This window comes from Mesorhizobium sp. M0437, from assembly GCF_040321335.1.
Taxonomy (GTDB): Bacteria; Pseudomonadota; Alphaproteobacteria; order Rhizobiales; family Rhizobiaceae; genus Mesorhizobium.
The window spans coordinates 1-56,289 of the sequence record NZ_JAMYRK010000035.1 but is presented as its reverse complement, the minus strand read 5'-3'; the positions used below and the strand labels follow the sequence as shown (position 1 = coordinate 56,289).

Annotated in this window: 55 protein-coding genes (1 of these 55 only partly in view); 35 read left to right on the top strand and 20 right to left on the bottom strand. The window is 63.2% G+C overall.

Going from position 1 to position 56,289, the window contains the following annotated elements:
- From NKI72_RS21305 to NKI72_RS21280, 6 genes are all read left to right on the top strand, one after another.
- Positions 1–835: the 3' portion of a carbohydrate ABC transporter permease gene (locus tag NKI72_RS21305; protein WP_023677182.1), read on the top strand. It extends 50 nt beyond the left edge of the window; only the last 835 of its 885 coding nucleotides appear in the window; its start codon lies off the left edge, out of view; the stop codon is at positions 833–835.
- On the top strand, positions 835–1,686 hold the full coding sequence (locus tag NKI72_RS21300) for a carbohydrate ABC transporter permease (protein WP_352452362.1): 852 nt from the start codon (positions 835–837) through the stop codon (positions 1,684–1,686). Before NKI72_RS21305 ends, NKI72_RS21300 begins: the two co-directional genes overlap by 1 nt.
- Positions 1,687–1,747: 61 nt before the next feature.
- Positions 1,748–2,887, top strand: a complete 1,140-nt coding sequence (locus NKI72_RS21295; protein WP_352743577.1) for an ABC transporter ATP-binding protein — start codon at positions 1,748–1,750, stop codon at positions 2,885–2,887.
- 18 nt (positions 2,888–2,905) lie between these two features.
- Complete coding sequence (locus NKI72_RS21290; protein WP_352850803.1) at positions 2,906–5,047, top strand: beta-galactosidase; 2,142 nt, start codon at positions 2,906–2,908, stop codon at positions 5,045–5,047.
- A gap of 224 nt (positions 5,048–5,271) precedes the next feature.
- The gene (locus NKI72_RS21285) at positions 5,272–6,513 is read left to right on the top strand and encodes an acyl-CoA dehydrogenase family protein (RefSeq protein ID WP_352850809.1); all 1,242 of its coding nucleotides are present in this window, start codon (positions 5,272–5,274) and stop codon (positions 6,511–6,513) included.
- Positions 6,514–6,520: 7 nt separating this feature from the next.
- Complete coding sequence (locus NKI72_RS21280) at positions 6,521–7,537, top strand: phosphotransferase family protein (protein ID WP_352473280.1); 1,017 nt, start codon at positions 6,521–6,523, stop codon at positions 7,535–7,537.
- 46 nt (positions 7,538–7,583) lie between these two features.
- Here NKI72_RS21280 and ftsZ read toward each other — a convergent pair whose 3' ends face one another.
- Positions 7,584–8,591: a cell division protein FtsZ gene (gene ftsZ, locus NKI72_RS21275; protein WP_023677189.1), complete on the bottom strand. Its 1,008-nt coding sequence runs from the start codon at positions 8,589–8,591 to the stop codon at positions 7,584–7,586.
- A gap of 222 nt (positions 8,592–8,813) precedes the next feature.
- On the bottom strand, positions 8,814–9,932 hold the full coding sequence (locus tag NKI72_RS21270) for an NAD(P)/FAD-dependent oxidoreductase (protein WP_352683215.1): 1,119 nt from the start codon (positions 9,930–9,932) through the stop codon (positions 8,814–8,816).
- Positions 9,933–10,098: 166 nt separating this feature from the next.
- Here NKI72_RS21270 and NKI72_RS21265 point away from each other — a divergent pair, with 166 nt between their 5' ends.
- Positions 10,099–11,475, top strand: coding sequence for an aspartate aminotransferase family protein (locus NKI72_RS21265; RefSeq protein ID WP_352850801.1), 1,377 nt, complete (start codon positions 10,099–10,101; stop codon positions 11,473–11,475).
- Positions 11,476–11,563: 88 nt separating this feature from the next.
- On the opposite strand, the gene NKI72_RS21260 is transcribed toward NKI72_RS21265, so the two are convergent.
- The 5 genes from NKI72_RS21260 to NKI72_RS21240 form a co-directional block, all read right to left on the bottom strand.
- Positions 11,564–12,676 carry a nucleotidyltransferase family protein gene (locus tag NKI72_RS21260; RefSeq protein WP_352679189.1) on the bottom strand — a complete coding sequence of 371 codons (1,113 nt, stop codon included), beginning with the start codon at positions 12,674–12,676 and terminating at the stop codon, positions 11,564–11,566.
- A 219-nt stretch (positions 12,677–12,895) separates the two neighbouring features.
- Positions 12,896–14,044 carry an alcohol dehydrogenase family protein gene (locus tag NKI72_RS21255; RefSeq protein WP_352850799.1) on the bottom strand — a complete coding sequence of 383 codons (1,149 nt, stop codon included), beginning with the start codon at positions 14,042–14,044 and terminating at the stop codon, positions 12,896–12,898.
- 9 nt (positions 14,045–14,053) lie between these two features.
- Positions 14,054–15,433, bottom strand: coding sequence for an aspartate aminotransferase family protein (locus NKI72_RS21250; RefSeq protein WP_352850797.1), 1,380 nt, complete (start codon positions 15,431–15,433; stop codon positions 14,054–14,056).
- Between the two features lie 35 nt (positions 15,434–15,468).
- Entirely contained in the window at positions 15,469–16,962 is a 1,494-nt protein-coding gene (locus tag NKI72_RS21245) for an NAD-dependent succinate-semialdehyde dehydrogenase (RefSeq protein WP_352850795.1), read from the bottom strand.
- Between the two features lie 127 nt (positions 16,963–17,089).
- Positions 17,090–17,581 carry an Lrp/AsnC family transcriptional regulator gene (locus NKI72_RS21240; RefSeq protein ID WP_352473224.1) on the bottom strand — a complete coding sequence of 164 codons (492 nt, stop codon included), beginning with the start codon at positions 17,579–17,581 and terminating at the stop codon, positions 17,090–17,092.
- Between the two features lie 82 nt (positions 17,582–17,663).
- On the opposite strand from NKI72_RS21240, the gene ehuR reads away from it, so the two are divergent.
- The 10 genes from ehuR to doeB all read left to right on the top strand — a co-directional run bounded on the left by ehuR (position 17,664) and on the right by doeB (position 27,368).
- On the top strand, positions 17,664–19,049 hold the full coding sequence (gene ehuR, locus NKI72_RS21235; RefSeq protein WP_352832084.1) for a MocR-like ectoine utilization transcription factor EhuR: 1,386 nt from the start codon (positions 17,664–17,666) through the stop codon (positions 19,047–19,049).
- A 122-nt stretch (positions 19,050–19,171) separates the two neighbouring features.
- Positions 19,172–19,957 (top strand): ectoine/hydroxyectoine ABC transporter ATP-binding protein EhuA, encoded by a 786-nt coding sequence (gene ehuA, locus NKI72_RS21230; RefSeq protein WP_023677199.1) that lies wholly within the window; start codon positions 19,172–19,174, stop codon positions 19,955–19,957.
- 65 nt (positions 19,958–20,022) lie between these two features.
- The gene (gene ehuB, locus NKI72_RS21225; RefSeq protein WP_023677200.1) at positions 20,023–20,874 is read left to right on the top strand and encodes an ectoine/hydroxyectoine ABC transporter substrate-binding protein EhuB; all 852 of its coding nucleotides are present in this window, start codon (positions 20,023–20,025) and stop codon (positions 20,872–20,874) included.
- Between the two features lie 172 nt (positions 20,875–21,046).
- Positions 21,047–21,706, top strand: coding sequence for an ectoine/hydroxyectoine ABC transporter permease subunit EhuC (ehuC, locus tag NKI72_RS21220; RefSeq protein ID WP_352473226.1), 660 nt, complete (start codon positions 21,047–21,049; stop codon positions 21,704–21,706).
- A gap of 16 nt (positions 21,707–21,722) precedes the next feature.
- A complete protein-coding gene (gene ehuD / locus NKI72_RS21215) occupies positions 21,723–22,382 on the top strand; it encodes an ectoine/hydroxyectoine ABC transporter permease subunit EhuD (protein ID WP_352850793.1) in 660 nt (219 codons plus the stop codon).
- Positions 22,379–23,152: an ectoine utilization protein EutA gene (gene eutA, locus NKI72_RS21210; RefSeq protein ID WP_352850791.1), complete on the top strand. Its 774-nt coding sequence runs from the start codon at positions 22,379–22,381 to the stop codon at positions 23,150–23,152. The genes ehuD and eutA overlap by 4 nt, the downstream gene beginning before the upstream one ends.
- A gap of 10 nt (positions 23,153–23,162) precedes the next feature.
- Positions 23,163–24,155: a hydroxyectoine utilization dehydratase EutB gene (gene eutB / locus NKI72_RS21205; RefSeq protein ID WP_352850789.1), complete on the top strand. Its 993-nt coding sequence runs from the start codon at positions 23,163–23,165 to the stop codon at positions 24,153–24,155.
- Positions 24,152–25,144: a cyclodeaminase gene (locus tag NKI72_RS21200; RefSeq protein ID WP_352850787.1), complete on the top strand. Its 993-nt coding sequence runs from the start codon at positions 24,152–24,154 to the stop codon at positions 25,142–25,144. Before eutB ends, NKI72_RS21200 begins: the two co-directional genes overlap by 4 nt.
- A 38-nt stretch (positions 25,145–25,182) precedes the next feature.
- Positions 25,183–26,361 (top strand): ectoine hydrolase DoeA, encoded by a 1,179-nt coding sequence (gene doeA / locus NKI72_RS21195; RefSeq protein WP_352850785.1) that lies wholly within the window; start codon positions 25,183–25,185, stop codon positions 26,359–26,361.
- A gap of 5 nt (positions 26,362–26,366) precedes the next feature.
- Positions 26,367–27,368 (top strand): N(2)-acetyl-L-2,4-diaminobutanoate deacetylase DoeB, encoded by a 1,002-nt coding sequence (gene doeB / locus NKI72_RS21190; protein ID WP_352850783.1) that lies wholly within the window; start codon positions 26,367–26,369, stop codon positions 27,366–27,368.
- A 3-nt stretch (positions 27,369–27,371) separates the two neighbouring features.
- On the opposite strand, the gene NKI72_RS21185 is transcribed toward doeB, so the two are convergent.
- Positions 27,372–28,031 carry a GntR family transcriptional regulator gene (locus NKI72_RS21185; RefSeq protein WP_023677208.1) on the bottom strand — a complete coding sequence of 220 codons (660 nt, stop codon included), beginning with the start codon at positions 28,029–28,031 and terminating at the stop codon, positions 27,372–27,374.
- 322 nt (positions 28,032–28,353) lie between these two features.
- On the opposite strand from NKI72_RS21185, the gene NKI72_RS21180 reads away from it, so the two are divergent.
- From NKI72_RS21180 to atzF, 8 genes are read left to right on the top strand one after another with little or no spacing between them, the layout of a single operon-like run.
- Positions 28,354–29,481 carry a BMP family ABC transporter substrate-binding protein gene (locus NKI72_RS21180; RefSeq protein WP_352769498.1) on the top strand — a complete coding sequence of 376 codons (1,128 nt, stop codon included), beginning with the start codon at positions 28,354–28,356 and terminating at the stop codon, positions 29,479–29,481.
- 19 nt (positions 29,482–29,500) lie between these two features.
- Positions 29,501–30,625, top strand: a complete 1,125-nt coding sequence (locus NKI72_RS21175; protein ID WP_352501330.1) for an ABC transporter permease — start codon at positions 29,501–29,503, stop codon at positions 30,623–30,625.
- Complete coding sequence (locus NKI72_RS21170; RefSeq protein ID WP_352501329.1) at positions 30,625–31,551, top strand: ABC transporter permease; 927 nt, start codon at positions 30,625–30,627, stop codon at positions 31,549–31,551. The genes NKI72_RS21175 and NKI72_RS21170 overlap by 1 nt, the downstream gene beginning before the upstream one ends.
- Before the next feature lie 14 nt (positions 31,552–31,565).
- Positions 31,566–32,267 (top strand): biuret amidohydrolase, encoded by a 702-nt coding sequence (gene biuH / locus NKI72_RS21165; RefSeq protein ID WP_352850781.1) that lies wholly within the window; start codon positions 31,566–31,568, stop codon positions 32,265–32,267.
- 58 nt (positions 32,268–32,325) lie between these two features.
- Positions 32,326–33,810: an ABC transporter ATP-binding protein gene (locus NKI72_RS21160; RefSeq protein WP_502908981.1), complete on the top strand. Its 1,485-nt coding sequence runs from the start codon at positions 32,326–32,328 to the stop codon at positions 33,808–33,810.
- Positions 33,810–34,478, top strand: a complete 669-nt coding sequence (locus NKI72_RS21155) for a cysteine hydrolase family protein (protein ID WP_352850776.1) — start codon at positions 33,810–33,812, stop codon at positions 34,476–34,478. Before NKI72_RS21160 ends, NKI72_RS21155 begins: the two co-directional genes overlap by 1 nt.
- Positions 34,471–34,821 (top strand): cupin domain-containing protein, encoded by a 351-nt coding sequence (locus tag NKI72_RS21150; RefSeq protein WP_352850774.1) that lies wholly within the window; start codon positions 34,471–34,473, stop codon positions 34,819–34,821. Before NKI72_RS21155 ends, NKI72_RS21150 begins: the two co-directional genes overlap by 8 nt.
- The gene (gene atzF / locus NKI72_RS21145; protein ID WP_352850772.1) at positions 34,818–36,626 is read left to right on the top strand and encodes an allophanate hydrolase; all 1,809 of its coding nucleotides are present in this window, start codon (positions 34,818–34,820) and stop codon (positions 36,624–36,626) included. Before NKI72_RS21150 ends, atzF begins: the two co-directional genes overlap by 4 nt.
- Before the next feature lie 5 nt (positions 36,627–36,631).
- On the opposite strand, the gene NKI72_RS21140 is transcribed toward atzF, so the two are convergent.
- Complete coding sequence (locus NKI72_RS21140; protein ID WP_352850770.1) at positions 36,632–37,189, bottom strand: cytochrome c; 558 nt, start codon at positions 37,187–37,189, stop codon at positions 36,632–36,634.
- Between the two features lie 17 nt (positions 37,190–37,206).
- Positions 37,207–37,749 carry a phosphatase PAP2 family protein gene (locus NKI72_RS21135; RefSeq protein WP_352501323.1) on the bottom strand — a complete coding sequence of 181 codons (543 nt, stop codon included), beginning with the start codon at positions 37,747–37,749 and terminating at the stop codon, positions 37,207–37,209.
- Between the two features lie 41 nt (positions 37,750–37,790).
- Here NKI72_RS21135 and NKI72_RS21130 point away from each other — a divergent pair, with 41 nt between their 5' ends.
- On the top strand, positions 37,791–38,273 hold the full coding sequence (locus NKI72_RS21130; protein WP_352850768.1) for a DUF2127 domain-containing protein: 483 nt from the start codon (positions 37,791–37,793) through the stop codon (positions 38,271–38,273).
- A 42-nt stretch (positions 38,274–38,315) separates the two neighbouring features.
- On the opposite strand, the gene cueR is transcribed toward NKI72_RS21130, so the two are convergent.
- The gene (gene cueR / locus NKI72_RS21125) at positions 38,316–38,714 is read right to left on the bottom strand and encodes a Cu(I)-responsive transcriptional regulator (RefSeq protein WP_352473250.1); all 399 of its coding nucleotides are present in this window, start codon (positions 38,712–38,714) and stop codon (positions 38,316–38,318) included.
- A 269-nt stretch (positions 38,715–38,983) separates the two neighbouring features.
- Here cueR and NKI72_RS21120 point away from each other — a divergent pair, with 269 nt between their 5' ends.
- The 5 genes from NKI72_RS21120 (at position 38,984) to NKI72_RS21100 (ending at position 43,005) form a co-directional block, all read left to right on the top strand.
- Positions 38,984–40,051 carry a type III polyketide synthase gene (locus NKI72_RS21120; protein ID WP_352542792.1) on the top strand — a complete coding sequence of 356 codons (1,068 nt, stop codon included), beginning with the start codon at positions 38,984–38,986 and terminating at the stop codon, positions 40,049–40,051.
- A complete protein-coding gene (locus tag NKI72_RS21115; protein WP_352542791.1) occupies positions 40,048–40,761 on the top strand; it encodes a methyltransferase domain-containing protein in 714 nt (237 codons plus the stop codon). Before NKI72_RS21120 ends, NKI72_RS21115 begins: the two co-directional genes overlap by 4 nt.
- Entirely contained in the window at positions 40,758–41,978 is a 1,221-nt protein-coding gene (locus NKI72_RS21110) for an NAD(P)/FAD-dependent oxidoreductase (protein WP_352822784.1), read from the top strand. The genes NKI72_RS21115 and NKI72_RS21110 overlap by 4 nt, the downstream gene beginning before the upstream one ends.
- A gap of 558 nt (positions 41,979–42,536) precedes the next feature.
- The gene (locus NKI72_RS21105; RefSeq protein WP_352822781.1) at positions 42,537–42,680 is read left to right on the top strand and encodes a hypothetical protein; all 144 of its coding nucleotides are present in this window, start codon (positions 42,537–42,539) and stop codon (positions 42,678–42,680) included.
- A gap of 10 nt (positions 42,681–42,690) precedes the next feature.
- Positions 42,691–43,005, top strand: coding sequence for a four-helix bundle copper-binding protein (locus NKI72_RS21100; RefSeq protein ID WP_352850764.1), 315 nt, complete (start codon positions 42,691–42,693; stop codon positions 43,003–43,005).
- Between the two features lie 576 nt (positions 43,006–43,581).
- Here the strand turns inward: NKI72_RS21100 and NKI72_RS21095 are convergent.
- The 8 genes from NKI72_RS21095 to NKI72_RS21060 form a co-directional block, all read right to left on the bottom strand.
- A complete protein-coding gene (locus NKI72_RS21095; protein ID WP_352817327.1) occupies positions 43,582–44,148 on the bottom strand; it encodes a hypothetical protein in 567 nt (188 codons plus the stop codon).
- Entirely contained in the window at positions 44,145–44,924 is a 780-nt protein-coding gene (locus tag NKI72_RS21090) for a DsbA family protein (protein WP_352501316.1), read from the bottom strand. Before NKI72_RS21090 ends, NKI72_RS21095 begins: the two co-directional genes overlap by 4 nt.
- Positions 44,925–44,976: 52 nt before the next feature.
- The gene (locus tag NKI72_RS21085; protein ID WP_502906934.1) at positions 44,977–45,690 is read right to left on the bottom strand and encodes an SCO family protein; all 714 of its coding nucleotides are present in this window, start codon (positions 45,688–45,690) and stop codon (positions 44,977–44,979) included.
- A 3-nt stretch (positions 45,691–45,693) separates the two neighbouring features.
- Positions 45,694–46,233 (bottom strand): TlpA family protein disulfide reductase, encoded by a 540-nt coding sequence (locus tag NKI72_RS21080; RefSeq protein ID WP_352817332.1) that lies wholly within the window; start codon positions 46,231–46,233, stop codon positions 45,694–45,696.
- Between the two features lie 7 nt (positions 46,234–46,240).
- On the bottom strand, positions 46,241–46,681 hold the full coding sequence (locus tag NKI72_RS21075; protein WP_352850761.1) for a DUF411 domain-containing protein: 441 nt from the start codon (positions 46,679–46,681) through the stop codon (positions 46,241–46,243).
- A 28-nt stretch (positions 46,682–46,709) separates the two neighbouring features.
- Positions 46,710–48,146 (bottom strand): multicopper oxidase family protein, encoded by a 1,437-nt coding sequence (locus tag NKI72_RS21070; RefSeq protein ID WP_352850759.1) that lies wholly within the window; start codon positions 48,144–48,146, stop codon positions 46,710–46,712.
- Between the two features lie 125 nt (positions 48,147–48,271).
- Positions 48,272–48,655: a hypothetical protein gene (locus NKI72_RS21065; protein ID WP_352850757.1), complete on the bottom strand. Its 384-nt coding sequence runs from the start codon at positions 48,653–48,655 to the stop codon at positions 48,272–48,274.
- Positions 48,656–48,754: 99 nt separating this feature from the next.
- The gene (locus tag NKI72_RS21060) at positions 48,755–49,168 is read right to left on the bottom strand and encodes a MerR family transcriptional regulator (protein WP_352679130.1); all 414 of its coding nucleotides are present in this window, start codon (positions 49,166–49,168) and stop codon (positions 48,755–48,757) included.
- A 76-nt stretch (positions 49,169–49,244) separates the two neighbouring features.
- Here NKI72_RS21060 and NKI72_RS21055 point away from each other — a divergent pair, with 76 nt between their 5' ends.
- Positions 49,245–51,446, top strand: coding sequence for a heavy metal translocating P-type ATPase (locus NKI72_RS21055; protein WP_352850755.1), 2,202 nt, complete (start codon positions 49,245–49,247; stop codon positions 51,444–51,446).
- 31 nt (positions 51,447–51,477) lie between these two features.
- Positions 51,478–52,074: a cation efflux transmembrane domain-containing protein gene (locus NKI72_RS21050; protein ID WP_352452320.1), complete on the top strand. Its 597-nt coding sequence runs from the start codon at positions 51,478–51,480 to the stop codon at positions 52,072–52,074.
- Between the two features lie 302 nt (positions 52,075–52,376).
- On the opposite strand, the gene NKI72_RS21045 is transcribed toward NKI72_RS21050, so the two are convergent.
- The gene (locus NKI72_RS21045; RefSeq protein WP_352473275.1) at positions 52,377–52,799 is read right to left on the bottom strand and encodes a hypothetical protein; all 423 of its coding nucleotides are present in this window, start codon (positions 52,797–52,799) and stop codon (positions 52,377–52,379) included.
- 191 nt (positions 52,800–52,990) lie between these two features.
- Between NKI72_RS21045 and NKI72_RS21040 the strand changes: the two genes are divergently transcribed.
- Positions 52,991–53,803, top strand: coding sequence for a class I SAM-dependent methyltransferase (locus tag NKI72_RS21040; RefSeq protein ID WP_352501307.1), 813 nt, complete (start codon positions 52,991–52,993; stop codon positions 53,801–53,803).
- Between the two features lie 645 nt (positions 53,804–54,448).
- Positions 54,449–55,999 (top strand): DUF2778 domain-containing protein, encoded by a 1,551-nt coding sequence (locus tag NKI72_RS21035; protein ID WP_352850753.1) that lies wholly within the window; start codon positions 54,449–54,451, stop codon positions 55,997–55,999.
- Positions 56,000–56,289: the final 290 nt, after the last annotated feature.

Here is a 56,289-nt window from a genome sequence, read left to right as displayed (position 1 = left end):
GATCCTGCCAGCCGCTGTGCTGTTTTCCGTCGTCATTCTGGCATCTGCGGTCGAGAGCCTGTGGATCAGCCTGCACGAATGGGACGGCTTCAGCCCGATGGTCTGGATCGGCCTCGGCAACTACCGCGAACTGTTCGCCGACCCGCAGTTCTATGTTTCGCTGAAGAACAATCTGATCTGGTTGGTGATGTTCATGCTGGCGCCGCCGCTCGGCCTCGCCATCGCGCTGCTCGTCAACCAGAAAATCCGCGGCATGCGCCTGCTCAAATCGCTGTTCTTCATTCCGCTGGTGCTGGCTTCGGTTGCCGTCGGCGTTGTCTTCACCTGGGTCTATACGCCGGAATTCGGACTTCTCGCCCTGATCTTCCGCACCTTCGGCGCGACCGCCCCGGCAGTGCTGTCGGATGAAAACTTCGTCACCTTCGCCGTCGTGATCGCAGCGTTGTGGCCGCAGATCGCCTTCTGCATGGTGCTCTATCTCGCCGGCCTCAACAATCTCAGCGAGGACCTGATCGGCGCCGGGCGGGTCGACGGCGCCAGGGGCTGGAACATGCTGCGCCACATCGTGTTGCCGCAGCTGACGCAGGTCACCTTTATCGCCATCGCCGTCACTGTTGTCGGCGCACTGCGTTCCTTCGACATGGTCTCGGTGATGACCAGCGGCGGCCCCTTCGGTTCGTCCGAGGTGCTTGCCTATCAGATGTTCGAGCAGTCCATATTTTCCTACCGCTTCGGCTATGGCGCGGCCATTGCCTCGGTGCTGTTCGTGATCATGGCGGTCTTCATCGCCTGGTACCTGACGCGGATGATCCGCGCCGATGAAAGAGGCGGCTGATGTTTCCCCGCCCGATTCCCGAGACTGCTATTTGGCAGCGTGGCCTCTATGTCGTGCTGGTGGTCGGCATCCTGATTGTCTGGCTGGCGCCGCTCTTTGCCATCATCCTTACCTCGTTCCGCTCTACACAGGATGTCATGGGCGGCAATCTGTGGGGCTGGCCGACCCAATTCGGCCTGGTCGACAACTACACGGCGGTCTTCACCCAGACGCCCATGGCCCGCTACTTCCTCAACAGCCTGACGATCACAATCCCCTCGGTGATGGGCGTTCTCATCTTGAGCACGCTCGCCGGGTTCGTGCTCGCCCGTTACCGGTTTCGCGGCAATATGCTCGTCTTCGCCCTGTTCGTCGGCGGAAACTTCCTGCCGCACCAGATCATGATGATCCCGGTGCGCGATCTCATGGTGCGGCTCAACCTCTACGACACGATGGCGGCCCTGATCATCTTCCATATCGCCTTCCAGACCGGGTTTGCGACACTGTTCATGCGGAACTTCATCGCCGCCTTGCCGGGAGAACTGTTTCAGGCCGCCAGGGCCGAGGGCGCGACGCCGTTTCAGACATTGGTACATGTCGTGGTCCCATTGGTGCGGCCGGCTCTCGCGGCGCTGGCCATCCTGCTCTTCACCTTTATCTGGAACGATTATTTCTGGGCGGTCGTGCTGACCATCAGCGATACCGTCAAACCGGTAACCGCCGGCCTCGCCAACCTGCGCGGCGAATGGGTCTCGGCCTGGAACCTGATCTCGGCTGGCACCATCGTCGTGGCTTTGCCGCCGGTTGCCATGTTCTTCCTAATGCAGAAGCACTTCATCACCGGCCTCACCATGGGAGCGGTCAAGGGATGAGCGACCATGACTTCAAGGCGTCGCCCACCCGATCCGAAACTGATTTCGCAAGCAGGGCTCCATGACCAGTCTTGAACTCCGGCAGATACAAAAGAATTATGGCAGCTACCACGCGCTGCGCGGCATCGATCTCAGCGTCGAACAGGGCGAGTTCATTGTCACCGTCGGGCCGTCCGGCTGTGGCAAGTCAACGCTGTTGAAGATCATCGCCGGGCTTGAAACCGTCTCGACCGGTAAGATTCTGATCAACGGCCGTGATGTCACCACCACCGAGCCGGGTGAGCGCGGCATTGCCATGGTCTTCCAGTCCTATGCGCTTTACCCGCATATGACCGTCGCCGAGAACATGGGTTTCGGCCTGCGCATGGCGCATCGCCCCAAGGCCGAGATCGATGCCGCCGTGCTGCGAGCCGCCAAGATCCTTCGCATTACCGACCAGCTCGACAAGCGGCCGAAACAGCTTTCCGGCGGCCAGCGTCAGCGAGTGGCGATCGGCCGTGCGATAACCCGCTCGCCCGACGTGTTCCTGTTCGACGAACCATTGTCCAACCTCGACGCAGCGCTGCGCACGCAGATGCGCGTCGAGCTTTCCGATCTGCACGCCAGGCTCGGCGCCACCATGGTCTATGTCACGCACGACCAGACCGAGGCGATGACAATGGCGAGCCGTATCGTCGTGCTCAATCGCGGCTCGGTCGAGCAGGTGGGCGCTCCGCTCGAACTCTACCGCAATCCGGCCAATCTCTTCGTCGCGGGCTTCCTCGGCGCACCCCGGATGAATTTTTTCGAAGTGACCGTCGCCGCTGTCTCCGGCGGTGCCGCCACGCTGTCGACCGCCGGTCTTTCTCCTTTGACTGTCGAACTGACGGAAGCGGCATCCGTACAGGTCGGCGATAGGGTGACGATGGGGATTCGGCCGGAGAGCATCAGCTTGGCCGCGGAAGGGACAGCGAGTTTTGCAGCACGGGTGCGGCTGGTCGAGCATCTCGGCCGCGAGACCATCCTCTATGCCGACGCGGGCCCGCTGCAATGCGTCAGTTCCGAAAGCGGCAGCGGCAACGTCACCGTCCAGATCGGCCATGCGAGTGCCGTCGCTGCCGACGCGACCGTCGGCTTCAAGGTCGAGCCGCGTGACGTCTATCTCTTTTCCTCTGTCGATGAGCGGACAATCAGTGCCCGCAAATCCACCATCACCGACTGATCTGCAGGAGTATCCTTCGTGAACAAGACTTCAAGAGGCCGCGCCCTGTCGGTCTGGCGCACGATCCAGACCGACCGCTTTCTGGTCGGCGCGCCGCACTATCCCGAACATGTGGACGAGAGTTACTGGGACAACGACGCCCGGCGCATGGCCGAGGCCGGCTTCAACGTCGCCCGCCTCGGCGAATTCGCCTGGCACATTTTCGAACCGCGTGAAGGCACCTTCGATTTCGACCTGTTCGACCGGGCAATCGAGCGCCTCGCGCGTCACGGCGTCAACACGATCCTGTGCACGCCGACCGCCACCCCGCCGCGCTGGCTGACGGCAAAACATCCGGAAATCCTGCGGCTTGATGGAAATGGCCGGTCGATGGGCCACGGCTCGCGCCAGTATGCCGACACCAGCAGCCCGGTGTTTCGCGACTACAGCCGCAAGATTACCAGGGCGATGGCGGACCACTACCGCGACAACGCAAATGTCATCGGCTGGCAGACCGACAATGAACTCAACACCAGCATGCCGGAATCCTATTCGCCGTCGGCATTGAAGGAATTCCAGGCTTACCTCCAGGAAACCCACAAGACGATAGACAGGCTGAACTTCGCCTGGGGTGGCGATTTCTGGGCGACGGCTTACGGCGATTTCAGCGAAATTGTCTTCCCGCTGGATTTTTCCCCGTCCTTTCCCGGTCCCGGTCACCTCCAGGACTACCACCGTTTTCTCGCCTTTTCGACAGCACGGTTCCAGCACGACCAGGTCGAGATCCTGAGAAAAGCGAATGCCAGTTGGTTCATTTTCCACAATCTCGGCGGATTGCGTGACATCGACTTTCGCGGCCAATTCTCCACCGATCTCGACTTCGTCGGCTACGACATCTATCCGTTCCTCTATGACGAGTTCTTTCGCCTAGGCAACCACGCCAAAATCCAGGCGCTGCATCTCGACATCTGCAGGGGATTTTCCGGCAACTACATAGTGCCGGAACAACAGTCGGGCTTTGGCGCCCAGCCGGGCTTCTGCACGCTGACGCCGGAGCCGGGCGAAATGCGACGTATGGCGATGTCGTCGGTTGCGCGTGGCGCCGATGGTATCATGTTCTTCCGCTGGCGCCCCGCGCATTTCGGTGCGGAGATATACTGGATGGGCATCATCGACCACGATGATGTCGCTCGCCGCCGCTATGACGAAGCCAGGCAGTTCGCCACCGAGATGACGGCGCTTAAAGACAAGATCCTGGGCACCCATGTGCGGATGGATGTCGGCATCGCCGGCTCGGACTTCGACAATCAGGAAGCCCACAAGACCTTCCCCATCGGCCTGCCAAGTCCGCAGGATGATGCAACCTTGCTGCATCAGTATTGCTATGACCGCGGCATCGCCTGCGGCTTCATCCACCCGGAAGACGATCTGTCGAAGCTCAAGGTGTTCTACGTGCCGCATTGGGTGATCTGGAAGGACAGCTGGACCGAGCGGCTGCAAGTCTTTGCCGAAAATGGCGGTACCGTCATCATCGGCGCGCGCACGGGAACCCGCGACGAAAACAACCACGTCATCCGCGAGACAGCGCCGGGCCATTCGCTGTCGAAGCTGACCGGCGTTCGCGTCGAGGATTTCGGGCGGCTGGCGGCACCTGGGGCCAATGGCCTGTTCAATACCATGTCGCGCTCCGGCGGGCTCGTCATTCCTCCCGACAGACCGGCCGAATCCAGCCGCCGTATCCGTCGTTTCACCGTCGGAAACCACGAGTTCGATGCCGGTTATTTCTATGAGAACCTCGCAGTCGAACCGGAAGTCGAAATTGTAGGGGTTTGGTCGAACCGCTACGCGGCAGGAACGCCTGCTATTACCTCCCGCGCCGTCGGCAAGGGCCGTGTGCTCTATGTCGGCACTTATCTAACGCCGGAGCTGACAGCTCAACTCGCTACGCGCACTTTCGTGGATGCGAATGTGGAGCCTCTGGTTCCGGATCTGCCGGACGGCGTCGAGGTCACAATGCGCGAGAATGACGAACGCCGGCTGTTGTTCGTGCAAAACGTCAAAGACACGCCCGTTACGGTAACCGGCGTTCCCTTCGGCAGCAACCTGCTCGATAGCGAAGGACCTGTCTCCGGAGTGTTGACGCTGGACGGCTATGGCTGCGCTGTCCTCGAATTGATCTGAGCATTGTCGCGGACGTTAGCGATACGAAACCTGAGCACTCTTTGATCCTGGAATTCGACCGGCATCGGCAGCACGCCGGCATCGATCCATATCGAACCCGGCGCTTTGACGTGCGCAAGGAACGGCCGGCGAACTGCTGTTGCTCCCATTCAACGACGGCAGTTACACTACCGGCGCGACCATCGGAGCCGATGGCGGCATCTCGTTTCATCCTTGTGAGCGCCATGAATTTCGACATTTCCGTCCGAACCGAGGCCTTCCGCAGCCGGATCGCCGATTTCGTCGAGCGCGAAATCCTGCCGCTCGAGGCTGACAAGGCTTGCTATGACGGCCATGGCAATATTGCACTGCCGCTGCTTGAAACGCTGCGCGGCAAGGCGAAAGCAGCCGGCCTGTGGTGCCTGCAGCTCAAACCCGAGACCGGCGGGGCCGGCCTTTCCAAGGTGGATATGGCCGTCTGCTATGAAGAGATGAACCGCTCGATCTTCGGTCCGGTCGTGTTCAATTCCGCGGCCCCCGACGATGGCAATATGATGATGCTGGAACGGTTGGGAACGCCTGAGCAGAAGCAAAGATGGCTGAAACCGATCGTCGAGGGCAAGGTGCGCTCGGCCTTTGCAATGACGGAACCGCACCCGGGCGGCGGCTCCGACCCGTCGATGATCATGACCAGAGCCGAACGGCGTGGCGACAGATATGTCGTCACAGGCCGCAAATGGTTCATCACCGGCGCGCAAGAGGCGAGCCACTTCATTCTCATTGCGCGCACTTCGGACGATCCGCGTCACGGCCTTTCGGCCTTGCTGTTCCACAAGGACCAGCCGGGCTGGCGGATCGTGCGGCGCATCGAAATCATGGGACCGGAAGAACATGGCGGCCATTGCGAGCTGGAGTTCGACGGCCTGGAAGTCCCGGTCGAGGACGTGCTTGCCGGCGAAGGCAGCGGCCTCCGGGTTACCCAGGTCCGGCTCGGTCCGGCGCGGCTCACCCATTGCATGCGCTGGCTCGGTCTTGCCAAGCGCTGCATCGAGATCGCGCGCGCCTATGCCGCCGAGCGTAGCGGTTTCGGGCAGCTTTTGGCCGACCGTGAGAGTATCCAGCTGTTGCTCGGCGACCTTGCCATGCGCATCGAGATCGGGCGGCTGCTGGTGATGAAGGCGGCCTGGGAGCTCGATCGCGGTGGCTTTGCCCGCAAGGAGGTCTCCATGGCCAAGATCCAGGTCGCCAACGTGCTGCATGACGCCGCCGACGTGGCGATCCAGATCAACGGCGCCCGCGGCTATTCGAAAGACACTGTACTCGAATGGATCTACCGCTACGCCCGCCAGGCTCGCCTGGTCGACGGCGCCGACGAGGTCCACAAGATGGTGCTCAACCGCTTTCTCAACGAGGAAGGTGTGGGCTTCTGGCGCTGGCATGTCGAAGCCGGCAGACAAGACGAAACAGGTCGCGGCGGGAACCGCTGAGCCGGCAATGAGGATGGATTTCGATCCGGTACGCCTGGAGGATTTTCTGAGAGCGCATTTTGGCGATGGCCAAATGTCGCTTGAGCGGATCGTCGGCGGCCAATCCAACCCGACCTATTTCGTCGACTATGGCGGCCGCCGCATGGTTCTGCGCAAGAAACCTCCGGGACCGATCCTGCGCGGCGCTCATGCGGTCGATCGCGAGTACCGGGTGATCGAGGCGCTAGCATCGACAAAGGTGCCGGTGCCGCGGCCGGTGCTCTATCACGACGGCGACGAGCCGCTCGGCACGCCGTTCTATCTGATGCAGCGGCTCGACGGCCGGGTGTTCCACGATGGCGCGTTGCCGGGACTGGCGCCGGACGAGCGGCGCGGCATCTATTTCGGCATGGCCGAGGCGCTGGCAAAGCTGCACGCAGTCCGGCCGGAAGAGGTTGGGCTCGGCGACTATGGCCGTCCCGGGAACTATTTTGAGCGACAGATCGCGCGCTGGACCAGACAGTTGCGGGAATCGCCGAGTGAGCGCATTACCGCGCTCGAAGCCGTCGCCGAATGGCTGCCGCGACATCTTCCGCCAGATGACGGCCACGTTTCGATCGCGCATGGCGATTTCCGTCTCGGCAATCTCATCTTCCATCCCGAGCGGCCCGAGGTGATCGGCATACTCGACTGGGAGTTATCGACCCTCGGCCATCCGCTTGCTGATCTCGGCTTCTGCTCGATGCCCTGGCATTCCTCATCGGACGAATATGGCGGCATCCTCGGCCTTGATCAGGCAGCCCTCGGGATTCCGACACAGCGCGAATTCCTCGATCATTACTTCGCCCACGCCGTGCCGACGGCGCCGCTCCAGCGGTTCCATCTGGTGTTTGCCATGTTCCGCTTTGCCGTGATCTTCGTCGGCATCGCCGACCGCGTGCTGGCCGGCAGCGCGGTTGCGGCCGATGCGGCCGACGTGGCACCCCTGGCCGGCCGTTTTGCTGCACGCGCCATGGAAGTCATCGACGGCGCGCGGCCGTGGTGACGCGAGGCTGGCAATCAGCTGAGCGAACCGCACGCGATAACGCTGTTCAGTTCATGCGAACTTCCGGTTCGGCAAGCAGTGGAATCTCCAGGCCACGCCGCAAGCCGGTCGCCACGACCGATACCCTGAATTTTCCGGCGAGTGCCTTGTCGAAGATGGCGCCGACGATGATGTCGGCATCGTTGTCGACCTCCTCGCGGATGCGGGTAGCGGCTTCGTCGACCTCGAACAGCGTCATGTCCATGCCGCCCGATATCGAGACAAGGACGCCCTTGGCGCCCATCATCGAAGCTTCGTCGAGCAGCGGGTTGGCGATTGCCGCTTCCGCTGCCTTCTTGGCACGGCCTTCTCCGGCGGCTTCGCCGGTTCCCATCATGGCGCGGCCCATGTCGCGCATCACTGACTTCACATCGGCGAAGTCGAGATTGATCAGGCCTTCCTTGACGATCAGATCGGTGATGCAGCCGACACCCGCATAGAGGACCCGGTCGGCCATGGCGAAGGCGTCGGCGAACGTGGTTCTGGCGTCGGCGATCCTGAACAGGTTCTGGTTGGGAATGACGATGACGGTATCGGCGCTTTCGCGCAGGCGCTCGATGCCCTCATCGGCAGCGTACATGCGGCGCCTGCCTTCGAAGACGAATGGCTTGGTGACGACGGCAACGGTCAGTATTCCGGCTGCCCGCGCTGCCTGTGCTATAACAGGCGCGGCACCAGTGCCGGTTCCGCCTCCCATGCCGGCGGTCACGAAGCACATGTGCGTTCCAGCAAGGTGATCCATGATCTCGTCGATGGATTCCACGGCCGCGGCACGGCCGACCTCGGGCAGGGACCCGGCGCCGAGACCTTCGGTGATATGAGCGCCCAACTGGATCAGCCTCGTTGCCTTCGACATGGCAAGGGCCTGGGCATCGGTGTTGGCGACGATGAATTCCGCGCCCTGCAGGCCTTCGGCGATCATGTTGTTGACGGCGTTGCCGCCGCCGCCGCCGACCCCGACGACGGTGATCTTGGGCCTCATCTCCGAGATTACCGGCCTCGTCGCGGTGTTCATTGCCGTTCTCCCTGGATACGCCGAGTGGTCGCTGGAAGCTTGTCCCGGGCGCACTGCGAAAACTCTGAACCGGGCAGTGCGAATCAGGACAGCCCCAGAATGCAGGGAATCAGAGCGCGGAGCGGGCTGCAAGTGCGCGATGTGCCTCATAGGCGACTTGCGTCTGAAAGTTCACGCAATGCGCCTTGATACAGTGCAGATCGCGGCGCGGGGCGCCGCACGCTACAACTTCGGCGCGAGGCACTGCGCGACGTGGTCGGCAATCGTCAGGCAGGAGGTCAGGCCGGGGCTTTCGATGCCGAACAGGTTGACCAGGCTATCCACGCCGTGCACCGCCACGTCCTGGACGACGAAGTCGGCATTGGCCTCACCGGGACCGGACAGTTTTGGCCGGATGCCGCTGTAAGCGGGTTGCAGGCTGCCATCGGCCAGGTCCGGCCAGTATTTGCGGATCTCGCTGTAGAAGCGCTCGCCACGAGCCGGGTCGACGCGGTAGTCGAGTTGATCGGTCCATTCGACGTCCGGCCCGAAGCGGGCGACGCCATCAAGGTCGAGTGTCAGATGAACACCGAGCCCGCCGGGTTCGGGCACCGGATAGACCAATCGCGAGAACGGCGCCCGTCCGGCCGCCGAAAAATAATTGCCCTTGGCATAATGGAGCTTTGGCACCAATTGCTGATTGAGCCCTTCAAGCGAACCGGCAAGTGCTGCGGCGCCAAGCCCGGCGGCATTGACGAAACGCGGAGTGGCGATCTCGAAGCGCTCGCCGCCGGCAGCGTCCACCGTCTCGAGCACGACGCGGCCTGCTTCGATGCGGCCGGAGGCGATGCGCGTGTTGAGACTAAGTGCCGCCCCGTGCTCCTCGGCGTCGCCCAACAGGGCGAGCATCAGGGCATGGCTGTCGATGATGCCGGTGGCGGGCGACAGCAGCGCCGCCGTGCACTTAAGGCTGGGCTCCAGCGTATGCGCCTCGGCTTCGCTCAAGCGCAACAGGTCGCCGGCGCCGCAAGCGCGTGCATTGGCCCGGATTGAGGCGAGCACCGGCTCCTGTTCGGCACTTGTGGCAACGATGAGCTTGCCGCAGCGCGCGTGTGGGACCGCCCGCTCCTCGCAATAGCGATAGAGTCTTTCCCGGCCGGCCACGCAGAACCGGGCTTTCAGCGATCCAACCGGATAGTGGAGGCCGGCATGGATGACCTCGGAATTGCGCGAGCTTGTCCCGGTGCCGATAGCGTTCTCGGCTTCCAGGACCAGCGTATCGATGCCGCGCTGCGCCATCTCTCGCGTGATCGCCAGGCCAACAACGCCGGCGCCGGCGACAATGCAGTCGACATGGTCCACGGTTAGGTCAAGCCGAAGTTCTGCATGCGTCCATCCATCCGCTGGCCCTGCCGAAAGCGCTTGACACTATACCGTTCGAGAAAGATGCATCAAACGGCATAACGCACGGGGACCTGCCGAGCCGGACCGGCGGCAGGATTGTTCCGCGTCAGCATCAGGAGCCGTCATGGACGCACGACCGAATTCACCCGAAGCCCGCGACATAAGCTTTCACATGCATGGCTATACGAATGCGCGCAAGCATCAGGAGTCGGGGCCGCTCGTCATCGAGAAGGGCGACGGCATCTATGTCGAGGACCTTGCCGGCAACCGCTATATCGAGGCGATGGCGGGGCTCTGGAGCGTCGCGGTCGGCTTTTCGGAGAAGCGGCTGGTCGATGCGGCAGTACGGCAAATGTCGAAGCTGCCTTACTATCACGATTTCGGCTCCAAATCGCATTCGCCGCTGATCGATCTCGCCGAGAGACTGGTGCAGATGGCGCCGGTGCCGATGAGCAAGGCGTATTTCACCAATTCCGGCTCCGAGGCCAACGATACGGCCATGAAGATGATCTGGTACCGGTCGAATGCGCTCGGCCAGCCGGCGCGCAAGAAGATCATCAGCCGCAAGAAGGGCTATCACGGCGTCACCATCGCCTCGGCAAGCCTGACCGGACTGCCCAACAACCACACTTCCTTTGACCTGCCGATTGCCAATGTGCTGTATACCTCGACGCCGCACCATTGGCGCGAGGCGCTGCCGGGTGAAAGCGAGGAGCTGTTTTCGACGCGGCTTGCCGACGAACTGGAAAAGCTGATCCTCGCCGAAGGACCGGAAACCATCGCCGCCTTTTTCGGCGAACCGATCATGGGCGCCGGCGGCGTCATCGTACCGCCGGCGGGCTACTGGGAGAAGATACAGGCGGTCCTGTCGAGATACGACATCCTGCTCATCGCCGACGAGGTGATCTGCGGCTTTGGCCGAACTGGTGAGATGTTCGGCTCGCAGACCTTCGGCATCAGGCCCGACATCATGGTGTTATCGAAACAGATCTCTTCGTCCTACCTGCCGATCTCAGCCCTGCTGATCAATGACAAGGTATTCGAGCCGATCGCCGACGAAAGCAACCGTATCGGCACCTTCGGCCACGGTTTCACCGGCGGCGGCCATCCTGTTGCGGCAGCGGTCGCGCTCGAGAACCTGAAGCTGATCGAGGAGCGCGACCTTGTCGGCAATGCGCGTGCGGTCGGCGCGCATATGCTGAAGCGGCTGCGCACGCTCGCTTCGCACCCGCTTGTCGGCGAGGTGCGCGGCATCGGCCTGATTTCGGCGGTCGAACTGGTCGGCGACAAGGCGAACAAGGCGCCGTGGGGGAAGACCAGTGAACTGGGCGGGCTCGTCAACGGCTTCATGCAGCAGAACGGCGTCATCTCGCGCAATATGGGCGATGCGCTGGCTTTCTGCCCGCCGCTGATCATCACCGAGCCGCAGGTCGACCAGGTGATCGACGCGTTTGAACGGTCGCTCGAGGCTGCCGTCAAGCAGATCCGATCGCAGAGCTGAATAGGCAAAGTCGATTTTTGAAACCTGAAAACAAAAACGCCTCGGCGACGGCTGGCAGAAGGTTACCCTCCACACCCGTTGCTGCCGTTTAGTCTCCGTGCTTTGTTTTCGCAGATGAGCCGCTGAATCCTTCCAGTTCCTCGCCGATTCCTGAAAGTGCGTTGACGATCGTCGCCTCGACGTCGCCACGCTGTTTCTGGGGAATCAAGCCAAGTCCTTTTTGTATCGCTTCACGCCAATGTTTCCCCCTGTCCCACGCTTCCGAAAACGCGACGGCGAGATCGTCCTGGCGACGGGTAGCTTCCAGTGCCTCGACCAGAAGTGCTGCCTGGCGGACATCCTTTTCCCGCTTGCCCACGCCGTTTGCGTTGTTCTGTCGGCGCGAGGCAACGATCAGCTTGTGAACCGCATATCGTCCGGGCGACGGTACCACGACAGGCACTCCCGATCGATGCAGCAGCACAGTTCTGATTGGTTCGTGGATCAGGAAATCGAGAAACCGAAGAGGCTGCGCGGATGCACCGCCCAAAGACGGCATCGAGGTTGCATGATCGGCGTAGTCATCGCTGCCCGTGTTCGGTGTAAGGAACTCGACCTTGTATCGGACTGCGTTCTCGAATTGCGTCGCGTGTCCGGGATCTGATCTGTAAGGGATTTCCCTGAAGGTTGGGTCGATCTCCCTCAAGATTTCGAGGATGGGCGGCAGGCTGTCCTCGACCGCGGCCGACACGGAATGGAATAGGGCGAAGTCTGCATCGCCCGTCTGCAACGCTGCACCGGGCAGCTTCACGCCCAGATAGCCCGCGTAGGACTGAAAGGCGACTGTGCCGACCAGGACGCCGCGTAAGCGGAAGATGCCAGCCTTCCCCAGCGCCTCGACGACATCCCCGGTGAACCTTTCGGGTTCTGTCAGCCCTGCCTCGCGCACGAGCGTGGATACCAACTTCCTGCGGGCGCGAAGGTCGTCCTTGATCTGACGGAAGGATTCGACGCGTTTTGCAATCTCGGGATCGCTGTCAGGCCCGACATACCGTCGCGTTTTCGTCGGCTGCGTTTCCTCGAAATACCAGTATACCTTGCCCTTGACGGGCACCTTGACGAGATTGCCCGTCGTAGGGAAATCGGTTTCGAAGGCTGCGTCCAAGGATCGCTGGACGAGTTCCGCATACATCGTGCGGTAAACGAGGTCGACCGTCTTCATGTCGGGCGGCTCCGGTTATAAGAAAAATGCGGTTCTCTTATAGCGGCATGACCTCAAGGGACGCAAGCGGGTGTTATAAGAAAATCGCGAAAACCTTATAACGCCGCAGGAGAGGGTCAGGAATCCTTGTCGCCGGCGTGCAGCCAAATCAGAATGGGTTTTGCTCATTCAGATAAACAAAGCCATCACGAAAACGCTGCTTGGATGTGGCGCTCGACCTCACCGCGTCTGCGAACGGCCCGAGCCTGTGATAGGCGTTTTTGGTCGACGCGCTATTTTGGCGACCGCATCCGGCACGACCACCAGCTTGCCAACGAAATCCTTGGCGATGAAATCGGCCTGGGCGCGATGGAAATCGGACAGCTTGTAGACGCCGCCGACCAGCGGCCGGATCTTCTTCTCCTCGATGTAGCGCACGATGCGGCGGAAATCCGCCCGCGTGCCCTGGCTCGAGCCATGCAGTTGGAGCTGTTTCAGGTACATGGTGCGCAGGTCGAGCTGGACGACCGGGCCGGCGATCGCGCCGGCCGTGGTGTAGCGGCCTTCGGGCCTCAAGATGCGCAAGAGGTCATTGAAGATGGCGCCGCCGACCAGGTCGGCCACCACATCGATTGGCCGCCCGCCGGTCGCCTCGTTAACGGCTGCCGGCAGGTCGGCCACGCCACGGGTGATCACCGCCTCGGCGCCGATGTCACGCACGGCCTGTTCCTTGCCCTTGCCGGCAACCGCATAGGGAATGGCGCCGCGCGCCCGCGCCAGCTGCACGATGCCCGAGCCGACGCCGCCCGAGGCGCCGGTGACCAGCACACGCTCGCCGGCCTTCAATGCGGCGCGTTCCAGCATCTGCTCGCCGGTGAGATAGGCGCAGCAGAAAGTGGCAAGCTCGACGTCGCTCAGATCGGTATCGACGACATGGGCATTCTCTGCAGGCACCGCCTGGTATTCGGCATAGCCGCCGTCGCGGCCATGGCCCATATAGTCGATGTCGGCGAGTGAATCGTCGTCACGGTTGTAGATGGAGAAGTCGACCATCACCCGCTCGCCGATACGGGCCGGCGAGACGCCGTCGCCGACGGCAACGATGTTGCCGACCGTGTCGGTGCCCTGGATGCGTGGGAAGCTCAGCGTGTTGCCCTGACGACGCCAGGTCGACACCGCCGCGGCATCCTCCTCGGTGCCGTAAGCGCCCTGGCGCACCCAGACGTCGGTGTTGTTCATGCCGCAGGCAGTGACCTTGACCAGCACTTCACCCGGCGCGGGCGAGGGGACTTTCACGTCGGTGCGGTAGACGAGCTTTTCCGGTCCGCCGTGCCCGATCAGTTGCACGGCGGCCATAGTGGCGGGGAGGGTTTTGGTCATGGCATTCATGTCGGCTCTTCAGATGTTTGCAAACACGCTCTTCACCGCGTCGGCCGTCTTCGACACGACGATATCGGCCTCTTCCCGCGTCAGGCAGAGCGGCGGCGCGAAACCGAGAATGTCGCCCTGCGGCATGGCGCGGCCGATGACGCCGCTTGCCGCAAGGGTGGTCGCGACCTGCGGCCCGATTTTATGCGAGGCGTCGAAGAACACGCGATCGTTCTTGTCGGCGACGAACTCGATTGCCGCCAGCATGCCGTCGCCGCGTACCTCGCCGACATTTTTGTGGCCACCGACGGCTTTCGTCAGCTCGGCGCGGAAATAGGCGCCGGTCTCGCCGGCGTTCCGCACCAGGTCCATCTCGTCGATCAGTTCCAGGTTGGCGACGCCGGCGGCGACGCAGATCGGATGCGCCGAATAGGTCCAGCCATGACCGAGTGAGCCGAGCTTGTCTGAACCCTGCACCAGCACCTGCCAGACCTTGTCTGACACGATGACGCCCGACAGCGGCGCATAGGCCGAGGTCAGGCCCTTGGCGATCGTGATCAGGTCGGGCTTGATGCCGTAGTGGTCGGAGCCGAACATGGTGCCCAGCCGGCCGAAGCCGGTGACGACCTCGTCAGCAACCAGAAGCACGTCGTATTTCTTCAGCACCGCCTGGATCTTCTCCCAGTAGCCGGCCGGCGGCGGCACGATGCCGCCGGTGCCGAGGATAGGCTCACCGATGAACGCGGCGACCGTCTCCGGCCCTTCGGCGAGAATCATCTCCTCGAGTTTGTCGGCACAGTGTTGCGAAAACTGCTCCTCGCTCAGCGAGCGGTCGGCACGGCGGAAGTAGTAGGGCGCCTCGGTGTGCAGGACCGGCGCACGCGGCAGGTCGAAGGCGTTGTGGAACAGGTCGAGGCCGGTCAGCGATCCGGTCATGATGCCGGAGCCGTGATAACCGCGCCAGCGCGAGATGATTTTCTTCTTCTCCGGCCGGCCGAGCACGTTGTTGTAGTACCAGATCAGCTTGATGTTGGTTTCGTTGGCGTCGGAACCGGAGAGCCCGAAATAGACCCTCGACATGCCCTGCGGCGCGCGGTCGATGATCATCTTGGAAAGCGTGATCGATGCCTCGGTGCCGTGCCCGACATAGGCGTGATAATAGGCGAGGTTCTTGGCCTGTGCGGCGATGGCGTCGGCGATCTTCTGACGGCCATAGCCGACATTGACGCAGTAGAGGCCGGCGAAAGCATCGATGCTCTTGCGACCGTTATTGTCCCAGATGGTGACGCCTTCGCCGCCGGCGATGATGCGGGTCGGCGATTCACCCCGTGCATGCGTGCCCATATGGGTCGAGGGATGGAAGAAGTGATCGCGGTCCCAGGCGGCGAGTTCGTTTGACTGGTCGAGCATCTTTTTACTCCTGAGGAAAAGTGTCGGGCGCGGTTCTAGGCCACGTCCAGGCAGAGATATTTGAGATCGGTAAAGGCTTCGAGCCCGTGACGCGAGCCCTCCCGGCCCATGCCGGACTGCTTGACGCCGCCGAACGGGATCGGCGCGCCGGTGATCCTGACGCGATTGATGGCGACCATGCCATAGTCGAGCGCGCGGCCCATGCGCAATTGCCGGCCGCCGTTTTCAGTGACGACATAGGCGACCAGGCCGTACTCGGTGGCATTGGCGCGGGCGGCGACTTCCTCTTCGCTGTCGAAGGGCGTCACGGCCGCAACCGGACCGAAGGTCTCCTCGCGCATGATCAGGGCGTCGTCGTCAACATCGGCCAGCAGCGTCGGCTGGTAGAACAGCGGCCCGGCAGGATGGCGCTTGCCGCCGGTCAGGCAACGCGCGCCTTTGGCGAGCGCATCGGCCACCTGCTCCTCGACCTTCTTGACGGCGCGGTCGTGCATCAAGGGTCCGATTTCGGTGTCGTCAGCGAGGCCATTGCCGGTCCGCAATGCCTCGACGCGTTTGGCGAAAGCAGCGCAGAACCGATCGTAGAGCGGACGCTGGACATAGATGCGGTTGGCGGCGAGGCAGTCCTGGCCGGAGGTGGCAAATTTGGCGTCGACGGCTATTCTCACCGCCTTGTCGAGATCGGCGTCGGCAAAGACGATCAGCGGCGCATGCCCGCCAAGTTCCATCACCAGACGCTTCATCGTCGGCGCACTCTGCGCGGCGATCAACCTGCCGACCTCGGTCGAGCCGGTGAAGCTCATGGCGCGAACGCGCGGGTCTTCGCACATCCGCCCGACGATGGTCGAAGCCCTGCCGGTGAGGACGTTGAACACGCCAGCCGGCAGGCCGGCACGTTCGCCAAGCTCGGCCAGCGCCAGTGCCGACAGCGGCGTTTCCGAGGAAGGATGCGCGACGATGGTGCAGCCGGCGGCAAGGGCGGCAGCCGCCTTGCGGGTCAGCATGGCCGCGGGAAAATTCCACGGCGTGACGACGCCGACGACACCAAGCGGTTCGCGTCGCACCACCATCTCGGCATTTGGCAGATGGCTGGTGACGCTTTCGGCGTTGAGGCGTTTGGCCTCCTCGGCATACCATTCGACAAAAGAGGCGGCATAGTCGATCTCGCCGCGCGATTCCTTCAGCGGCTTGCCTTGTTCTAGCGTCATCAGCATGGCCAGGTCATTTTTGGCGGCGACGATCAGATCGAACCATTTTCCCAAGATTTTCGACCGTTCCTGCGGCAGCAATGCGCGCCAGGCAGGAAAGGCGCGCGATGCCGCATCGATCGCCAATGTGGTCTGCCGGGCATCGAGCGCGGCAACGAAAGCGACGGTGGATCCGGTGGCCGGATCGGTCACCTCGAAACTCTCCGCGGTCTCGCTCGCCGTCCAGTGGCCAGCGACATAGGCGAGTTCGCGCAGCAGCCGCCGGTCGGTAAGGCGATCAAGTGCTTCATGGCGGTGCGAGCGGGCAAAATGTGCGGACATCATCGGGCTCCCGGTTCGGGTGATGCCGCAAGACTATCTCTGCCGCGCAAACAGAGAGGCTATTTGCGTGCCCGCACGTAGAGAGATTGTCTCTATTGCCCTGCCCAGCCAGACGATCTCTCCGGTATCAGGAAGATGCCGGCAACAGATCCGCCACTGGCAGCACACTCTCCTCCTTCACCGTCTTGGTGACGATGTAGGTGAAGTAGCGGTCGATGCCGATCTCGCGTTCGAGCAGAGTGTCGACCAGCCGCTGATAGGCGTCGATGTCGCGCGCCATCACCTTCAGCAGGTAATCGACGCCGCCGCCGACAGACCAGCAGGCGACGATCTCGGGGATGTCGCGGATGACGCGCTCGAAACGGTCGAAATCGGCCTGGCGATGGCTGGCAAGCGTCACCTCCATCAGCACGGTAGCGACCGGCGAGATGGCGCGCATGGCGATCCTGGCATGGTAGCCCGAGACGATGCCGGCCTTTTCCAGCTTGCGCAGCCGCATCCAGCACGGCGTCGGCGACAGGCCGACTTTCTCGGCCAGCGCCAGCTTGGTGATGCGCCCGTCGCGCTGGATGGCGTCGAGTATTTTCAGATCGATCGGATCGAGTTTCGCTGCAGCCATGATCGCCCACTTCCGGTGCCGGACACCATGACGGCGCATTATTTCGATTGTCAATTGCACTGATTTCGATCTCTAATAAGTCATGACATTTTGGCGACCAGATCCCGCTCTTATCCGGCGGCCGGCCTATCAATCGCTCGCCGACCAGTTCGCGCGCGCCATTCATGACGGGCGCCTGGCCAATGGCGCGCGCTTGCCGACGCACCGGCAACTGGCTGACGATCTGCAACTTTCCGTGCAGACGGTCAGCCGCGCCTATGAGGAGCTGATCCGCCGCGGGCTGGTGTCCGGCGAGGTCGGCCGCGGCAGCTTCGTGCAGACGCAGCGCCGCGAGCCGGAGCCGCCCTATCTGCCGGAGCGGCTGGGCGAGCTCATCGACCTCTCCATCCTGAAGCCGGTCTGCGAACCGATGCATCTGGAGCGGCTGAGGCAGGCACTGGGCTGGCTCGCCGAAAACCTGCCGTCGAGCTCGGCGCTGTCGTTCAGGCCGAACATGGTGTTCCCACGCCACCGTGCGGTGGGTGTCGAGTGGCTGCGGCTCTGCGGCCTCGACGCGTCGCCGCAGAACATCAGCCTGACCAACGGCGCCACCGCCGGTATGACGGTAGCGCTGATGAGCGTAGCGCCGCCCGGTTCGACCGTCGCCACCGAGGCGATCGGTCACCACACGCTGATCCCGCTGGCGCGTTATCTCGGCTTCAACCTTGAGGGTTTGCCGATCGACGACAATGGGCTGATCCCGGAAGCGCTGGACGAGGCCTGCCGGCTGTCGGACATCCGCGCCGTGTTCGTGCAGCCGTCGGTGATCAACCCTACGGCCACCCTGATGGATGCCGGCCGGCGCGAACAGATTGCCGCCGTTGCGCGCAGGCATGACATCGCCATTATCGAAAACGATGTCCTCGGCCCTTTGGTCGAGGACCGGCCGCCGCCGGTAGCCGCCTTCGCGCCCGAGCGCACGCTCTACGTCACCTCCTTCACCAAGATCGTCGTGCCGGGCCTGCGCATCGGCTATCTCGCGGCGCCCGATCGTTATGTCGCCGCAGTTGCCAACCGCCACCTCGTCTCGAACTGGATGGCGACGCCGCTGGTGGCCGAGATCGCCACCAAATGGGTGACCGACGGCACCGCGATGGAACTCGTTCGATGGCAGCGCCTGGCTTTGCGGCGGCGTCTGGACATCGCCGCCGAGGTGCTTGCCGGAGTGGATTATCGCGCTCATCGCGACGGGCTGCATGTCTGGCTGCGGCTGCCCGAGGATCGCGGCGAGGAAAGCTTTGTGTCCCAGGCGCGCCTGCAGGGCGTGGCGATTGCGCCCGGTACGTCGTTTCGCATTTCGCAGATGCCTTGGCATCCCGCTGTCCGGATTTCGCTGGGCTCGACCACGGAGGGGGAACTGCGTGCCGGTCTCGGCGTTGTCACCAAGCTTCTGCTCGGCGATCCCGAGCATCTCCTGCTTGCCATCTAGGCAACAAATGGCGGGGAATTGTGCGGAGTTCGGAATATTGTCATGATATTATTTTCTTGATTGACATGATTTGCCGCGATCCGCATCGTTAAAGGCATAGCTTCTCCAGCACGGGAAATTCATTGTCGGCGCCCATCATCAAGATCGACGGCATTTCGAAAAGCTTCGGCACCTTCAAGGTGCTGGACGGCCTCTCGATGCAAGTCATGCCCGGCGAGAAGCTGGCACTGATCGGCCCGTCGGGTTCGGGCAAGACGACGATCCTGCGCATCCTGATGACGCTAGAGCGTATCGACAGCGGCCACATCCAAGTCGACGGCGAACAGCTGTACCACATGGAGCGCAACGGCCGGCTACTGACGGCCGATGAACGGCATTTGGCAAAGATGCGCCAGAAGATCGGCATGGTCTTCCAACTGTTCAATCTGTTTCCGCACAAATGCGTCATCGACAATGTGACGCTGGCACCGATGCTGACCAAAGGCGTGCCGCGGGCCGCCGCCGAAAAGCGGGCGATGGAACTGCTCGACATGGTCGGCATGGTCGACAAGGCCAAGGCGATGCCGGCGCAGCTTTCAGGCGGCCAGAAGCAGCGCGTCGCGATTGCGCGGGCGCTGGCGCTGTCGCCGAAGATCATGCTGTTCGACGAGGTCACCTCGGCGCTCGACCCTGAGCTCGTCGACGAGGTGCTCAACGTCATGCGCAAGCTCGCCGCCGAGACCGACATGACCATGCTGCTGGTCACCCACGAGATGGGTTTCGCCCATGACTTCGCCGACCGGGTGCTGTTCTTCGATCGCGGCAGAATAGTCGAGGAGGGCAAGCCCGACGAGATTTTCCGCCATCCCAAACAGGAGCGCACGCAAGGTTTCCTGAAGAAGATCATTGCGGCCGGACATCGGGTCTGACTGCCATGCGAGGCGGCAACGCCTCAAGCAAGCCAAGAAGACAGACAAACAAGGAGTTGGGAACAATGAAGAAATTTGCCATTTTGGCCGGCGTCGCCGGTATTGCGCTGACGGCGGTGCTGGCCGCCTCGACGGCCGGCTCGGCCGACGACAGCAAGCTCGAAGAGCTTAAGGCGCAAGGCTTTGCCCGCGTCGCCATCGCCAACGAGCCGCCCTATACGGCGGTCGCTGCCGACGGCAAGGTTTCGGGTGCGGCGCCTGACGTTGCCCGTGAAATCTTCAAACGCCTTGGCGTCAACGATATCGTCGCCTCGATCTCGGAATATGGCGCCATGATCCCCGGCTTGCAGGCCGGCCGTTTCGACGTCGTCACCGCCGGATTGTTCATGAAGCCGGAACGTTGTGCTGCGGTCGCCTATTCGGAACCGGTGCTGTGCGACGCCGAGGCGATGCTGGTGAAGAAGGGCAACCCGAAGGGCTTCAAGAGCTACGAGGACGTCGCGAAGGACGCGAGCGCCACGATCGGCGCGCCGGGTGGCGGCACTGAAGAGAAGCTGGCGCTCACCGCAGGTGTGCCGCGCGAGCGCGTCATCGTCGTGCCGGACGGCCAGAGCGGCCTGAAGATGCTGCAGGACGGCCGCATCGATGCTTATTCGCTGCCCGTGCTGTCGATCAACGACCTGGTCAAGAAAGCCAATGATCCGAACCTCGAAGTCATCGCGCCGGTGGTCGGTGCGCCGGTCTATTGCGACGGCGCGGCCTTCAAGAAGGGCGACGAAGCGCTGCGCGACGCCTATGATGTCGAGCTGGCGAAACTGAAGAAGTCCGGCGAGTTCGCCAAGATCATCGAGCCTTACGGCTTCTCGGCGGCGGCGGCAATGTCGACGAGCCGCGACAAGCTCTGCTCGGCGAAGTAAAAAGTGCCGCTCACCCTAGCTTCTCCCCGTCAAAAACGGGGAGAGGGGGGCGCCAACGCTGGAGCTTCACCCTTCTCCCCGTCCCTATAACGGGGAGAAGGTGCCGGCAGGCGGATGAGGGGCGGCGCCGGCGTTCTGTAATGATCACCAAGCGAGGAAACGCTTAGCCCTAATGACCCAATGGTCCGGCTATTTCGGCCTGATATTGCAAGGAGCGCTTGTCACCATCGAGCTGACGCTGATGGGGTCGGTGCTGGCCTTGATCATGGCTTTTCTCGCCGGGCTGGGGCGGCTGTCGCGGTTTTTCGTGCTGCGGGCGCTGGCCACCGCCTATATCGAGTTCTTCCGCGGCACCTCGATTTTTGTGCAGCTGTTCTGGGCCTATTTCGTGCTGCCCATTGCCGGCATTTCGCTGACGCCGCTGCAGGCCGGGGTGCTGGCGCTGGGCCTCAATGTCGGCGCCTATGCGGCGGAAGTGGTGCGTGGCGCCATCAAGTCTATCGGCCGCGAACAATATGAGGCCTGTACCGCCCTCAATCTCGGCCGCTGGCAAGCCATGCGCCATATCATCCTGCCGCAGGCGCTTCTGGTGATGCTGCCGACCTTCGGCAACAACGCCATTGAATTGCTCAAGGCCACCGCCGTCGTTTCGCTGATCTCGCTCGCCGACCTGACCTTCCAGGCGCAGGTGGTGCGCTCGCAGACCGGCAATACTCTGGTGCCGTTCAGCACCATCCTCGTCATCTATTTCGTCCTGGCGCTGCTAATCTCCTGGGGCGTGCGGTCGCTGGAACGCCGCATGGCTCGTGGCCTCGACGGGGTGCGCGTATGATGGATCGGGCCTGATAATGGAATGGGATTGGGATTTTGTCCGGCAGATCCTGCCGACGCTGATCGAGGGGGTGAAGATCACCATCCTGGCGACGCTGCTCGGCTCGGTACTGGCGGCGATCGTCGGGCTGGGCATCGCGTTGGCGCGCCGGTCGCCGAACAGGGCTCTGTCGCGCACCGTCGGTTTCCTTGCCGAGTTCATCCGTGGCACACCGCTGTTGGTGCAGCTCTATTTCATCTTCTACGTGCTGCCGGATTTCGGCGTCCTGTTGCCGCCGCTGATCGCGGGCGTCATCGGTCTCGGGCTGCATTACGGCACTTACACGGCCGAGGTCTACCGCGCCGGCATCGATAATGTTCCGCGCGGCCAGTGGGAAGCGGCCAAGGCCTGCAATCTAAACGCCACCCAGACCTGGACGCACATCATCATTCCGCAGGCAATTCCGCCGATGATCCCGGCGCTTGCCAATTATTTCATCGCCATGTTCAAAGAGACGCCGCTGCTGTCGGCGATCACCGTGCTCGAACTGATGAACCAGGCCAAGAGCGTCGCCAATACCTATTACCGGTATATCGAACCGATCACCTTGGTCGGCGCCTTCTTCCTCGCCATCAGCCTGTTCTCGGTGGTGCTGCTGCGCTGGCTGGAACACCGTTATGGGCGGATCGAACGATGATTGCTGCACCCGAAATCCGCCTGCATTCGGCCCGGCCGCCGCTCGACGCGCGTCCGCTGGAAAAGCGGGTCGGCCTGATCATCCTTGCCACCGACCACACGAGCGAACCGGATTTTCACCGCATGGTGGCAAGCGACCGCATCGGGGTCTATGTCGCGCGCATTCCCTACGCCAACCCGACGACGCCGGACAATTTGCGCAAGATGCAGCCGTCACTGACGGCGGCCGCGGCCCTGATCCTTCCCGACGAGCCGCTCGACGCGATCTGCTATTCCTGCACCTCGGCCTCCGTCGTGATCGGCGATGCCGAGATCGAGGCCGCGGTGCAGGCCGCCAAACCCGGCGCGCCGGTGGTTACGCCGCCGATGGCCGGCGTGCGCGGCCTGAAGGCGCTGGGCGCCAGGACGATCAGCATCCTCACTCCCTATACGGTCGAGACCAGCCGGCCGATGGCGGCCTATTTCACCGAGCATGGTTTCGAAATCGCCAGCTTCACTTGCCTCGGCTTCGAGGATGATCGCGAGATGGCGCGGATTGCGCCGAAATCCTTGGTCGATCTGGCTCGCGAGGCGACGGCCGAACACTCGGACGCGCTGTTTGTCTCCTGCACGGCACTGCGGTCCGCGGCGGCAGTTGTCGGTATGGAAGAAGCCATCGGCCGTCCTGTCGTCACCAGCAACCAGGCGACGGCCTGGAATTGCCTGCGGCTTTGCGACGACGACGAGCCGCGCCCTGAATTCGGCCGTCTGATGACGCTGCCGCTGAACTGATTGCAGAGCCATGACCACGTCCAGGATAAGCCTGTCCGAAATCCACGCCGCGCGCGAGCGCATCGCAGGCAAGGTCGAGCGTACGCCGACCGTTCCTTCCCGGAGTCTTTCCCAGCACTTGGACGCTCCTGTTTATCTCAAGCTCGAACACCGGCAGACCACCGGCGCCTTCAAGCTGCGTGGTGCCTCGAACGCTATCGCTTCGCTGACAGCAGAGGAGAAGGCGCGCGGCGTCGTCGCTGCCTCGACCGGCAACCACGGCCGGGCACTTGCCTATGCTGCTCAATCGCAAGGCATCCACGCGACGATCTGCATGTCGCGGCTGGTGCCGCAGAACAAGCTCGACGAGATCCGCCGGCTCGGCGCCGAGATCCGGATCGTCGGCAACAGCCAGGACGATGCGCAGCGGGAGGTCGAACGGCTGGTCGCGGAAGAGGGGCTGATCATGCTGCCGCCTTTCGACCATCCCGCCATTGTCGCCGGGCAAGGCACGCTCGGGCTGGAGATCATCGAACAGGTTCCGGACGCCGCCTTGGTGCTGGTGCCGCTTTCCGGCGGTGGGCTGGCGGCTGGCGTCGCTGCTGCCGTGAAGGGCGTCAGCCCGGCGACGAAGGTGATGGGCGTTTCAATGGCGCGCGGTGCGGCGATGAAGGCGAGCCTCGACGCCGGACATCCGGTTTTGGTCGAGGAACTGCCGACGCTGGCCGATTCCCTCGGCGGCGGCATAGGCCTCGACAACCGGCTGACCTTTTCCATGTGCCGCGACCTGCTCGACGATGTGATCCTGCTCAGCGAGGACGAGATCGCCGCCGGCATCCGGCATGCCTATGAGCAGGAGCGCGAGATCGTCGAAGGCGCCGGCGCGGTCGGCATCGCAGCCGTGCTTGCCGGCAAGATCAGGGCGAGCGGCCCGACGGTGCTCGTGCTGTCCGGCCGCAACATCGATATGACACTGCACCGCAAGATCATCTGCGGCGAAGCAATTGCGGAGAGCGCAGCATGAGCCGTATGACGATCCTCACCGAAGCTGAATTGCGCAAGATCGTGAAGCTCGATCTCGATGCCATCGCCTGCGTCGAGAACGCGTTCCGGGCGCTCGCCACCTTGCCGGTGGCGATGCCGCCGATCCTGCGGCTGGACATTCCAGAGCATCGCGGCGAGGTCGACGTCAAGACCGCCTATGTACCGGGTATCGACGGTTTTGCGATCAAGATCAGCCCCGGCTTTTTCGATAATCCCAAGCTCGGCCTGCCCAGCGTCAACGGCATGATGGTGCTGCTGTCGGCGAAAACCGGATTGGTCGAGGCGCTGCTGCTCGACAATGGCTATCTCACCGACATCCGCACGGCCGCCGCCGGTGCGGTCGCCGCCAAACATCTGTCGCGGGCGGGTTCCTCCGTTGCCGCGATCTTCGGCGCCGGTGTTCAGGCCGGACTGCAGCTCGAGGCGCTGATGCTGGTGCGGCCGATCACCGAGGCTCGCATCTGGGCAAGGGATGCCGCCAAGGCCGAGGCCGCGGCCGACGCATTGTCCGAAAGACTGGGCATCGCCGTTCACGCCGAGCCCGACGCGGCAAAGGCTGCGGCCGATGCCGACATCATCGTCACCACGACGCCGTCGACCGAGCCGCTGATCAAGGCCGGCTTCGTCTCCGCCGGCCAGCATATCACTGCCATGGGCTCGGATGCCGAGCACAAAAACGAGATCGCGCCGGCGATCCTGCGCATGGCCGATCTCTACGTCGCCGATAGCGCCAAACAGACACGCCGGCTGGGCGAACTGCACCATGCTATCGCGGCGGGCGTGATGGCGTCCGATGCCGAAATCACCGAGCTTGGCCACATCATCGCCGGCGAAAGGCATGGCCGGCGCTCGGACAGCGACATCACCATTGCCGACCTGACCGGCACCGGCGTGCAGGATACGGCGATCGCCACGCTCGCCCGCGACCGGGCGCGTGCGGCCAAGACCGGTACGATTTTCGAAAGCTGATGCTGGCCGCAAGGCCCAACAAACGAGGACCAAGAACAATGCAGCCTAATTTGAAATTCTCGCGCGGCGAATATGCGGAGCGCCTCGCCAAGACGCGGAAGGCCATGCAGGTCAAGGGCGTCGATCTATTGATCGTCAGCGACCCGTCCAACATGGCCTGGCTGACCGGCTATGACGGCTGGTCGTTCTATGTGCATCAAGCTGTCATCGTGCCGCCGTCGGGCGAGCCGGTGTGGTACGGGCGCGGCCAGGACGCCAACGGCGCCAAGCGCACCGCCTATCTCGCGCACGACAACATCATCGGCTATGCCGACCACTATGTGCAGTCGACCGAGCGCCATCCGATGGATTTTCTGTCCAGCGTGCTCTCCGATCGCGGCTGGGGCAAGCTCAGCATCGGTGTCGAGATGGACAATTACTGGTTCTCGGCCGCTGCCTTCGCAGCGCTGCAGAAGCACTTACCCAATGCCCGCTTCGTCGACGCCACGGCACTGGTCAACTGGCAGCGCGCGGTGAAGAGCCCGACCGAAATCGACTACATGCGCAAGGCCGCCCGCATCGTGGAAGCGATGCACCAGCGCATCGTCGACAAGATCGAGGTCGGCATGCGCAAATGCGACCTGGTCGCCGAGATCTACGATGCCGGCACGCGCGGCGTTGACGGCGTCGGCGGCGACTATCCGGCGATCGTGCCGCTGCTGCCGTCGGGCGCCGACGCATCGGCGCCGCATCTGACCTGGGACGACCGGCCGATGAAATCGGGCGAGGGCACCTTCTTCGAGATCGCCGGCTGCTACAACCGCTATCACTGCCCGCTGTCGCGGACCGTGTTCCTTGGTAAACCCACGCAGGAATTCCTCGATGCCGAAAAGGCGACGCTGGAAGGCATGGAGGCGGGACTTGCCGCCGCCAAGCCCGGCAACACATGCGAGGACATCGCCAACGCCTTCTTCGCGGTGCTGAAGCGGTACGGCATCGTCAAGGACAACCGCACCGGGTACCCGATCGGGCTTTCCTATCCGCCTGACTGGGGCGAGCGCACGATGAGCCTGCGTCCAGGCGACCGCACCGAGTTGAAGCCCGGTATGACCTTCCATTTCATGACCGGCTTGTGGCTTGAGACGATGGGGCTGGAAATCACCGAATCCATCCTGATCACCGAGACGGGCGTCGAGTGCCTGGCGAATGTGCCGCGCAAACTGGTGGTGAAGAATTGAGCCCGATGTCCAGCCTTCGCCCGTCACCGATCACGCCGACCGTCGATTTCGAGCGCGACGGCGTGCAGCACGGTTTCCTGCGCCTGCCTTACAGCCGCGACGATTCCGCCTGGGGATCGGTGATGATCCCGATCTGCGTCATCCGCAACGGCAAGGGGCCGAGCGCATTGCTCACCGGCGGCAATCATGGCGACGAGTACGAGGGGCCGCTGGCGCTCTTCGATCTCGCCCGTACGCTCGACCCGAAGCAAGTCAGCGGCACGATCATCATCGTGCCGGCGATGAACTATCCGGCGTTCCGCGCCGGCACACGCACCTCGCCGATCGACAAGGGCAATCTAAACCGCAGCTTTCCCGGCCGGCCCGACGGCACGGTGACCGAGAAGATCGCTGATTATTTCCAGCGCGAGCTTCTGCCCCGTACAGACATCGCGCTCGACTTCCACTCCGGCGGCAAGACGCTCGACTTCGTGCCGTTCTGCGCCGCCCACATCCGGCCCGACAAGGTGCTGGAAGCGAAGGGTTTCGCTGCGGTTGAAGCCTTCTCCGCACCATGGTCGATGAAAATGCTGGAGATCGACGCGGTCGGCATGTTCGACACTGCCGCCGAAGAGATGGGCAAGCTGTTCATCACCACAGAGCTTGGCGGCGGCGGGACTTCGCGCGCGGAAACGGTGCGGATCGCACGTCGCGGCGTGCTCAATGTGCTGCGCCATGCCGGCATCGTCGCCGGCGCGGTCGAGATGCAGCCAACCCGCTGGCTCGACATGCCGTCCGGCGATTGCTTCTCGTTCGCCGAGGACGACGGGATGATCGAAACCATGATCGATCTCGGCGAGCCGGTGGCAGAGAACCAGGTGCTGGCACGTATCCATTCCATAGGCCGCACCGGCGGCGCTCCGCAGGAGATCCGGGCCAAAATGTCCGGTCTGTTGGCGGCGCGGCATTTTCCGGGGCTGGTCAAGGCCGGCGACTGCGCTGCCGTGGTCGCCGTGCTGGTCGATTGACGGTTAGGAAGCCGATGTCGGGAACGGCTCGGTCCTGCCTTTGGGGCGATCGCCGATCGCAAAGACGGCGCTCGCCTCGCTGACGATCGAGACATGATCCTTGGCGGCTGTTCCGGCCGCCGCACTGTCGCCGCGCATGATTGCGGTGACGATGGCGTCATGTTCTTGCCAGGACTGGGCCAGCCGCCCGGGCAGCATGAATTGCGCGCGCCGGAACGGCGCCAGGCGGCCGCGGGTCATGACGGTCAGTTCATAAATGTGCTTGCTGTGGGCGCCGCGATAGAGCCGGGTGTGGAATTCGGTGTTGAAAAGCTCATACTCTTCTTCGGCACCGAGCTGCACGAAGCGCGCCGAGGCCTGGTGCTCGGCCTCCAGCGTGCGGCGCTCGCCAGCGGTCATGCGCTCGGCCGAGAACCGCGCGCAGATCGCTTCAAGCTCGGCCATGCTTTCGAACATCGAGGCGAGGTGCTCCTGCGTCACCACGGCGACGGTGGCGCCGCGGTTCGGCCGCCTTTCGACCAGCCCCATGGCGCTGAGCCGGCTGAGCGCTTCCCTGATCGGCGTGCGTGAGACGTCGAAGCGGGCGGCTAGCGAGGCCTCGTCGAGCTTTTCGCCCGGGCGCAGGAAACCGGTGACGATCCGGTCGCTGATCGCCCTCACCATCTGATCGACGGTCGTGCCCGACCTGATCAAATTGCGCTTTCCCGACACGTCTCCTCCGTCCAGTCTTTTCGCTAGAGCCGTAAGCCACTCACCGGCTTCGATTCCTCTGCATCTCTGTATGCCTATGTTTTAGCCTTCATGTCAAATTGGCGATTTTGGAGGCAAAAAGTGTATGCAATTGCTCCGGCTTTGTGCAGCCCACATCGGCACACTCATTGATATTGCAGAATAAATCTCATTTCTGAAACTGGCATGCTGATTGCATACACTTTTTTCATTGAGGTGTTAACCGGCCCCAAAGGCCCCACAGAGGGAGCATTCAATGTCCGAGAGATTCATGCTTAGCCGCCGCGACCTGCTCAAGACCTCCGCCGCCGGAGCGGCGCTCGGCCTTGCGTCCGCATCGTTTCCGATCAGCAGGGCCTTCGCCGCGACGGCCACCGTCGGCTTCATCTATGTCGGGCCAAAGGACGATTACGGCTACAACCAGGCGCATGCCGAAGGCGCCGCCACGCTGAAGGGGATCGAAGGAATTTCCGTCGTCGAGGAGGAGAACGTGCCGGAGACGGTCGACGTGCAGAAGACGATGGAATCGATGATCAATCTCGACGGTGCGTCGCTGATCTTCCCGACCTCGTTCGGCTATTTCGATCCGCACATGCTCGCCATGTGCGCGAAATTCCCCGACGTGCAGTTCCGCCATTGCGGTGGCATGTGGAACAAGGACAAGCATCCGATGAATGCCGGTTCCTATTTCGGCTATATCGGCATGGGCCAGTATCTGAACGGCGTCGTCGCCGGTCACACCAGCAAGACCAAGAAGCTCGGCTTCGTCGCGGCAAAGCCGATCCCGCAGGTGTTGCTCAACATCAATTCCTTCCTGCTCGGCGCGCGCTCGGTCGATCCGACCATCACCTGCCAGGTGATCTTCACCGGCGAGTGGTCGCTGGCGGTCAAGGAGGCCGAGGCCACCAATGCGCTGGTCGACCAGGGTGCCGACGTCATCACCTGCCATGTCGACAGCCCCAAGGTGGTGGTCGAGACGGCGGCCGGGCGTGGCGCCTTCGTCTGCGGCTATCATGCCAACCAGAGCCCGCTGGCGCCGGAAAAATACCTGACCGGCGCGGAATGGAACTGGGCCAAGGTCTACAAGACGTTCGTCGACGATCTGGTGGCCGGCACGCCGCTGCCCAATTTCACGCGCGGCGGCCTGGCCGACGGCTTCGTCAAGATGAGCCCGCTCGGCCCCGCTGTCGGCGAGGCCGCCCGCAAGCAGTTCGACGGCACGCTGGCCGAAATGATGAAAGGCGGCTTTTCCGTCATCAAGGGTCCGCTGAAGAGCAACAAGGGCGTCGTCGTCGCGACCGAAGGCCAGGCCTTCGCCGAGACCGCGCTCGAACTCGAAAGCATGGACTACCTGGTCGAGGGCGTCGTCGGCTCGACCGCCTGAACCGGATCGGAGACGGGCCATGGCAGACACGGTCAGCACTGCGGGCGCACCGGCGCTGGTTGGCGCCAGGAATTATCCGGCGGCGCTCGAATGGGCGGCGCGGCGGGCGGAAGCCTTCGTCATACCGCTCGCGGCGCTGATCGTCGGCATGGCGCTGTTCAGCGTGTTCATCGCGCTGGTCGGCAATTCGCCGGTGCAACTCTACGAGACGATGTGGCGCGGCGGCTTCGGCTCGTGGTTCTCGATCCAGAACTCGCTGTCGCGGGCAGCACCGCTTTTACTGGCAGCGCTCTGCGTGGCGCTGCCGGCCCGGCTCGGCCTCGTCGTCATCGGCGGCGAAGGCGCGATCGTGCTGGGCGGCGTTGCCGCCGCCGCCATCGGCGTCGCGGCGAATGGCGCGCCGGCTTTTCTGGTCATCCTGCTGATGGGCGTGGCGGGCGCGGTCGCCGGCGGCATCTGGATCGGTGCCGTCGGCGCACTCCGCCACTACCGCGCCGTCAACGAAACCATCTCCAGTCTGCTGATGGCCTATATCGCCATCGCGCTGATGAACCATCTGGTCGAAGGGCCTCTGCGCGATCCGGCTTCGCTCAACAAACCCTCGACCGAGCCGCTGGCGGATGCCTACCGCATCGGCAACATTCCAGGCATGGACGTGCACTGGGGCCTGGTCGTCGGCATTCTCGCCTGCCTCCTGTCGTGGCTGTTGATCGAAAAGACGCGCTGGGGGTTTGCCGCCCGCATTGCCGGCGGCAATGTCAGGGCAGCTCAGGTGCAAGGGCTTGCCGTCGGGCCGCTGATCGTCGGCTTCACCGGGCTGGCCGGCGGCTTCGCCGGGCTGGCCGGCATGCTGGAGGTCGGCGCCGTGCAAGGCAGCGCCAACGCCTCGCTCGCCGCCGGCTATGGCTATACCGGCATCCTCGTCGCCTTCCTCGCTCGCCACAATCCGCTCGCCATCATCCCGGTCGCTTTCCTGCTCGGCGGTATCGGCGCTTCCGGCGGGCTGATCCAGCGCCGCATGGACCTGCCCGACGCCACCGTGCTGGTGCTGCAAGGCATGCTCTTCGTCGTCATCCTGTTCAGCGAAACCTTTTACGGCCGCTTCAAGGTCTTCAATCCCGATCTGTGGAAGAGAGGCTCCTGATGGACGCGACCGAGATCGGCCTGTGGGGCGTGCCGCTCGCCATTCTCGGCGGCGCCATCCGCGTTTCGACGCCCTTCATCTTCGTCTCGCTCGGCGAAGCCATCACCGAACGCTCCGGCCGCATCAATCTTGGCCTCGAAGGCACGCTGGTCTTCGGTGCGATGACTGCCTACGCCGTCGCGGTGATGACCGGCTCGCCATGGCTCGGCGTGCTGGCTGCCGCCGGTGCCGGTCTTTGCTTCGGCCTGTTCCACGGCTGGATCTGCAAATTCCGCGGGGTGAACGACATCGCCATCGGCATCGCGCTGATGCTGTTCGGCTCCGGCCTCGCCTTCTTCTTCGGCAAGCCGTTCATCCAGCCCTCGGCACCAGACCTGCCGGCCATCGCCTTCGGTGGCTGGTCGGATATCCCGCAGGTGCAGGCGGCGCTCAACGTCAACATCCTGTTCCTGATTGGTGCCGCACTTGCCGTGTTCCTATGGTGGGCGTTCCGCAATACGCGCGCCGGCCTGATCGTGCGCGTCGTCGGCGACAGCTCCGATGCGGCGCGCGCCATGGGCCTCAATCCCAACACCGTGCGCCTGCTTGCGACAGGTGTCGGCGGTGCGCTTGCTGGCATCGGCGGCGCCTATCTGTCGCTCTATTATCCCGGCAGCTGGACCGAACGCATCTCGTCGGGGCAGGGCCTGATGGCGGTGGCGCTGGTCATCTTCGCCCGCTGGAATCCGCTCGGCTGCTTTGCCGCGGCACTGTTGTTCGGCGGTGCGGGCGCGCTGGGCCCGGCGTTGCAATCGGTCGGGGTCACGCAGGGCTACTACCTCTTCTACGCCGCGCCTTACATCCTCACGCTCATCATCATGATTGCCACCTCGTCGCCGAGCCGCTCGCTTGCCGGCGCGCCGGGCGAATTGTCGATCACCAAATGACTGGAGTTTTTCCGATGAACGCCAGAGCCGAGATCACCCAGCGCTATATCGATGCCGACCCTTATCCATGGCCTTATAATGGCGAGCTGCGGCCGGACAATACGGCACTGATCATCATCGACATGCAGACCGATTTCTGCGGGCCGGGCGGCTATGTCGATCATATGGGCTACGATCTTTCGCTGGTGCGGGCGCCGATCGAGCCGATCAAGTCGGTGCTCGCAGCCATGCGGGCCAAGGGCTACACCATCATCCACACGCGCGAGGGCCACCGGCCCGATCTCGCCGACCTGCCGGCCAACAAGCGCTGGCGTTCGCGCCGCATCAATGCCGGCATCGGCGACCCCGGGCCTTGCGGGCGCATCCTGGTGCGCGGCGAACCCGGCTGGGACATCATCCCCGACCTCTATCCGGCGGCGGGCGAACCGATCATCGACAAGCCGGGCAAGGGCTCGTTCTGCGCCACCGACCTGGAGCTGATCCTGCGCCAGCGCGGCATCGACAACATCGTGCTGACCGGCATCACCACCGATGTCTGCGTCCACACGACGATGCGCGAGGCAAACGATCGCGGCTTCGAATGCGTGATGCTGGAGGATTGCTGCGGGGCAACCGACTACGGCAATCATCTCGCCGCGATCAAGATGATCAAGATGCAGGGCGGGGTGTTCGGCGCGGTGTCGAATTCGGCATCCTTCATCGCGCAACTGCCGTGAGGAGGCGATCTTGAGCGGGAGCACTGGGAAGAAGGCCGTCGGCGTCGAGACCATCGGCATGACCATGCGCTTCGGCGCTTTCACCGCGCTGGACGATGTCTCGATCAAGGTGCCGGCGGGATCGTTCCACGCGCTGCTCGGCGAAAACGGCGCCGGCAAATCGACGCTGGTCAAATGCATGATGGGTTTTTACCATCCGACCGCCGGCGACATGCTGGTCGATGGCCGCGAGGTCGCGATCGCCAGTCCGAAGGATGCCTCGGCATTGGGGCTCGGCATGGTCTACCAGCACTTTACCCTGGTCCCGTCGCTGACCGGTGCGGAAAACCTGGTCATTTCGCGCGAAAAGGTGCCCGTCGTCATCGACTGGCGCAAGGAGCGCGCCGCACTTGCGCAATTCATGCAGCGTATGCCGTTCAAGCTGCCGCTCGACGTCAAGGTGGCGGAACTTGCGGCCGGCGAGAAGCAGAAGCTCGAAATCATCAAGCAGCTCTATCTCGGCCGCAGTTTCCTGGTGCTCGATGAGCCGACCTCTGTGCTCACTCCCGGCGAGGCACAGGAAGTGCTTGGCCTGGTGCGCGACATGACCAGGACCGGCGACCTCACCGTGCTGATGATCTCGCATAAATTCCACGAGGTGACGGCCTTTGCCGACGATATCACCGTACTGCGCAAGGGCAGGCTGACCGGAACCGGAAAGGTCTCCGAACTTTCCCACAAGCAGATGGCGGCGATGATGATCGGCGACCAACCGATCGCCGCACTCGACAGCCGCGCCCCGGTGCCGGCCGGCGCCAGACAGGTGCTGACGGTAAAGTCGCTGAAGGCGCCCGACCGGACCGGTTTGAAAACCATCGACATCGGCGAACTCGATGTGAACTCGGGTGAGATCGTCGGCATTGCCGGCATCTCCGGCAACGGCCAGAAGGAATTTCTCGAAGTCCTTGCCGGACAGCGGGCGCGCAATGGCGGCGACGTTCTGGTGAAAGGCTCGCCCTACGGCGCCAGCCGCAGCGAGGCGCGCACGCTCAATGTCCGCTTCATTCCGGAGGAGCCGTTGCGCAATGCCTGCGCACCGAAGATGACGGTGGCGGAAAACATGGCCTTCCGGACCTTCGACCTCAACGAGGCCGGCAAGCCGGTCAACTGGATCAGGATGAGTGCGATCAGGGACTACGCGGCCCGCCTGGTCGAACAGTTCAAGGTCAAGACGGCCTCGCTCGCTTCGCCGATTTCGTCGCTGTCAGGCGGCAATGTGCAGCGCGCCGTGCTGGCGCGCGAGCTGACCGGCGAGGTCGATTTGCTCATCGTGTCCAATCCCTGCTTCGGCCTCGACTTCTCTGCCGTCGCCGAAATCCGCGCCCGCATCATGAAGGCGCGCAACGCCGGTGCCGCCGTGCTTTTGATGTCGGAGGACCTTGATGAGCTGCTCGAGCTCTCGGACCGCATCTTCGTCATGTCGGATGGCGCGCTGGTCTATGAAACGCCGATCGCGCAGGCGAGCGTGCAGACGATCGGCGAGCACATGGCGGGACATCACTGATGGCGGAGATCGAGGCGCTGCCGTTTCCGTTTGTGTTCAAGCCTGAGGCGATGGCGCTGGTCGTCATCGACATGCAGCGCGACTTTGCCGAACCCGGCGGCTTCGGCGCCAGCCTCGGCAATGACGTCAGCCGGGTCACGGCGATCGTGCCGACGGTGAAGAGGCTGATCGCGGGGTTTCGCGCCGCTGGCCTGCCGGTGATCCACACGATGGAGTGCCACAAGGCAGACCTTTCGGATCTGCCGCCGGCCAAGCGCAATCGCGGCAATCCGTCGATCAGGATCGGCGATGTCGGGCCAATGGGTCGTGTGCTGATCGTCGGGGAGCCGGGAACGGCGATCCTCCATGAACTTGCCCCACTGCCTGGCGAGATCGTCATCGAAAAACCCGGCAAGGGCGCGTTCTATGCCACCAGCTTCGGCGACGACCTCAAGCGGCTCGGCGCACAGCAGCTAGTCTTTGCCGGGGTGACGACGGAGGTCTGTGTGCAGACGACGATGCGCGAGGCCAACGACCGCGGCTATGAATGCCTTCTGGCGGAGGATGCCACTGAGAGCTATTTTCCGGAGTTCAAGGCGGCAGCCCTTGCCATGATCAGGGCGCAGGGCGCCATCGTCGGCTGGACGGCAACGACGGACCAGGTGCTCGAGGGACTTTCCAATGCCTAACGTCGCATACGCGGCTCTCATCCAAGGGGGCTGGCGTGATCTGCCATTCGAGCATTTTCGCGAAGGCATCACAGTGCATTGGCTGCTCAAGGGTGGGCCGATGGAACCGTCGGTCGCCATCCTGAACTACCGGGCTGGCGCCAGCGTGCCGCGTCATCGCCATGCCGGGCTGGAGACGATCATTGTGCTGGAAGGCACGCAGAGCGACGAGAACGGCGATCATGCCGCGGGCAGCGTGATCCTGAACCCGGTCGGAACCGAGCATTCGGTGTGGACCAAGGATGGCTGCGTCGTGTTCATCCAGTGGAACCTGCCGGTAGTCATTCTGGGCGAGGCCAAATGAGCGACATCCGCTTCGACATAGCGAGCCTGCACGTTGCCTATCAGGCCGGCGTCGGCATTGGCGAGGTGATCGATGTGGTCCATGCGCGGCTCGCGGCGGCCGATGACCCCGGCATCTTCATCCATCTGGCGAGCAGGGCGGAGTTGCTTGCCGAGGCGGAAAAGCTCGGCCCGTTCGATCCCGCGGCAAAGCCGCTGTGGGGCGTGCCGTTCGCGGTCAAGGACAACATCGATGTTGCCGGCATGCCGACCACGGCGGGTTGTGCGGAATATGCCTACTTGCCGGCGAAAGACGCCACCGTCGTCGCGCGGCTCAAGGCCGCCGGCGCGCTGGTTGTCGGCAAGACCAATCTCGACCAGTTCGCCACCGGCCTGGTCGGCGTTCGCACGCCCTATCCAATCCCGAGGAATGCGATCGACCCGAAACTGGTGCCGGGCGGTTCCTCGTGCGGCTCGGCCGTGGCGACGGCGCGCGGCATCGTCTCCTTCGCGCTCGGCACCGATACCGCCGGTTCGGGGCGCATACCCGCCGGCCTCAACAACATCGTCGGGCTGAAGCCGAGCGTCGGCGCGCTATCAGCCGCCGGCGTCGTGCCGGCCTGCCGGACGCTCGACTGCGTCTCGGTCTTCGCGCTCACCGTCGATGACGCCTATCACGTGTTCGAGGCGGCGGCGGCAAAGGACGACGCCGATCCCTATTCGCGTGACCTCTGCATTCAGGCTCTTGCCGCGCGCCCGCCGGTGCTGACGGTTGGCGTGCCGGCCAGGGCCGACTGGACCTTCTTCGGCGACCAGGCGATGCAGGCGGGCTTCGAGGCCGCCCTTGCCTCGCTGGAGACGCTGGGCTGCCGGCTGGTCGAAATCCCGTTCGGTGATTTCTACGCCACCGCCACTCTGCTCTACGAAGGCGCCTGGGTGGCCGAGCGTTACGCCGCGATCAGGGACTTCATGGATGCCAACGAGGCCGCCATGCATCCGGTGACGCGGCAGATCATCGGCGGTGCGCGAAAACTTTCCGCTGCGGACGCTTTCAACGGGCTCTATGCCCTGCAAGGCTATAAGGCCAAGCTTGCGCCGGTCATCGCCTCGGTCGACGTTTTCTGCGTGCCGACCGCGCCGACGCACTACACAGTCGAAGCGGTGCTGGCCGATCCGATCGCCACCAACAGCCGGCTCGGCACCTACACCAACTTCGTCAATCTGCTCGACATGTGCGGCATTGCCGTGCCGAGCGGAACCCGTAGCGACGGTCTGCCGATGAGCGTCACCTTGCTTGCCGCGGCGGGCAAGGACCACCTGACTGCGTCGCTTGCGCGCGATGTCCATGCGGCAAGCGGCCTTGCGCTTGGTGCTATCGGTTGGCCGCAGCCGCAGCGCGGCGATGTTCTGGCGGGCGTGGATGAAGGCACGATCGAGCTGGCCGTGGTCGGCGCGCATCTGTCGGGGATGGCGCTGAACGGCCAGCTGCAGCAGCTCGGCGCAATGTTCGCCCGGGCTGCAAGAACGGCGCCGCTCTACCGGCTTTACGCGCTCGCCGGCCAGTCGGTGCCGCGACCGGGGCTCGAACGGATCTGCAACGGCAAGGGAACAGCGATCGAGGTCGAAGTCTGGCGGCTCTCGCCGCAAGCCTTCGGCCGTTTTGTTGCCGCGATCCCGCCGCCGCTAGGCATCGGCACGCTTCTGCTTGATGACGGAACTTCGCCGAAAGGCTTCCTCGTCGAAAGTGCCGGTCTCACCGATGCAAAGGAGATTTCGCATTTCGGCGGCTGGCGCAATTTCATGGCGGGTCAGCTGCAGCGAAGCTGACGCTATCACTCGACCTTTTGCCTGAACTTCGAATGGCAGCTCGAGCAATCCTGCAAGATGAGATGCAGGAGGTGCTCCGCCGGCAATTTAGTGGGATCGGCTTCCGCGAGTGATGGTCGCTTGCCAAGCAGGCTGCCACCGCCCATCGCCAGGCCGGAACCCATTCTCATGTCGTCGGTGATGCGCGGCGGCGCCCGCTCGGCGTCGGAGGCCAAGGCGCTGGCCAGCGTCCCGATGTGGCGAGCCAGATCTTCGAACTCCGCGCGGGCGGGGTCGATATCCGGCCTGGCGCCTGAAGGCGCGCCCAATGTCGCGCTGGGGAATTCGGCAATCAGGGCAGGGCCGGTGCGGGCGCGGATGGTCTCGGCCGCCGCCTTGAAGGCCGCGGCGTCGTACGCCTGCTTGCCGTCGAACATCCCAGCGATCACCTTTGCCGCCGCGGCCATTTCCTTCATCGAGGCCTGGCGAGCCTGGATGACCGCATCACGACCCGAATGGGCGGCGGCGAGCACGACAGAGACGCAGGCAAGCGACAGGACCGCTATGATAGCTGCTCGTCTCATCGTTGGCACATAAGGAGCTAGAGAATTCTTGTGACCAGACTGTCCAGTCGGGAGTTCTCGCGATAGGCAAATCGGACCACAACGGCACCTAAGACGCCAGTGGTGGCACCGCCTATCACGTCGGTGAGATAGTGGGTGCCGATATAAATTCTCGACCAACAGATCAGCAATGCCATGATGGAGAGGGCCAGCGTCCGGCGCGGCAGACCTTGCATTGCAAGAGCAGCAACAACCGCAAAGCTGGCTGTCGCGTGGTCGGAGGGAAACGACCAGTCGGCGCTGGGCGCAATCAGCAGATGCGTCACGCCGGCATCGTAGGGCCGCAGCCGGTGGACGAATAGCAAAATGAACTGATTGATCGCCAGACCGAGCAGGAACGCCAAGCCGGCGGACAAGGCAGCATGGCGCACATGGTAGCGGTCGGCCTTTGCCCACCATTGCAGGGCAACAGCCAGCACCATCAGCGGAACGCCGATTTGTGAGACGGCGATCATTGCCTTATCAAGAAAAGGGCTGATCCCGGCTGCCGCGTTGATCCAGTGGGTTAGAGCTGCATCCATCGTTTCTCGTTTCCGCTGTTGTCGATCGCAAGGTGAATTTTGTGAAAGCAGTAGACGAACGCCGCATCCATCAGATTTTCGAGCTCAGCATCTGGCTTAAAGGGGCGCATGCCCTGATCGAATGCGTGGGCGGGATCCTGCTTTATGTCGTCACCACCGACGCCATTGCCTCCTGGGTCAATACATTCACCCAAGAGGAATTGATCGAAGATCCGAACGATTTCATAGCTGGCTATCTGTCGCAGATGGCAAGCCACTTTTCCGTCGCCAGCAAGGAGTTTTATGCCTTCTACCTGCTTAGCCACGGCCTTGTAAAACTGCTGCTCGTTGTCGGGCTTTTGAGAGGCAAGCTGTGGTCGTATCCGGCATCGCTTGCGGCGCTGGGCGCATTTATGTTCTATCAAGTCTACCGCTACTCCTACACTCATTCGTTCGGCCTGCTTGTCCTGACCGTATTCGATGCTGTCGTCATGGTGCTGATTTGGCATGAATGGAAGGTCGTGCGGCAGCACAAGCCGGCATGACAGCGAAGTTTGCACGTCAGCCGCTCCGATTTTCAATCCACCTCACTGGGCGACGCCTTGTCCTGCCAGCTCGTCGATAATCGGGCAATCCGGCCGCTCGTCGCCGTGGCAGTGACTGACCAATTGGTGAAGCAAGCCGCGCAATCCGACCAGTTCGGCGATCTTCCTGTCGACCTCGACCAGCTTGGCTTTCGCGATCGCCTTCACGTCGGCGCTGTCACGTTCCCTGTCCTGGTACAGCGACAGCAGCTGGCGGCATTCGTCGACCGAAAACCCCAGGCTTCGCGAGCGCTGCAGGAAGCGCAGCCGGTGAATATCGGCCGTCGAGTAATCACGATAGCCATTGTCCGTCCGGGCCGGGTGCAAGAGCCCGATATCCTCGTAGTAACGGATCGTCTTGGCCGGCAAGCCGGATTTTTCGGATGCGACGCCGATGTTCATGGCGGAAATCTCCTTTGTCGGAGGAAATAGACCTTCCAGTAGATGGAAGGTCAACATGATGTGGCGATTTTGGATGCCTGACGCAACCGCCCGCCCGCTCCAACCGTTTGCCTGCCAGTACATACTGAACCTTCGGGAAGAAATCGGTCCTCGGAAACGTTTTTACCGAACAGTGCTCAAAACCCGGTGTTCGACACCGGGTGCCGATGAGCAAAGACCCTCCGGCGCTGGCTCGACGCAACACCGTGCAGACGCCGAGGAGACAGAACATGCCCGTCAAGGCCTATATCAACCGGATCGCGACAGCGGCACCGGAGCACGAGGTTCATGAATTCTACCTGCGTTTCGCGGCCTCCATGCTCGCGGCCGATCGCCGGAGGATCTTCGAACGCATGGCCGATCTTGCCGGCATCGAGCACCGCTATTCCTGCTTTGCGCCGGCGTCCGACCCCGAGGGACCGTCCGCCGACCTGGCCGGAACCTTCATCCGGGGCGCGTTTCCCGGAACGGCGGCGAGAATGGCGATGTTCGACGATGCCGCACCTGTTCTGGCGCAAAAGGGCATCGACGGATTGCAGCTTGGCGACGACGCTTCCCGCATCACCCATCTGATCGTCACCACCTGCACCGGCTTTTCGGCGCCGGGCATCGATCTCGAGCTGGTTGCGCGTTGCGGGCTGCCGAACGGGATCGAACGCACGATGATCGGGTTCATGGGTTGCTATGCGGCGATCAACGGCCTCAAGCTGGCCCGCCACATCGTCCGCTCCGACCCGCAGTCCAAGGTCCTGCTGGTCAATATCGAGCTCTGCACGATGCATCTGCGACAGACCACCGAACTGGAAAAACTGCTGTCGTTCTGCCTTTGGGGCGACGGCTGCGCGGCTGCGCTCATCACTGCCGAGCCGGCCGGCATCGAGCTCGATAGCTTTCACTGTCTGGTGGCGAGGGAACGGCGGGACCTGATGCGCTGGAACATTCGCGACCACGGCTTCGAAATGGTTCTTTCCGGCCAGGTGCCGGCAGCGATTCATGAAGCGTTGCGGAACAGCCAGGCCGCCATCCTCGGAGGCCGATCGGCGAAAGACATCGACCTTTGGGCCGTGCATCCGGGTGGACGTTCGGTGCTCGACGCCGTCGAAAGGGCCCTGGAACTGGAGCCCACCGCGCTGGAACCATCGCGCGAGGTGTTGCGCCAGTATGGGAACATGTCGTCGGCGACCGTCATGTTCGTGATGAAGGAGATGCTGAAGGCGCCACCCGGCCTGCTCGGTTGCGGCATGTCGTTCGGACCCGGGCTGACGGCCGAAACCATGCTCTTTCGAACGGTGTCATGAGCGGCCTGGAGCACCGGCAGCTTGCGCCGGAAATCCTCGACGGACTTGCGGCCGACGATCCGCGAGCGCTGGCCGCGCGCCGCGACCTTCGGCGCATCAATATGCTGATGTTTCAGGCGCCGATCATGACGTCGTTGCTCAGGAGGTTCGTGCCAACGCCGCCACGCCGCATCCTGGAGATCGGCGCCGGCGATGGCTCCTTCATGCTGGCGGTGGCGCGGCGCGTGGCCAGGCATTGGCCCGGGGTCGAACTGGTGATGCTCGACCGCGTCGGCCTCCTCACCGCGCAATTGCGCGGCGATTTTGACCGGCTGGGATGGAGGGCGGAAGGCGTCACCGCCGATGTCTTCGACTGGGCAGGAAAGATCGAGAGTGCGCGTTTCGACGCCGTCACCGTCAATCTGTTCCTGCATCACCTCGATGATGCACAGCTCGTGCGTCTGTTTTCGCTGATCGGGCCGAAAGCCCCGTTGCTCATTGCGACAGAGCCGCTGCGGGCGAAACTGCCGCTGGCCGCGACCCGTCTTCTGCCGGCAATCGGCGCCAACGACGTCACACGAAACGACGCGGCGCAAAGCGTGCGTGCCGGCTTTCGCGGCAGCGAGCTTTCCGGTCTCTGGCTTGCGGCCAACGGCAAACCGGTCGAGGAACGGCGCGCCGGCCTGTTTTCCCACATTTTCGTCGGCGCCAGCGCCGGCAACGACCCATGACGCGATTGTCGACCCATGACGCGATCATCATAGGCGCCGGCCCGGCGGGCACATCCGTCGCGCTCGCGCTGGCCCGGCGCGGATGGGCCGTGGCAATTGTGGAAAAGACCGCATTTCCGCGCCGCAAGGTCTGCGGCGAATACATCTCGGCAAGCAATCTTGCGCTTCTCGACCGGCTCGAGATCGGCGATGCCTGGCGTGCCAATGCCGGCCCCGAAATCCGCCGCGTCGGTTTGTTTTCCGGGGAGACCTGTGTCGAGGCGGCAATGCCACGTGCAGGAGCTGGGCCTCGTGGGAAAGACAGCTTCGGCCGGGCGCTCGGCCGGGACATTCTCGACTCTCTGCTTTTGCAAGCGGCGCGATCGGCGGGTGTCGAAATCTTTCAACCTTGCCGCGCCGTCGCCATCGAGCCGGACGGTGAGATGCGAAGGGTGCGAATTCAGGCCGGGGATGAAGCGGCGATATTGCGAGCGCCGGTGATTGTCGCCGCACACGGCTCGTGGGAACCGGGACCATTGCCCAGCCAGCTCGCAAAGGCCAATCGCCCGTCGGACCTGCTCGGCTTCAAGGCGCATTTCACCGGGTCGTCCCTGCCGCCGGATTTGATGCCTCTGCTGGCCTTCCCCGGCGGCTATGGCGGCATGGTTTCGGCGGATCATGGCCGGTTGTCGATCTCGTGCTGCATCCGGCGCGATATGCTCGCGCGGCTGCGTAAACAATATGGCCCCAAACAACGGAGCCACGTGTCGGCCGCCGATGCGGTCTCGCGCCATCTCGTGGACTCGTGCCGAGGCGTCAGGAACGCCTTGGAACCGGCTCTCCTCGACGGTCCGTGGCTTGCCGCAGGTCCGATCCGGCCGGGAATTCGCTCGTGCTACGAAGAGGACATCTTCCGCGTCGGCAATGCAGCCGGAGAGTCTCATCCTGTCATCGCCGAGGGCATCTCGATGGCGCTTCAGTCCGGCTGGCTGCTGGCTTGCGAACTCGCATGCGCGCCAAGTGGCCGAGCAGGGCGCGAGGCTGCCGCCAGACGCTACGAGGCGGCCTGGAAAAGACTGTTTTCGACACGGGTCTACGCCGCCGCGGCCGTTGCCGGAATTGCCCTTCGCCCCGGCAGCGCCACCTTGATGGCGGCGATCGTCCGGAATTTCCCGCAGACACTGACGCTGGGCGCGCAACTGAGCGGCAAGACCAAGCCGGTTCCCGGCTTCGTCTGACGAGTAGTGCAGCGCATTGGGCACGCCGAACACTGGCTGTCGGAACAGTTAGGGCCACCGCGCGTTGGGCGCGAATGCAAGTTCGGGTTGCGACAGGGATGGACCTTTCATGGGTGGCGTGGATCATCTTTGCCGCGTTGCTGATTGTTGCAGGCCGGCCGGTTCCTTCTGCCGTCGACTCGGTTCCTTCTGCCGCCGACAAACTGATCGCATCGCCCGTGCAGCATCTCTCGACCTCGAATGAGTCGGTAGCGGCGGGCGAACCCACCGCTACCGGCGGGCACTTTGACGACGCAACCTGTCCCGCTCACCCTGCCGCCCAGTGTTGCGGATCGGCGTGTTGCGGATCGGCCTGTCATGCCTTCCTCGTCCATGAAACGGCATTAAGCGCGTCGAGCGCCCCGGCAAGACAGGTTCAATCCGGTCCGATGCGCGCCCATGGCACCGTGCCTCGGCGAATTGAACGGCCGCCAATCGATCGGATGTCCTGAACGGACGCCCAAACAGGGTGTCCATCCTGTTTTCGAGCTCACAGCCCCAATCCGATTGGAGAAGACCATGAGAAAGCAGACAATCCTTATGGCTGTCGGCCTTATAGCTGTCGGCCTGATGGCCGGTGTCGCAACAGCCGTCGCCGCCTCGTCCGGCCACACAGACGAAGCGATGACAATCCACAAGGCCTGGCAGGCCAAGGCGGAGTGAGGACACGATCATGCACAACCAGTCTCCCGAAATGAAGGACTGCATCGAGGCTTGCCTGGATTGCTATCAAGCCTGCCTCGGCACCGCTTCGGGGCATTGCCTCGAAACAGGCGGTAAACACACCGAGCCGCAACATTTCCGGCTGATGCTCGCCTGCGCCGAGATCTGCCGGACCGCTGCGCATTTCATGCTGCTCGGTTCGGCGCATCACAAACACGTCTGCCGCGAATGCGCGGAAATCTGCGACGAGTGCGCAACAGACTGCGAGCGCATCGGCGATATGCAGGACTGTGTCGAAGCCTGTCGGCGTTGCGCCGAGAGCTGAAAAAGGAGGGCGGCTTGATCGTCGGCCGGCGGGCGACAAGCCCGCCGGCTCCGCATCAGCTATCCGGCGCGAAGAATCGTGTTGCCACGGCAGTCTACCCGCCACCGCCGTCCGACAGGTCGACGACCTGCCTGCCGGTGAAACCGTGCTCGCGGATCAAGAACTTCGCCAGTCCGCCATACACTTTCCAGCGCCAGCATTGGCAGCGGCTGCCCCCTTCTCCTCGGAATTTGCCATCGCATAGTCGTATGCTTGACGGTGTCTACGGCTTCAGGTTCGCAGGTATTTGACCAGGGCTGCAATCGCGAGCAAGAGGGCGACGAACACCAGGACCCAGACGAGCGCCATGCCGCCCATCATCCACGTACCCATTGGACCATTCATCATTGCAATCACCTTGCTGTCAGTGAAAGCCCGCCTTCGTCGGTAAGCATCGGCGATTGCGCAGGGAATTAGCTCGCCGTGGATTTCGGTCAAGACGACGAGGAAACCCGATCGGCCGCCCTGTCGCCCTTGTCCCGGCAACCGGAAGTATCTTGTCCTGCCAACCGGAGTGTCGACCACGTCCTGGTCGTCTTACATACCTCCGCCGCAGCCGTCTGAGAGATCCCAGACATCGACGACCTGCTTGCCGGTGAAACCGTGCTCACGGATCAGGAACTTCGCCAGCCCGCCATACACTTTCCAGCGCCAGCATTGGCAGCAGCATGGGCCTTTCTCGTTGGAATTAGCCATCGCATAGTCGTAAGCCTGCTGCTCGTCGCCGGAGAGCTTCACATCGTAGTAGGGCATCATCTTCTGTGCGATGCCGGCCTGAATATCGTACGGATCGCTTGGGATCATCGCGATGTCGCGGTACCTGGCCAGGCCGCTCACCTGCTCGGCATAGCGCTTCATCTCCATCGGGCTGCAGCACGAGCCCGTGATCCGCGACATCGCCGGCATGGTCGCGATCGACTCGGTGAACTTGGCCGAACACGTGCTGTTGCCGTTCTGGCTGAGATATTTGAAACGGCGCAGCAGATCGGCATCCCCATCGGCCATCGCCAGATCCGGCCCCTTGAGGAAGCTCAGGACCGCGGCGGCGCAAAAGGCGCCGCCCAGAACAACCGTCCGTCGGTTTAGGTAGCATATTCGGCTCATTTGCTGCTCCTCGCCTGCTGGATCAGTTTCTTCATCGTTGCCAGGTCGGTCGCGCCGGGGAAAATCTGCTCGCCAACGACGAAGCTTGGCGTTCCGCTGATCTTCAGCGCCTGTGCCAGTTGCGTATTCCGGTCGATCGACGCCTGGATGTCGGGCCGCTGCATGTCGGTCTTCAGTTTAGCCACGTCGAGCCCGACGTCGGCAGCGACCTTCAGCACGACCGTTTCGGTCACCCGCGTCTTCACCGCATACAGGGCCTTGTGGAATGCCAGGTATTTGCCCTGGCGCTTTGCGGCGAGAGCCGCCTTGGCAGCAAATACGGAATCCGTGCTGAGGATCGGGAATTCCTTGTAGACGACCTTAAGATGCGGATCGTCGGCCATTGCTTGCGCCATGATCGGCGCAACCTGCCGGCAATAGGGGCAGTTGTAGTCGAAGAACTCGACCATGGTGACGTCGCCTTCGGCGTTGCCGCCGACCGGGCTCGCCGGGTCCCGGAAAATCTCGTCCGCCTTGGCCGCCAGGGCGGCTTTCGCCTCTTTTGCCGCAGCCTCGCGCTGGCGGGCGTCGAGGCTCTGCAGCGCCTCCATGACGACTTCGGGATGCGCGAGGATATAATCGTGGATACGCTGGTCGAACTGGTCCTGGGACATCTCGCCCGCGGCGATCGCCTGATTGTGGAGACCGAGCGCGAGCCACATCGTCGCGCCGGCCAGCATGACGGCACGGGCCATTTTGCCGACGGCTCCGCTCAATGGATTGGACTTGTGGGCCACAGGCTTCTCCCTCCCTCTGTTTCGCCGGACCGCCGGCACGTGCGAATGGTGCTCAGAACATGTCCTTGATTTTCGCCCACCATCCCGTTTCCTGATCATGGTGCGGGCGCTCGACATTGTTGGTGAGCGCATTGACGAAGGTGACGAGATTGACGGACGCGAAATCCAGGCCATGGAAATTCGCCCGCCAGCGGCCCTCCTTGTCGATCACATGGGTGACGATGCCATGCATCTGATAGCCGTCATCGGTCAGCGTGAACTTGTGGCCGAAGGCCTCCGCCAGTCTGCGGGTCGCATCCTCCGGCTGATCCTCGGTCGTGGTCAGGAAGAGCCAATTGACGGGATCGAGCCCGTGCGCCGACCCGTAGGAGTGCAGCACGTCGGGCGTGTCTTTCTTTGGATCGGTGGTGATGCTGACAAAGGTGACCTGATTCTTCATCGGCGTGCCGTTCACCATGTTTTGGACATCGGCGATCTTCTCGGCATGCAGGGGACACACATCCGGGCACGACGTGTAGATGAAGTGGAGGACGACCACCTTGCCGCGCAGATCCGCCGTTCGCACGACACGCCCATCGGCGGTGCGCAGTGTGAAATCAGGCGCCGGCTTGTCGATCTGCTGGAAATATTTCTCATCGCTTTGCAGCATGGCGTCGACATCGTCGAGTGAGTGCGCCCGCGCACCGTAGACGAAGCCCGCGACCAGTGCTGCGAGCGCGACCAGCAGCACACGCATCCATCCTTTCCAGCTCGATTGGATGTGCATCGGTCACTTCCTTTCCGGGTTGGCGGCGATGCGGCCGCGGAGGAAGTCGACCATGTCGGGCGCGTCCCATTCGGCCGGCCCAATCAACCGGCCGATTTCCTTGCCGTCGCGGTCGATCAGCAGGGTCATCGGAAGGCCGACAGCGCCGAGCGTGAACATCGCCTTCGCGGAACTGTCGATGTTGAGGGCGAGGTGTGTGACCCCGATCTCGCCATAGAACATTTTGACGGCGTCAGGTCCGGCACGGTCCATCGACAGCGCGACGACCTCGAAATCCGGACCGCCGAGCTTGGCCTGCAGACGATCGAGCGTCGGCATCTCCTTGCGGCAGGGCGCGCACCATGTCGCCCAGACGTTAAGCAGCACGACCTTGCCGTGGAAATCCGCAAGCATTTTCGGCTTGCCATTGCCATCCTCGAAGCTGATTTCCGGCACGGGGACGGGCGCCTCGTGAACGGCAAAGTTCTGCGGCGGCTCAGCGGCTGATACCGGCCACGAAAACGCCAGCAGCATGCCAACCAGGACCATGGCTAGTTTGCTCACAATGTCCTCACTCGGTCGCGTAGACGGTGGGCGCCTTGCCGCCTTTGGTGAAGGCGTAGACGACGAAGGGGCCTTGCTTCTCGCCACCCATGCCTGGGGCGCCGGCCGGCATGCCGGCGAGCGTTATGCCGGTGATGGCAGGGCGCTCGGTCAAAAGCTTCTTGACGATCTCGACCGGTACCAGGCCATCGACGATATAGCCGTCGACCATCAGCGTGTGGCAGCCTTCGAGGTCGGCCGGCACGCCGGCATCGCTGCTGATCTGGGAGAGATTGTTGACCGGCTTGATGTCGACCTTAAAGCCGTTGTGCCCGAGATAGTTGGCGTAGGACTCGCAGCAGCTGCATTGCGGGTTCTTGTACATGACGGCGTTGATCGTTGCGGCGAAGGCGGGCAGCGGCGTTGCGATCAGCAGGGACAGTGCGGCAAGGCGGTAGGTCAGTTTCATTGCAGTTCTCCTTGATTGGATAAAAGTTTCAGGTCACACGGAACGCCGTCATCAGGCCGGCCATCTGGTGATCGGCGACATGGCAGTGCAGCATCCAGTCGCCCGGATTGTCGGCGACGAAGGCGCATTCGATCACATCCTTGGGGGCGAGCAGCACCGTGTCCTGCCATTGGCGGTGCGGCACCGGCGAACCGTTGCGCGAGATGACCGACAGGCTGAAGCCGTGGACATGCATCGGGTGCCACCAGGCGGTTTCGTTGCGCATGGTGAGATGGCAGGTCACACCGCGTTTCAGCGTGAACTGCGGCGCCATGCCGGCATGGCCGTCGCCGGTCATCGACATGCCGTTGATCGCCCAGGCCGCACCGCCGTTCATGCCCATCATCCCCATGCCCATCATGCCGCCGACGCCCTTGAGCTTGCCGCCGCCCATCATGCCGCCCTGCAGCACGATTTCCTGGCGCTCGGCGCCAGCGAGGTCGGGCTGGGGCAGAGGGTTGCGCGGCAGGCCGGCTGGCGTGCCGAGCGGATGGGTTCTCAGCGGCGGCGCTGCGTCATAGGCGAGTGTGGTCAGGGTGTAGGCAAGGCCGTCGTAGAAATCGTCGATAACCGCGTGGCGGCTGCCGGGGTGGCCCTGCATGTCGAGCACGATGTCGATGCGCATGGCGGGCGCCAGCACCAGGCGACCACCCTCCGGTTCATGCGGATCGCAGGGCTGGCCGTCGATGGCGACGACGACCGGACGGTGGCCTTCGAAGCGCAGCGCCATCATGCGGGCAAGCGAGGCATTGGCGAGCCGCAGCCTGACGCGCTCGCCGGCCCTCACGCTCCTATCGCCTGGCCCCGTGCCGTTGACGGTGACGACATTGCCGACGCGGCCCGACATCGAGGCATCCATGGCACTGCCGAAGCCGCCGGCGATCTGCCCGTCGGCAACAAGCCGCCAGTCCTGCAGCAGCCAGACAAAGTCGCGGTCGACGGCGACCGGCTCGGCCTCCTCGACGATGAGGGGGCCGGCAAGGCCGCGGCCGATCTGCACCAGGCTGTTGGCGTGCGGGTGATACCAGAAGGTGCCGGCATCGGGCGGGGTGAATTCATAGATGAAATTTTGCCCCGGCCCGATCGGCTTTTGGGTCAGGCCCGGCACGCCGTCCATTGCGTTTGCCAAGCGAATGCCGTGCCAGTGGACGGTCGTATCCTCGTCGAGACCGTTCTCGACAGTGATGCGGACCGGCTGGCCTTGCCGCAGGCGCAGCGTCGGGCCGGGAATTGTGCCGTCATAGGCCCATACCGTGGTTTGCGGGCCACCTGCGTCGATTAACCGGGCATGGGCCGGCGTGACCTTGATACGGCGCTCATCAACTGCGGCTGCCCGCGCCGGGCGCATCGACGTCGAGACGGCGACGCCCGCCGCCGCAAGCAGGAACCCGCGGCGCGACAGGAAAAGACTGGAATTGCTATTCACCCTTACGTTCCTTGCGATCTCGATCGACGGCGAGCGTCGACTGATTGCTTGTCCGCGCCCGTCGCGCATCAACGCGAGCGGGCGACCGGACGCCGGACATCAGCCGTGGGACGGCTGAAACGGCGTCAGACGAGAGCGCTGGGTCTGGGAGGGTATGGGTCGGGCAGGGAACTTCGTCCGTGCAGGAACGGCACCGGCAGCGGCGATATTTGCGACGGCAGCGGGGTTGCCGTCATCTCGAGCTTCTGCGGCAGCAACGCAAGCGCCGGGGCAATGCAGGTCGGCGCGCAGTATATCCCCTTGCCGTCATCGCCGGCACCCTTGAGGCATCCCTTGCAGTCACCCTTCATGGCGGCATCGGCCATCTTGTCCATGCCGGGCCCCGCAGCCATGCTCATGCCATCGCCGGCAGCCATGCCGGCCGTCATCGTTGCCGACATGATGCTGGCCTGTGCACCGGACAGGCTGAGCCCCACGGTCAGGAAGACCGCGAGCAGCGTGACAAGCATGTGTTTTGGCGACAGCCGAGCCAACATCTGCTCAGGCTGACCGCAAAGTACGGTTTTTGCAAGTGCCAATGCTGTGACATAGCGACCAAGGGGAGCCAATCAGTGCCGGGCATGCTCGCATTTATCGTGATCCGCCAGCACCTCGATGACACGGCATTCGCAGACTTTTCCGTGCCGGCAGCCTTCGACCATATGCTCCAGCTCGGCTTTCAATGCTGTAAGGCTGCGTATCCGCTGAACCACGTCGGCCAGACGCGCCTGGGCAATGGCGTCGGCGGTCGCACAAGGCTGGCTGGGATTATCCTGCAGCGTCAGCAGCGCCCTGATGGCTTCGATCCCGAACCCCAACTCGCGCGCGTGCCTAATGAAGGCGAGCCGGCGCAAGTCTGCCGCTTCATACTGCCGGCGATTGGCTTCGCTGCGGGCAGGGGCAGGAAGCAACTCGATCTGCTCATAGTAGCGGATGGTTGGAACCTTCACGCCGCTGTGTCGGGCCGCTTCACCGATGGTCATACCTGCTGGCATTTTCGCTTGCTCCTCTAGTCGCTAGAGGATGTAGCGTCGCGCTCGAAGATACAAGAGGTTCACCATGGCTGCGATCAAACAACAGACCCGCTACCGCGTGGAAGGCATGGATTGCGCCGGTTGCGCCAGCAAAATCGATACGGCCGTGCGGCGGATGCCTGGTGTTCAGGACATCAACGTATCCGTTTCGGCAAGCACTCTGACGGTCACTCATACTCCCGAAAGCAATCTCGGCGCGATCGAGAGGAAGGTCACCGGCCTCGGCTACGCCGTCGCTCCGATGACCTCCAAGTCTGGGACGCCGGCGTCCGATCAATCCGCCGACAACCATGCCGACGGAAGGCGCAATCACGACGAGAACGTAGCGGGGTTACATGATAACGATGATGCGCCCGCGTCGGAGCTATGGTGGGACAGCGCCAAGAGCCGCCTGGCCATCGCCAGCGGGGTCGCCTTGGCCGTGGCTTTCGCGATTGACTACGCCTGGCCCGCGACCGGCCCGTGGGCCTTCATCGCCGCAATGCTGCTCGGCCTGGCTCCGATCGCGCGCCGAGCGGCCATGGCCGCAGCCGCAGGCATTCCGTTCACAATCGAAATGCTGATGACTGTGGCGGCGGCCGGGGCCGTCATCATCGGTGCCGGCGAGGAAGCGGCGACGGTGGTCTTCTTGTTCCTCATCGGCGAGTTGCTCGAAGGGGTTGCGGCCGGCAAGGCACGGTCCAGTATTCAAGCGCTCACGACCCTCGTTCCCAAAACCGCGTTCGTCGAGAAAGACGGCCAGACCCGCGAGGTGCCGGCCGAAAGTCTGGCTGTGAGCGCCATCATCCTCGTGCGGCCGGGCGACCGGATTCCGGCTGACGGCGAGATCACCGAAGGCGGGAGCGCCATCGATGAATCACCCGTCTCCGGTGAAAGCGTGCCGGTGCGCAAGGACGTCGGCGACACGGTCTTTGCCGGCACTATCAACGGCGACGGCGTGCTGCGCGTCAAGGTGACGGCGACCGCCGCAGACAACACGATTGCACGCGTGATCAAGCTGGTCGAGGAGGCGCAGGAAAACAAGGCGCCGACCGAGCGCTTCATCGATCGCTTTTCGCGCTGGTACATGCCCGGCGTTGTCGCCGTCGCGGCGCTTGTGGCCGCCACACCGCCGCTGCTCTTGGGCGGCGATTGGAACGAATGGATATACAAGGGGCTGGCGCTGCTGCTCATCGGCTGCCCGTGCGCGCTGGTCATTTCAGTTCCGGCGGCGATCGCGGCGTCGCTTTCGGCCGGAGCCCGGCGCGGCCTGCTGATGAAAGGTGGGGCGGTGCTGGAAGGGCTCGCGACCATCAACGCCGTGGCGCTCGACAAGACCGGCACGCTGACGCTCGGCAAGCCACAGGTCACCGATGTCGTTGCAGTGGGTGCCAGTGAACGCGACATCCTTTCGCTCGCGGCAGCGCTTGAGATCGGCTCGAGCCATCCCCTCGCTTTGGCCATCCTCCAAAGGGCCAAAGCCGGCAACGTTCCCGTGCCGCCTGCCGCCGAAGCCAAAGCGATCGGCGGTAAAGGGGTTATCGGTCATGTCGGCGGCAAGAACCTGTTTCTGGGCTCGCCAGTCGCGGCGGGCGAGATAAACCTGCTGCCAGCAGACCAGGCGGCACGCATCGTGGCATTGAACGATGAAGGCAAGTCAGTGGCGGTGCTGCTTGTAGACAACACGCTGGCCGGCTTCATTGCCATGCGCGACGAACCCCGGCCGGATGCTTTCGCCGGTCTAAAGGCGCTGACCAATGCAGGCATCAGGACAGTCATGCTAACCGGCGACAATAAGCGCACGGCGGCTGCCATCGGCAAACAGCTCGGCATCGAGGTGCGCGCCGAACTGCTCCCTGAGGACAAGCAGCGCGTCCTCGGCGAGTTGAAGGGGCAGGGGCTTAGGGTAGCCAAGGTCGGCGACGGCATCAACGATGCGCCGGCACTTGCCGCGGCCGATGTCGGCATTGCCATGGGCGGCGGCACCGATGTGGCTCTTGAAACGGCTGACGCAGCGGTGCTGCATGGACGCGTCGGCGACGTTGCGGCCATGATCAGGCTGTCCCAAGCAACCATGGCCAACATCAAGCAGAACGTCACCATTGCGTTGGGCCTGAAGGCAGTGTTCCTGGTGACGACGATCGCCGGCATCACCGGCCTCTGGCCCGCCATTCTCGCGGACACCGGGGCGACGGTGTTGGTGACGGCCAATGCCATGCGGCTGTTGCGTTGGAAGAGCAGCTGGTAAGAGCGACAACGGCATCGTGTTAGGACAGACCATGCAGCAAGCCATTGCGTCGGACGGCCTTCGCCGGGTGGTGCTTGTCGTCGCACTGCTGAACCTGGGTTATTTCGGCATTGAATTCGCTGTCGCACTGGCGATCGGCTCGGTGTCGCTGTTCGCCGACAGCGTCGATTTTCTGGAAGATGCCTCGGTCAATCTCCTCATACTGCTCGCCATGGGATGGTCGCTGCGTGCCCGCTCGCGGGTCGGCATGGCGCTGGCGCTTATCCTGCTGGTGCCGGGCCTGGCGACGCTGTGGACCGCGTGGGAAAAGTTCAACATGCCGGTGCCGCCGCAGCCAACGGCGCTGACGCTGGCGGGATTAGGCGCTCTGGCGGTCAATCTGTCGTGCGCCTACATGCTGGCGCGCTACCGCCATCACAGCGGCAGTCTTACCAGGGCGGCATTCCTCTCGGCCCGCAACGATGCGGTCGCCAATATTGCGATCATACTGGCCGGATTGGTGACGGCCTTCCTGTGGCGCTCGGCGTGGCCGGATTTGATCGTCGGCCTGGGAATCGCGGCACTGAATGCAGATGCGGCGCGCGAGGTCTGGGAGGCAGCTCGGGAAGAGCACCGGGCCGTTTCGTGAACTCCAAAACGCTCAGCGCGCTGCCGCATTGCCAATCCGCCAATGCAGGCCCCTATACCGGCCAGCAGTCAGCCAGAAACTTGCGCGATCTCTAATATAATCGCACCCTTTCAAAGCGGTCGGAGGGAGAACCGCCCATAAGTAAAAATCGGGAGGAAAAACCATGAGCAGCATGAGCCTCACCACACTTGGACGAAGTCGACCGGGTCGAAGCGGTGAAACGATTAACCGCTCAAGGCCACGCACGTCATCAAAAGGCCCGCGTCTCCGAAGCGGACGCGGGCCGATTTCGTCGGTATACGCTAGGCAGGTATCAAGACGGCGATGCGGTGGATGCCGACCACCTTGCTGGTGTTGGCTGCCTCGTCGGTCTTGCCCTTGGAGCAGGTGTACACGTCACCTTCCTTGAGCTTGAATTCCTTGTCCGCCTTCTTGATCGTGAATTCACCGGCAGCAATGGTGCAGACCATGTCGTTGTCCATCACCATTTGAGGGGCGGCTGCTCCGGGCTGAAAGACTATATCGACAATTGAGATGCTCTTGTAGGCGGGGATATCGGAATTGCCGGTGCCGACCTCGACCAATCTGACGCCGGGTGCAATCTCCTTGCCTTCCTTCGGGCCGTATTTCTTCACCTTTGCCGCCGCCGCCAGCGTGAACAAAGGCGTTACCGCTGCCGCCGTCACGCCGAGCGCAATCGCGGACCTGCGATTCATGGTTTTCATCGCGTCCTCCCATTTAATGTTTGGCCACGCACCAATGCGCATGACCACAATACATTAGCACACATGCAGATAATTGCAGCACGGCGTTTCGGAGCTTACGGAAGCGAACCGCCTCCCGGTCGAATGCGACCGAACAGCAAACAATTCCATGCTATGCTGGCGAGCCATCAAACGGGCGACGGGGGATAGCAATGTTGGAAACGGACAAGGTATTCGCTGGCTCAATTCCGGAAAACTACGACCGCTATATGGTGCCGTTGATTTTCGAGCCGTTCGCCGCAGATCTTGCACGACGAGCAGCGTCCTTGTCGCCAAGCGCCGTTCTGGAAACCGCCGCGGGCACCGGGGTTGTCACCCGCGCATTGGCGCCAAAACTGTCCGCCGATGCAAGCTATGTCGTAACCGACCTCAACCAGCCGATGCTCGACTACGCCGCTTCGCGGCAAGCTCCCGACGATCGCATCAAATGGCGTCAGGCTGATGCTCTGGCGCTACCGTTCGAAAATGCGGCCTTCGATCTCGTTTGTTGTCAGTTCGGTGCGATGTTCTTTCCCAACCGCTCATCCGCCTATCGCGAAGCCCGGCGAGTCCTGAAGCCCGGAGGACATTTTCTATTCAGCGTATGGGATCGCATCGAAGAGAATGTATTTGCGGACGATGTGACCAATGCCCTGGCGAGGATTTTTCCGAACGATCCGCCGCGCTTTCTGGCACGCACGCCGCATGGCTACCACGATACGGCACTGATCCGTAGCGAGCTGGAGGACGCAGGTTTTTCCGGTGTGGTGATCGAGACGAGGGCCGAACAAAGCCGTGCCTCCTCGCCGCGCGTTCCGGCCGTTGCTTATTGCCAGGGCACTCTCCTTCGCAACGAAATCGAGGCCAGAGAGGCGGGAAAGCTGGACGCTGCAACCGACTACGCCGCAGCCGCCATTGCAGACAGGCATGGCAGCGGCGAGGTTGCTGCCAAAATCCAGGCTCACATAATCATGGCTGTGGTCTGAACGGTTCATCGTTTCACGGAAACGCTCTGTCTTTTTGTTTTGACGCAATTCCGGACGGAAAACCGTTTCACACTTTCCTGAAATTGCTCGAGGTGTTGGACATCCCGTTCCAGCACCTGCGACGTTCAGCTGCCATGCAGCACACGTCTTGCCGCTATTCCGAATTCCCAGACGATGACCGTTCATTCGCCCAAGTGGCAGGTCGACAAGTGGCAGGTTGATGATCGCCGGGGCTTGATGGCGGCGGCGGCCGGCCGCGCGATTCTGGTCGGCCCGGCTTCACTTTCGCAGCCATGGCCGACTCCGCCCAGCAAGGTCTAGTCATTTCGCTTTCTTGACTCGGCCGACAAAAACGGGCAGCAAAGTCATCATTGGAGGGCAGTTTTGCCAACTATGCAGGTTTTGGAGGGCGTTTTTCGGTGTGACCGTCGCCCAATCGGCGGTCGGTAGAGGGATTGGTTAACCAACTTTGTCCATCTTTTGAATCAATCGGCAACAGACGCAAAGCGTGCTGGGGGCACCAGGCGAACTGTGAATGTCACGGCTGCGAAATCCGCTAGCCGGCATCGGCCGATTGAGAGTGGTTGAATGGCGTTTGTAAGTGCGAAAACCCGGGGTGACAGTCCTGCAACTGGATTGACTTCGATGAGGCCCGGCCTGCGCTGGGTCGCGGTTCCGGCCGTCGGCGCAGCCATTGCTTTATGGTCGGTGGCGACCTTGGCCGGCCTTTATTCAGTGGGAACCTCGCTCAGCGCCGCTTCCAACGGTCTCCCGCAAAGCCTGCTCGCGCCGCGCACCATCGCGCTCGCCGATCCTCGCCGCAGCCTTCCAAAGGCGCAGGCCCCGACATGGGCCGCAGCAAACGCGGCGCTGTCGGCCAAGCTGCTGCAGCACGGATGCGATGCCAACTGCCTGCGGTCGGCGTCGAACTTCGTCCACCAGGGAAAATCGGCCCGCCTCAAGCGCAACACCGTGCCGCTTGTCGCTGATGCGTCGCGGCAATCGCGCTTCGCCGACGTGGTTGCCACGGCCGCGCTGTCGCCGCAAAAGCTTGCCGCCGCCTTTGCCCGTGCCTCAGCCGGCTCTCCCGTCATGCTCGCCAGCCTGCCGGCCGACGCCCGGTTCGCCGAGCCGGTACGCATACCCGACCCGAACGGCCCGGCGTCAGTGCGCTTCGGGCCCGCGGTGGCGGAGATCGAACGCTCGTCGCGCCTTGCGCTGGCGCTGGCGAATACATTGCCGGAGCAGATGATCGACGTGCTCCCGGCAGCCGTCGCGGCAAGCGAGCCCGCGGCTTCGCAAGAGCCGCAAGAACCTGAGGTCCAACTGGCCTCGCTGCCGCCGCAAGACGACATGCCCGACAGCATTCCGCTGCCGACGCTGCGTCCGCGGGCGGACATCGATAAGCTGGCCGAGGCGCCGCGGGCTCAAGCGTCAAGAGATCAGGCGCCAAAAGACCAGGCGCCAAAAGACCAGGCGCGAAAAGATCAGGCGCAAAAGGATCAGGCATCGAAAACGGAGCCGCCCAAGGCGCAGGCCTCCAGGACCGCCAAGGCGAGCAAGGTGCAGACGGCCGACGCTCCGCCGGTCGAGACGCAACCCGGCAGCCTGTCGCCTCGCAATTCGTCACAAGCGGCAGTGCCGGGTGTATCGGGCAAGCCGGGCAAACGTTCGAAGACGCAGGGCGGCGACGTGCTGGCCTATGCCAAGCCCGACATGCCTTCCGGCGGACTCGGCGGAGCCTTCAGGAACCTGTTCACCACGCCCAACATGGGTACCGGCGTCGCCGTCTACGACATCTCGGCCAAGACCGTCTATATGCCCGACGGCTCGCGGCTGGAGGCACATTCGGGACTGGGCGCGATGGTCGACCAGCCACGCTACGTCCACAAGAAGAATGTCGGCCCGACGCCGCCGGACACCTACAATCTGACGATGCGGGAATCGCGCTTCCACGGCGTTGAGGCCATCCGTCTGACGCCGGCCAGCGGCAGCAACAAATATGGCCGCGACGGCCTGCTCGCCCACACCTACATGCTGCGCGGCGGCCGCGCCGAATCGAATGGCTGCGTCGTCTTCAAGGACTATGCCCGCTTCCTCGCCGCCTACAAGAAAGGCAAGATCAAGCGCCTTGTCGTCGTGCCGCGGCTGTCGAAGCCGCTGACACAAGTCGCCCAAGAGGGGCGAGGGGCTTAGGTCGCTCGCGGCAGTCCTTCATGGCTTCGTCATCCCAGGGCGGAGCGAACGCGAAGCGGAGCGCAGACCCTGGGATCCATGCCGTTGCGTCAGCCGAAGAATGCAACGACGCAGATTGAAAGCCGTTCTGTAGCGATCCCTTTCACCTCCTGTCCTTCCCGCATCAGAAAGTCCCGCCCGTTGCAGCGCGGAGAGGTCACGGCATGATGGGGTGGACGGCGCCCGACGGCATCGGATGTGCCAGAATGAGTTCGTTGAGATCTCAAACAAGGGAGCCGTCCGTGGAACAC

Coding starts and splice junctions, on each gene's coding strand:
- NKI72_RS21300 (WP_352452362.1), top strand. CDS start 835: ATGTTTCCCCGCCCGATTCCCGAGACTGCTATTTGGCAGCGTGGCCTC.
- NKI72_RS21295 (WP_352743577.1), top strand. CDS start 1,748: ATGACCAGTCTTGAACTCCGGCAGATACAAAAGAATTATGGCAGCTAC.
- NKI72_RS21285 (WP_352850809.1), top strand. CDS start 5,272: ATGAATTTCGACATTTCCGTCCGAACCGAGGCCTTCCGCAGCCGGATC.
- NKI72_RS21280 (WP_352473280.1), top strand. CDS start 6,521: ATGAGGATGGATTTCGATCCGGTACGCCTGGAGGATTTTCTGAGAGCG.
- ftsZ (WP_023677189.1), bottom strand. CDS start 8,591: ATGAACACCGCGACGAGGCCGGTAATCTCGGAGATGAGGCCCAAGATC.
- NKI72_RS21265 (WP_352850801.1), top strand. CDS start 10,099: ATGGACGCACGACCGAATTCACCCGAAGCCCGCGACATAAGCTTTCAC.
- NKI72_RS21260 (WP_352679189.1), bottom strand. CDS start 12,676: ATGAAGACGGTCGACCTCGTTTACCGCACGATGTATGCGGAACTCGTC.
- NKI72_RS21255 (WP_352850799.1), bottom strand. CDS start 14,044: ATGAATGCCATGACCAAAACCCTCCCCGCCACTATGGCCGCCGTGCAA.
- NKI72_RS21250 (WP_352850797.1), bottom strand. CDS start 15,433: ATGCTCGACCAGTCAAACGAACTCGCCGCCTGGGACCGCGATCACTTC.
- NKI72_RS21245 (WP_352850795.1), bottom strand. CDS start 16,962: ATGTCCGCACATTTTGCCCGCTCGCACCGCCATGAAGCACTTGATCGC.
- NKI72_RS21240 (WP_352473224.1), bottom strand. CDS start 17,581: ATGGCTGCAGCGAAACTCGATCCGATCGATCTGAAAATACTCGACGCC.
- ehuR (WP_352832084.1), top strand. CDS start 17,664: ATGACATTTTGGCGACCAGATCCCGCTCTTATCCGGCGGCCGGCCTAT.
- ehuB (WP_023677200.1), top strand. CDS start 20,023: ATGAAGAAATTTGCCATTTTGGCCGGCGTCGCCGGTATTGCGCTGACG.
- ehuC (WP_352473226.1), top strand. CDS start 21,047: ATGACCCAATGGTCCGGCTATTTCGGCCTGATATTGCAAGGAGCGCTT.
- ehuD (WP_352850793.1), top strand. CDS start 21,723: ATGGAATGGGATTGGGATTTTGTCCGGCAGATCCTGCCGACGCTGATC.
- eutA (WP_352850791.1), top strand. CDS start 22,379: ATGATTGCTGCACCCGAAATCCGCCTGCATTCGGCCCGGCCGCCGCTC.
- eutB (WP_352850789.1), top strand. CDS start 23,163: ATGACCACGTCCAGGATAAGCCTGTCCGAAATCCACGCCGCGCGCGAG.
- NKI72_RS21200 (WP_352850787.1), top strand. CDS start 24,152: ATGAGCCGTATGACGATCCTCACCGAAGCTGAATTGCGCAAGATCGTG.
- doeA (WP_352850785.1), top strand. CDS start 25,183: ATGCAGCCTAATTTGAAATTCTCGCGCGGCGAATATGCGGAGCGCCTC.
- doeB (WP_352850783.1), top strand. CDS start 26,367: ATGTCCAGCCTTCGCCCGTCACCGATCACGCCGACCGTCGATTTCGAG.
- NKI72_RS21185 (WP_023677208.1), bottom strand. CDS start 28,031: ATGGTGAGGGCGATCAGCGACCGGATCGTCACCGGTTTCCTGCGCCCG.
- NKI72_RS21180 (WP_352769498.1), top strand. CDS start 28,354: ATGTCCGAGAGATTCATGCTTAGCCGCCGCGACCTGCTCAAGACCTCC.
- NKI72_RS21175 (WP_352501330.1), top strand. CDS start 29,501: ATGGCAGACACGGTCAGCACTGCGGGCGCACCGGCGCTGGTTGGCGCC.
- NKI72_RS21170 (WP_352501329.1), top strand. CDS start 30,625: ATGGACGCGACCGAGATCGGCCTGTGGGGCGTGCCGCTCGCCATTCTC.
- biuH (WP_352850781.1), top strand. CDS start 31,566: ATGAACGCCAGAGCCGAGATCACCCAGCGCTATATCGATGCCGACCCT.
- NKI72_RS21160 (WP_502908981.1), top strand. CDS start 32,326: ATGACCATGCGCTTCGGCGCTTTCACCGCGCTGGACGATGTCTCGATC.
- NKI72_RS21155 (WP_352850776.1), top strand. CDS start 33,810: ATGGCGGAGATCGAGGCGCTGCCGTTTCCGTTTGTGTTCAAGCCTGAG.
- NKI72_RS21150 (WP_352850774.1), top strand. CDS start 34,471: ATGCCTAACGTCGCATACGCGGCTCTCATCCAAGGGGGCTGGCGTGAT.
- atzF (WP_352850772.1), top strand. CDS start 34,818: ATGAGCGACATCCGCTTCGACATAGCGAGCCTGCACGTTGCCTATCAG.
- NKI72_RS21140 (WP_352850770.1), bottom strand. CDS start 37,189: ATGAGACGAGCAGCTATCATAGCGGTCCTGTCGCTTGCCTGCGTCTCT.
- NKI72_RS21135 (WP_352501323.1), bottom strand. CDS start 37,749: ATGGATGCAGCTCTAACCCACTGGATCAACGCGGCAGCCGGGATCAGC.
- cueR (WP_352473250.1), bottom strand. CDS start 38,714: ATGAACATCGGCGTCGCATCCGAAAAATCCGGCTTGCCGGCCAAGACG.
- NKI72_RS21120 (WP_352542792.1), top strand. CDS start 38,984: ATGCCCGTCAAGGCCTATATCAACCGGATCGCGACAGCGGCACCGGAG.
- NKI72_RS21115 (WP_352542791.1), top strand. CDS start 40,048: ATGAGCGGCCTGGAGCACCGGCAGCTTGCGCCGGAAATCCTCGACGGA.
- NKI72_RS21110 (WP_352822784.1), top strand. CDS start 40,758: ATGACGCGATTGTCGACCCATGACGCGATCATCATAGGCGCCGGCCCG.
- NKI72_RS21105 (WP_352822781.1), top strand. CDS start 42,537: ATGAGAAAGCAGACAATCCTTATGGCTGTCGGCCTTATAGCTGTCGGC.
- NKI72_RS21100 (WP_352850764.1), top strand. CDS start 42,691: ATGCACAACCAGTCTCCCGAAATGAAGGACTGCATCGAGGCTTGCCTG.
- NKI72_RS21095 (WP_352817327.1), bottom strand. CDS start 44,148: ATGAGCCGAATATGCTACCTAAACCGACGGACGGTTGTTCTGGGCGGC.
- NKI72_RS21085 (WP_502906934.1), bottom strand. CDS start 45,690: ATGCACATCCAATCGAGCTGGAAAGGATGGATGCGTGTGCTGCTGGTC.
- NKI72_RS21075 (WP_352850761.1), bottom strand. CDS start 46,681: ATGAAACTGACCTACCGCCTTGCCGCACTGTCCCTGCTGATCGCAACG.
- NKI72_RS21065 (WP_352850757.1), bottom strand. CDS start 48,655: ATGCTTGTCACGCTGCTCGCGGTCTTCCTGACCGTGGGGCTCAGCCTG.
- NKI72_RS21060 (WP_352679130.1), bottom strand. CDS start 49,168: ATGACCATCGGTGAAGCGGCCCGACACAGCGGCGTGAAGGTTCCAACC.
- NKI72_RS21055 (WP_352850755.1), top strand. CDS start 49,245: ATGGCTGCGATCAAACAACAGACCCGCTACCGCGTGGAAGGCATGGAT.
- NKI72_RS21050 (WP_352452320.1), top strand. CDS start 51,478: ATGCAGCAAGCCATTGCGTCGGACGGCCTTCGCCGGGTGGTGCTTGTC.
- NKI72_RS21045 (WP_352473275.1), bottom strand. CDS start 52,799: ATGAAAACCATGAATCGCAGGTCCGCGATTGCGCTCGGCGTGACGGCG.
- NKI72_RS21040 (WP_352501307.1), top strand. CDS start 52,991: ATGTTGGAAACGGACAAGGTATTCGCTGGCTCAATTCCGGAAAACTAC.
- NKI72_RS21035 (WP_352850753.1), top strand. CDS start 54,449: ATGAGGCCCGGCCTGCGCTGGGTCGCGGTTCCGGCCGTCGGCGCAGCC.